Below are 54,548 nucleotides of genomic sequence, written 5' to 3'. Positions count from 1 at the left end.
GGCGGGGATGGCGTTGACGATGCGCATGGCGGTGGCGAGGAGGGTGGCGTGGTTGTGGTCGCCGTGTGGGCTCGAGGTGACCAGGTCGAGGGCGTAGCTGGGGTCGCCGGTGATCTCGACGCGGTAGGAGCCCTCGTGGTGGGCGGGTTGCGGCCAGTCCGGGCAGAGGTCGGAACGCAAACGGGTGACGTGCTCCAGGACGGTGACCGCTTTGTCGCCGACCATCCCTCGGACTTCGAAACGTAGTGCGGCAGCGGTACCTTCGGCGATATGGCCGGTCGCGATGTCGAAGGAATCAGGTGCCGGAACGCGTTCGTAGGTCTCGGTGACGGAGTCCAGGGTGACGCCGATACCCGCCGCGAGTTGACGCACCGTGCCACCCCAGGCCAGCGAAAGCACGCCGGGCTGTAGCAGCAACGGAATGTCTTCGAGCGGCCTGCCGAACCCCATGATGTCGAACATGACCTCACGATTGTCGTAACTCGCGTAGTCGACGATCTCGATGCACCGTAGCTGTTCGATGCTCAGGCAGGTTCCGGCGAGAGCCAGCGGCAACAGATCGTTGGCGAATCCGGGGTCGATGCCGTTCACCCATAGTGATGAATTCCCTTGGGCGGCAGCATCTTGCACCGGCTTCAACAACTCGTCCGGCAGCACACCGTAGGGGTATTGGAAGAACACCGGCGCGCAGGCGACAACATTGATCCCGGCGGCCAAAATCTTGCTGAGGTCCTGCACGGCCTCGAACAAGCGGTTATCGGTCATGGAGCAATAGACGACGCAGTCCGGCTTCGCGGCGAGGATCGCGTCGACGTCCGTCGTGGCGGTCACCCCGACCGAATGCTCTAGTCCGGCAAGGGTTCCCGCGTCGATCCCATCCTTCGCCGGGCCAGACACCCATACGCCCGCCAGTTCCAGGTCGGGATTGGCGATGATGCCCGCCAGCGCGTGCTTGCCGACATTGCCGGTACCCCATTGCACTACTGAATATGTCATGTCACAGATCCTGGATCGGGAGGGCGAGGTTCGGGGAGATCAGGCCGCCGTCGGGTTCGAGTATCTTGCCGGTTACGTATTTGCCCGCAGGGGAGACCAGATACAGCGCGGCAGCCGCAATATCCTCGGGGTCGCCGATGGTGTGCAATGGCGTCTTCGATTCCAGTTCGGCGCGCATCGCGTCATTGCCCGCCACGATTTCCAGCGACGAGGTGAGGATCGAGCCGGGCGCGATGGCATTCACCCGGATGCGCGGATTCAGGTCGAGCGCGGCCAGCCTGGTGTAGTGCGCGAGTGCCGCTTTGGCGGTGCCGTAGGCCGCGAACGCGCGGCCCGGCAACCGGCCCATGGTCGAGGTGATGTTGAGAATCGAACCACCACCGGAGGTTTCGAGAATTCGCGGTACCGCGGCGCGCACCAGGGCGTGCGCGTTTGTGACATTGAAATTGAATGCCTCGACCAGTGCTTCCGGCGTGGTGTCCAGCAGCGTGCACGGCATGGCCCCGCCCACATTGTTGACCACAATATCCAGCCGCCCGAACCGTTCGACGGCGGTTGCGGCGAGTGCGGCCGTTTCATCGATATCGCTCAGGTCCGCGGGCACCACGTGCGCCTGCCGCCCGACGGCGGTCACCTTCTCAGCGACCTCGTCCAGCTGACTCTTGGTGCGCGCGGCAATCACCACATCGGCCCCGGCCTCCGCGAAGGCGACGGCGATCGCCGCCCCCAAACCTCGGCCCGCACCGGTGACGATGGCCACCTGCCCGTCGATTCGGAACCGATCCAGAATCATCCCGCGCTCCGTCCCTCACCCGTATTGTCGAATATTCGACACGCTGTGTACTAATATTCGACATCGTAAGCCGTTCATTCACGCCGAACAAGGGGTTCGCCATGCCGGACCGGTCGCCTTCGCCACCGACCCGACGCGTCATCGACATCGTCGCGCTGCTCACGGACGCATCGGATCCGATCAGCGTCGCCGGCATCGCCGAGCGGCTCGATATCGCCCGCGCGACCGCGACCGCGATTCTGGCCGAACTGGATTCGGCGGGTTGGGTCGTGCGCGATTCGAATCGCGGCTACGTCATCGGACCGGCACTGGCAGGTCTGGGCACGTCCGCACTCCCCCATGGCGTCGGCGATGTCCTCGCCGCACTCGCGACCCGCACCGGGTGCGGCGCGACGCTCAGCCGCATCGAACCCGATCGGCTCACCGTCCTCGACGTCCGCCACGGCTCCGAACGGGTTGTGCCCGGAATCCCTGTCGGGCATCGCATTCCGCTGCAATTCCCCGCAGGCGCCAGTGTTATGCCATGGCGTGTGGCCGCGGAACAGAACACCTGGATCGCCGCCGCTCCCGAATCCGATCGCCGCACCGCCAGCACCTTGCTTGCCCTGGTCCGCGACCGTGGCGTCGCCCTCTTCCGCCCCCGTGGTGACGACGCGAGCCTGGTCGACCTACTCGCCGATCTACTGACCGCCGTCGGATCCGAACTGCTGCAACCACACCTGCGCACGCGGGTGCTGCGCCAGTTGGCGACCCTGACCGCCCGCCCCTACACCAAATCCGACTTGGACTCCGACGACGCTCTCCCCCTCAGCTATCTCGCCGCTCCCGTTTTCGACGCGGCGGGCATCCCCGCCTACGAGGTCCAACTCGGTCCGCTGCGCGCTACCACAACGAAAGCCGAACGCGACGAATACATCTCGGCCACTCTCGCCGCTGCCCAAGCTTTGACCGCGTCGGTGACCGACCGATAGGGCACGGCCCAGGCACGGGCCGGACGCACAGCATGTCGTTCAGCCGCCGGTCGAATTCTTGCTGACCCATCCGGCGATCTGCGTTCGGGAGGTGAATCCGAGCTTGGTGAGAATGTGGTCGACGTGGCTTTCGGCGGTCCGGATCGAGATCACCAATTCGCCCGCGATTCGCTTATTGCTGTAGCCGTCGGCGACCAGTCGGGCGACATCGCGTTCACGGCGGGTAAGAGTGTCTGCCGCAACAGGTTTCACCGCTTCCGTGACCGGACGAGGCCTGGTGTCGAGGGCATAGTCGACGGCCTCGTCCAAGCCGAGCGCGGCACCGGCATCGAACGCGGCGCGAAACTCCTTGTCTCCCATGGTCGTGCGCACCTGTTCCAGAATTTTGTCACCGACGGCCTGGGTCATCGCATGCGCGAGCCGCTGGGTGCTGCCGCGCCGGGCCGTCGACGCCGCGCCCATCAGACGAGCCGCACGGACTCGATCATCATCCGCCGCAGCGGCCCAGGCGAGCCCATCGAAACCCGATGCGATCCATACGCATCGATCGAAAAGCCGGAACAGTTCTATCGCCCGGCGCAGATCCCCGATCGCCGCGCTCTGCTCACCAGCGCGCCAATGATGCGTGCCGACCGCCCAATAGCCGAGCCCGCCGAGCAGCTGCGAGCCTTGCCGCGCGGTCTTCGCCAGGAACCGTTCGGCAAGCGCACCCGCGCGTGGATCGTCGAGCACCAGCGCGCAAACATAGGCGAACGCAAGGCTTTCCATCTCCGCGCCGTAATAGGCGCACTCGCGGGCGCGGTTCGCGGCCGTCTCGGCGATTTCGATGGCTCGGCGCGAATCTCCGACAGCGAACGCGAGCAGCGCCGACAACAGCGCCGCCTCCACCAGGACATCGGTCGCGGCCAATTCGGTGGCGATCTCGACGCACTCCTCGGCGAAGCCATCGGCCGCCGCCGTATCCGACAGCATCGCCGCGATGACCGACGCCGAGGCCAGCGCGCGCGCCCGGTCGATCGTATGCTCGGGGTTGATCTCCAGCGCCTCCAACAGCCACCGGTAGCCCTCCAGCAGAAACCGGTAGTGCTCCCAGAACGGTCGCAGCTCGGTCGCGATCTCGAGGGCCCGATACGCGCCCTCCGGGTCGGCGAGTGAGAATTGCAGTGCCGCACGCATATTCGCGTGCTCGCGCGTCACACCCCGGAACCAATCGACGTCCTTGCCACCCCAGTAGTCGGTGCGACCGCGCCGAGCGAGGCGGTAGTAGTAGTCGCGATGCCTGATGCGCACGGCGCGTTCGCCGCCGCGCGCCGTCAGCCCCGCGAGGGCAAACTGCCGCAGCGGCTCCAGCATCGTGTACCGGCCGGTGCCGTCGCTGTCGTGCCGGTGTCCGAGCACCGATTTCTCCACCAACCCGGTGAGGGCGTCCAGCAACGCACCCGGCGGATCGACCAGGCATACCGCCTCGGCGGCTTCCAGATCGAAACCGCCGGCGAACACCGACATTTGCTCCCACAGTCGCTGTTCGTCAGAGGTACACAGGTCGTAGCTCCACCGAATCGCGGCTTCCAACGTCTGCTGGCGTTCGGGCGCGGTACGCAGCCCGGTGGTCAGCAATCGCAGCGCGTCGTCCAAGCGCGTGAGGACCTGATCCGGGGTGAACATCCGCAGCCGCAGCGCCGCGAGTTCCAACGCCAGCGGAATACCCTCGAGCCGACGGCAGATCGCCGCCAGCGCGGCGCGGTTGGCGTCGGTGACTCGGAAGTCCGGGTTCGCGGCCGCCGCACGATCGATCAGCAACCGCAGCGCCTCGCTGTCGGATGCGGCGGCTACGGCGGAATCGTCATCGAGTTCCGGCACCGGCAGCGGCGCCACGGGCATGACCTGCTCGCCCGAGACACCGAGTGGCTCCCTGCTGGTCGCGAGAATCCGCACATCGGACGTGGCGGGAATGATCCGATCGGCCAGCGCGGCGCACGTCTCGATGAGGTGCTCGCAGTTGTCGAGAATCAGCAATAGGCTCTTATCGGCCAGAAAGTCGCTGAGCCCGGCCATACGTGCGTTGGTGTCATCGCGCAGTCCCAGCGTCTGCGCCACGCTCGACGCCACCAATTCCCCGTCGTTGACATGCGCCACCTCGACCAGCCACACGCCGTCCGGAAAAGCCCGCCGCACCACCTGTCCGACCCGGCGACTCAATCGCGTCTTCCCGACTCCCCCCGGCCCGGTCAGCGTCAGCAACCGCGTGCTGGCCAGCAACCTTCTGGCCGCGGCAACCTCCGCGCCACGCCCGACGAAGCTCGTGACCTCCGCCGGAAGGTTCCCTGAAACGTGCCGTACCACGCTGGATACCTTCGCACGCGCGGCACCGATAGTGGCCATTTTGCCGAAGATGTCGCATACGCGGAACGGCCCGCCCCGCCGAGTCCACGCATTCACGCGCCGCCCGCCGGTAGGCGTTCCCTATTGGCAAGGCGTATGCGAGGATTCGACGTTGCCGCTAGGAGATATGGCGAGGAAAACATGCCCACGATGACATTGACCCAGCACAACTTCGACACAACGATCGCCGATCATCCGATTGTTCTTGTCGACTGGTGGGCCGGCTGGTGCGGTCCGTGCCGCCAATTCGCGCCGGTTTACGAGGCGTCCGCAGAACTGCATCCCGAGATCGTGCACGGCAAGGTCGACACCGAGGCCGAGCAGGCGCTCACCGCATTGGCGCAGGTCGACCGTCTCCCGACCCTGATGGCGTTTCGCGATGGGCTGCTGGTGTTTTCGCGGTCCGGGTTCATGGCCCCTGACGCACTCGAAGAAGTGGTTCAGCAGGTTCGCTGGTTGGATATGGACAAGATCCGGCGCACAATGGCCGAACAATCCGGGACGCCGGAGCAGGATGCGGGGTCCTACGCGCCGAGCCTCACCTCGTCCGGGCGGCAGGCTGGGCTCGCCCCCGCATCAGATAACTATGGCTGGCCAGGTCTGTAACCCACATCGCGCCGACGTCACGGCCGGCTTCGCCCCTCATCATCGGGTTCGTCCGGAATATCGGGAATTTCGAATGCCATGAGCTCGTCGACTCGCGCCATGGCCTGGTCCATGGTGGATTCGATGTCATCCATTACCGTGAGGCCGTCGAGCAGCCCTTCCAGTTCCCGGCGGGTCGTCTCCAATTCCGCGATCGCTGGGTCGACGGGAAACCACGCCACTCCGTCACGCCACCACCGATCGCCGTCGATCCACGCCCACATGACATCCCGAACCAGTACCGCGTCGGGGGTATAGACCTGGAACACCTCATCCCCCGAACCCGCGCGATATTCGAGCTCATAGACGCCGTCGGGCAGCAGCCGAGCCCGGATGTGGTCGTGGTCGCCGCGACTGACGGTGAGAAAAGGACACCCAGGGTCGGGTGGCGCACTGAGCAGGTCGTCGAGCAGAGGGCCCGTCAGGTGCGGCACCGTAGCCCCGTCGCCTGTACGGACATGCACGTCGTCGTGCCGATCCGGGTCGTCACTCACCTGCGCCAGTCTGCCTCACGCCCCACCGATCCGAACCGACGGCGGTATGCGGGCTATCGGCGAAGGAACTCCAGGGTGACACGTTCGAAGGCCGCCTTCGCCTCGAACATCACCCAATGCCCGCACTTGGGGAAGACATGGAGTTCGGCGTTGGGGATCAGGCGCATCGGCATCAACGCCATATCAGGCGGGCACTGTCGATCGTCGCCGCCCCAGGCGAGCAGGGTCGGGCATGTGATCGTGTGCATCGTCGACCAATACGGCGGAGTATCCGACGTTGCGAGGAATTGTTGTTGCCGTGCAAACGCTTCGGACCCGTACATCATCTTCAACGTCTGTTGCGCGGCGGGATCGACGGCCGCCTGCCAGCGTTCCTCGATCAGATCCTCGGTCAGCAGCTTCGGGTTGTGGATCATGCAATTGAGCCAGCGAACCAGCTTCTCGCGACTCGGGCCGTCGGCGAATTCCTGCAACAGCCGGGTGCCTTCACTCGGACTCGGGCTGAAAACGCCCTCCCCGATCCCGCCGATCGTCACCAGTTTCTCGACCCGCGCCGGATGCTTCATGGCAATGTTCGCGCCGACTACACCGCCCATCGAATTACCGACCAGCGCAGCCGATTCGATGCCGAGCGCATCCATGAACCGCAGCACCGCCGAGCCCGCCGACAGCACGGGGTGACCCCCCACCGGATCACTCACGCCGAACCCGGGAAATTCGAGGACGTAGCAGTGGAAGTGCTCGGCGAAGACCCCGAGATTGCCTCGGAAGTTGCGCCAGCCGTTGACTCCGATCCCCGATCCGTGCAGGAGAATGAGCGGCGGCCCGGTGCCTGCCTCGTGATAACGCAGCACCCCCTTGTCGGTTGCAACCTCGCGCTTCGTCCCGTCGTATGTCACGTCCACACCATCACACTAGAACACGTTTCAGTCTTGTCACGAACCCGGCCGATGAGTTTCGCGGGGCCGATCGGTCAGGCCCCGCGGACACGACATTTCACCGCACCGTTATCGTTGCCGCGCACAACGACGTGCTCACCCAACTCTTCGACACCTTCCTACCGCGACTGCGCCAAGCACCTCACCGGTGCCATCGCCGAGCGAAACCCCACGGCCGCAGCGGAATTCAGCCGTTCCCACCTATCCACCCCGAAGGAGGCATTCACGTGAGGCACGCACCCGTCCTCGAACTGACCGATGTGACATTCCGGCGCGAGGGCAAACAGATAATCGATGGAATCTCCCTGACGGTGCGCGCGGGCGAGCACTGGGCTCTACTCGGCCCCAACGGCGCGGGCAAGAGCACCCTGCTCGACTTCTGCGGCGCGGTCACGTTCCCGACCTCGGGCACTGTGCGCGTGCTGGACAATCAACTCGGCCGCGTCGAGCTGGCTACCCTGCGCCACGGGATCGGCCATGTCAATCCCCGGCATCCGCTGCAGTATCCGCTGACGATCCGCGACGTCGTCCTCACCGGCATCACCGCAACCATCGACACACCGATGAGGTGGAGCCCCACCTCCGACGAACTGCGTCGCGCCGACGCGATGATCGAGACCGTCGGCCTGAAGGGCAAGGCCGACGACACCTGGCCGACGCTGTCGCAGGGCGAACGGGGCCGGTGCCTGATTGCCCGCGCTCTCGTCGCCGAACCCCGTCTGCTGTTGCTCGACGAACCGTCCACCGGCCTGGATGTCGCGGCGCGCGAACAACTACTGGAAACCATCGACACCCTCGGCGAAACCCATCCGGATGTCGCGTCGATCCTGGTCACCCATCATCTCGAAGAACTCCCGAGCACCACCACGCACGCTTTGCTCATCGCCGACGGCCGCACCGTCGCCAGCGGTCCTGCCCGTGAAACCGTCACCACCGCAAACGTCACCGCCGCCTTCGACCACCCCGTCGAGGTCCGCCACGACGACGGCCGCTGGACCGCCCGCGCCGCGCCAGCGCCAGCGCATGGTCGACACCGACGGGTTCCAGCTGATCAAACCCAGCAACCAAGCGAGTTCCTCCCCACGCGCGCCGCCGATTGCGCCGAGTTCAGGCACGCCACCGAACTCACCAGCAACATGGCCGAACAGGGCCTTCCGCTCGCGCGCGGCAGTGCGATGGAGCCGATGCCCAACCCCTGAACTCAGGTCTCGCACCGCAAAACTAATGTTCAGCGCGCGCAATCCCCGACGCTCGCGCTTCCGCTTCGGCGAGTTCCTTCAAGGTGCGCAACTGTTTGCGCATCATGAACACGTCACCCAACGCCAACACTCGCGCCACCGGACGTGGTCCAACGAAACGCACCCTGACGACAAGACGGGTCCCCACCCCGTTCGGCCGCACCGCGTAGGTGGCACACGCCGTTCCCGCGACCAGGGTGATATGGCTGCCGAGTACAAACGACACCAGCTCGAACTGGGACATGAACCGTTGCCCCACCGCGAGTTCGGTGAGTGCCGGATCGCGTTCGCGCGGGCTGCGACGCCCGAGACGGTCGAGCAGGTCGTAGCTATAGGGCGCTACCCGCAGCTGACACAGCCAGGCGTACAACACATTCGGCGGGGCATCGACACTGATGGCCCGGTCCGCCTGCAACCCACCGGGTCTCAGCTCGTCACACGGCAGCGGCTGTTCACATTCGGCCTCGGTGGCGCCCCAGCACAGCCGCGCGGTCATGTCGCGGCCGCGATCCGGCGCAGCATCGCGCGCACCGCGAGCCGATGGCCACCGGTGCCGACCACGAGCGCGCGATAGATCTTTCCGTGCGGGCCGGGGAATTCTCCCCAGCTCCGCGCGCGCAGCCGGGTCCGGCTCGGGGTCGGTTCATCGAGTTCGAAGACGAGCGCGTACCTCGAGAACCAGTGCCGCCCCCGCAAGGCGAGGCGAGCGGGCGGTTCGGCGGCATCCACCTCGAAACCGATCGGCGCGGTCGACGAGTCGGCCGGGTCCTTACAGACAATTTTCAGCAACGCCTGCCACACCTCCCCCCGGCTCGCGTCGACAGATGTGGCATGCTCATCGATATAGGGTAATCGCTCCATATGGAAGGAACGTACTAGTACATGGCCCCGCCCCGCAAGCACGACACCGATGTGATCCTCGACGCGGCACGCACCCTGGTGCTGGCCGAGGGGCCCCGCGCTGCCAGCGTCGCGGCAATCGCGGCGGCCAGCGGCGCGCCCGTCGGCACGCTGTATCACCGATTCGGCAATCGAAACGGCGTACTCACCGCCGCGTGGCTGCGCGCGCTGGAACGCTTCCAGGCCGGTGTACTCGCTGCCACCGGCCATCCGGATCCGGTCGAGGCGGGTGCCGAGATGACGGTGGCCGCCGTCCGATTCGGCCGCGAATTACCCAGCGACGCAAGGCTTTTGCTGAATCTGCGCGTCAGCGATCTGCTCGACGGCGGCCCCGATGCGGATTTCCGCGCTCGCCTCGCGGGTATGAACGCCCCACTCATCGAGCACCTGCGCCGCCTCGCTCGTGACCTCTTCGGCCGCGACGGCAATCGCGAGATCGACGCCATCAGCCGCGCAGTCGTCGATCTCCCCTACGCCGCCCTGCGTCGACACGCCCACGCACCGGAACTCCCGGACTGGCTCGAGACCGACCTCGCCGAGGCCGCTCGCACACTGCTGTCGTCCTACCGACGCTGAGCTACCGCGATCACCACGTACCCCAACCGCTCAGCGCTGTCCCACGACCAGGTCGGGCGTGAGTTCATCGAGACCATCGATGACATCGTCGGCCAGCGCGAGCGCATCGGGCGCGGGCGGGTACTCCGGGCGCGGGGCGGCGATCACCCGCATTCCCGCCGCATGTGCCGCACGCAGGCCATTGCTCGAATCCTCAACCGCGGCGCACTCGGTGGATTTCTGCCGCAGAAAGCCCGCGACAGCCACATAGACGTCCGGCGCGGGCTTACCCCGATCGACTTCTTCCGTCGAGAAGGTCACGTTGAAGAATTCGATCAAACCGGTCCGGCCGAGGACCACATCGATCAGCGTCCGCGGCGAGGAGCTGGCCACGCCGAGCGGCCAGTGTTCGCTCATCCGCTGCACGGCATCGACCGCGCCCGGCAGCAAGGGGACTCCCCGGCTGTAATGCGCGGCCATCCGCTCGATCACGTCGTCGGCGACGGTGTCGGGCGTCTCGCCGACACCCAATTCGCCGCTGAGATAGTCCGACCATTCCCCGGTGCTCATACCCATCAGCCGCTGCTGCGTATCGGGGAGCCAACGCCCACCCTTCTCGGCGACGTAGTCGCGCCGCACGCGCTCCCATACCGGCTCGGAATCGATCAATACGCCGTCCATATCAAAGATGACAGCCGTAATATGCATCGGGGCATAGCCTTTCGCCATCCGCGCCGCCGAGCGCCGATCGGATCGATCGGCGGCCGGGACTCTCGGGTTCTTCGGAAGACCTGATGGACGAGCATCGTAACCGCACCTGTGCGGTACTCGAATCGCATGTCCCGTGAACCGAGCGGGAAATGGCCCCGCAGGACGAGCATCCCCCGGGCAACCGATAACTTGTTCTGTATGAATGAACCGCAGGCCGACGACTCGCTGCCCAACGAGCAGCACCACGAGGGCGGGTTCCGACCGATGTCAGAGCTGATCAACGCGCACGAGCTGGGCATCGACACCACCCGTGGCGGCCCGCACCACGGCGAATTCATCGAACAGGTGCGCGGTCTGATGGATCGCGCGCGGCTGGCGTGTCCGACCGACGAGCTGGCGCTCGAGACGATCGGCATCCTGGAGAAGCTCAACGATAAGCTGGACGCGGCGATCGTGGACGAATGGTCCACCCCCACCTGGACCAGGATCGACCTGCCCGCGCGCGGGAACGTTACGCTGCCGCCGTTCACGATCGATCACGCTGACCCCGACGGAGTCCAGGCGCGGATCACCTTCCGAACCTTCCATCTGGGCGGCAACAACGCCGCTCATGGTGGACAGGTGGCCACCGGTTTCGATGACCTGCTCGGCATGGCCGCCGCAATCCACGCGGGCGCGGTGACCAGAACCGCGTCACTCACCGTGGACTACCGCTCCATCACCCCGTTGAACACCGAACTGACGGTGCGCTCCTGGGCCGAACGCCAGGAAGGTCGCAAGGTCTTCGTGCGTGCGACCCTGCACGACGGCGACCGTCTCTGCGCCGAGGCACACGGGCTGTTTATCGTGCTCAGACCCGGTCAGCCCTGACGCGATAGCTTACCCGGGCCGGGAAACCGGTGGGCCGCAGCATTATCCGGCCCACCGGAGTATTTCATCTACCCGGGAAGTGCTCGCTGCGATACTCCGCGAAACGCGCGTCGACCTGCTCGCTGGTCAACCCGAAGTCGGCCAGCGTGTAGCGATGAGTGGGCCGCGCGGCACCAGAGGTGGTCTCCGAATGCAGTGCCGCCATGGCGGATTCGGCCTCCTGACTCAATGACAGGTCGAAATGCCGGTAGATCGAGGCGACCGTGCCGATCGGATCCGCTACGAAGTCGTCGTAGTACACGTCGCAGAACTGAGCGGCGTTGTGCCGCTTGCGATCAGAGAGAAAGTGGTCGGCTCCCCTGGCCCACAGGTCCAGCTGTGCCGAACCGACAACGGGTCCGCGAAACTTCTCCGACCAGCCCGCCGAGGCTTGCTCATTGAGGCTGCACACCGAGCCGATGATGGTGCGCGGATCGCGATGCATCTGGATGACCAGCGCGTCCGGGTATACCTCGAAGATCGCGTCCAGGGCGAACAAATGACTCGGATTCTTGAGCACCCATCGGCGGCCGGCATCGGGCAGCCCGATCAGCTGTAGGTTGCGCCGGTGCCTGCGATAGGCCTCGGTCCAGTTCCGCTCGCGCAGCCATTCGGAATAGCCGGGCAGGAATCCGAGGCATTCGTAGGACACCGACATCGCCGACTGGCGCAACAGCTGCCAGCACTCCTCCACCTGATCGGCCGAAATGTGGTGCACGCCCATGAATTCCGGATGCTCCACATGATGCTTCTCGAACGCGGACTCGATGCGCTGATACACCGGGTTGTCCGCCCAGGTCTCGCGCGGCGGACGCGGCTGAGGCATCTCGGTCAGCCACATTTCCAGTCCCTGGTGCGCCGGGTCGGCGTTGAGCAGCCGGTGCACCGCCGTCGTCCCCGAGCGCGGCAGCCCGGTGACGAAGATGGGCCGCTCGATCGCCACCTCGGCATGTTCCGGAAACCGTTGCCACGCAGATTCACTGAGCAGCCGCGCGATCAACGCACCGCGCAGGAAGGCCCGATTCACCTTGTTGCCGAACGGCGTCAGCTCCGCGTCCTTCGCATAGGACTCGAGTAGCACCTGGAGCCCTTCGCGATAGCCGTCGTCACCGAAATCGTCCAGCCCGACGACCTTGGTCGCCGAAGCATGCAGGTCATCGATGGTGCCGACGTCGCCCCTGCCGATCACAGTCATTTTCTGGTCCCCTCAGTGGTGATATTCGCCTGCGTTGACATCCAGACACGACCCGGTGATCGCCCGCGCCAGTTGCGAGGCGAAAAAGACCACGGCGTCGGCGATCTCGTCGGGTTCGGGTAGCTTTCGCAGATCGATGGTCGCGGCGGTTTCGGCGTATACCTCCTCGGAGGTGATGCCGCGCTGCTCGGCGAGGTAGTTGAAGTACCACTTCAGGTTGTCGGCCCAAATATATCCGGGGGCCACGGAATTCACTCGAATGCCTTCAGGACCGAGTTCGGTGGCGAGGCTCTGTGCCAAGGCGAGCAGGCTCGCCTTGGCCATCTTGTATGGCCCGAATGTGCGCCGCGAATGCCGCAACACCGCGGAATTGATCATCACGACCGAACCCTTCGACTCGGCGAGCGCGGGCACGAACAGCCGCGTCAACCGCAGCGCGGCAAGCACATTCGTCTCGAATCCGGCGCGCACATCGTCCAGGTCGACGGTGGCGAGATCGGTGATCGGCGGGATAGCGAAGGCATTGTTCACCAGCGTGTCGACCCGGCCGAACGCGCTGCCCGCCGTCTCGACCAGATTCGTCACCGCCGCTTCGTCGTTGATGTCGGTCGGCACCACCACGGCGCGCCTGCCGAGTTCGGTCACCTCCTTCGCAACCTCGACCAATCGCGATTCGGTGCGCGAAGCCAGCACCACGTCGGCCCCGGCACGCGCGCTCTGCACCGCGATGGCACGGCCCAGACCCGGTCCCACCCCGGAAACCACAACGACCTTGTCCTGCAACAACATCAGCCCAACATCCTTTCCGACACGGCGACTTGCCGCGCCGCGATCCGCGCTCGCCACTGCTCGGGCGAGACCCGAGCCTGCTCGTAATACGGCAATCGCTCCGATAGTTCCGCGACTGACACCACTTCGACCGTCGGCCCGTCTTCGGGCTTCATCTCCCGCGCCAAGCGCTGCCAGCGAAATTGCAAATACCCGCGGGCATGTCCGGTGCGTTCGATCCAGTTCTCCAGGCCAGGATCACGCTCACTCACGACGAGCCGGATCATCCCGTCGGGATCCACCCGCGCCTGGTCCGCGGTGAGGCTGGTCTGGTGGTTGATGTAGTCCAGCGACAGATACCACATGCTGCCCAGCTGGAAGCCCTGATACGGCGCATCCGATTTCGGCACCGTAATGATCATGACCTGATCGTCGTCGAGTTCGTAGTGTCCCACCGAGGAAAACTGGGTGGTGAGCCCGCCCGGGGTCGATCTTGGTTCGGTCATCGTATTGACCGGCAGGTTGAGGTAGAACCAATTCGGGAAGGCGAGGAAGGTATTCAGTCGCGACACCAGAATTTTGCCCGCGGCACCGAAACGCTTGGTCAGCAGGTCCTTCGTCAGCGGCGGCGGCGCGTCACCGATCCGGTCCACTCGCTGAATACGGACCGTGCCCGGCCTTTCGGTGGCCCAATCGCTATAGACCTCGCGGATCACGAGCATGGCCGAGTCGGGCGCGAGATGCACGTATCCGGGGCGTGCCTCGCCGGGACCGAGGCGTAGTACGTAGGTCCCGTCGGCGGCGACATCGATCGAGCGATCGTCGAATGCGGTGAGGCTATCGGGCACGTCCACGGGTGAGTAGTCGCCGTTGAGCACCTGGAAACTCAGGTCGCGGGTGGTGCCGCGGGTTCCGGTCACCACATAATCGGCGTCGGGGCGCAGGTACGAATGAAAGTAAAGCGTATCGGGATTATCGAGGCCCATTTTCGTGTAGGGCCCGGTGGATTGGACGAAGAACGGAAAGTCACGCTCATAGGCCCATGCCATTTGGATGGCCGCGCGAATGCTGCCCGCGAGATAGTCGTAACCCTCGACGAGATCCTGTTCGGTCCGAATATGTGGCGCATCGGCGATGATCTGCTCGGCGGTGGCGATGGCGTCCGCGAACGGCTGTGTCAGCAAGAGGCTTCTCCGAGGTAGTGTTCCAAATACGTACCGCTCTGGTACATTTCAATATGAGAAATATTAGAACGTGTTCTAGGAGTGGTCAATGGTTGCCCGCAGATCCGCCCCCACCGCGCGGGTGGTCCAAGTGCTGGACTTCTTCGTCGAACAGCACGGCAAGCGCTTCGGCCTGTCCGAACTTGCCCGCGAGCTGGACCTGGCGAAACCGACCTGCCTGGGCATCCTCACCGAACTGAGCGCGGGCGGCTACCTGGTCCGCGATTCCCACACGCTCACCTACGGCCTCGGGCCCGCGCTCATCGCCGCAGGGCGGGTCGCGCAGGACAGCTTCGCAATTTCCGCCATCGCTCGCACCGAATTGGCGAAACTCAGCACCGAATACCGCACCACCTGCACCGCGTCGGCGGTGATCGGTGATCAGATCGCGATACTCGAGAGCACCGGCCCCGGCCTGGTAAAAGTCGGCGCGTCCTACCTATTCGCACCGCCGGTCGGGCTGATGTACGTGCTGTGGGACACCGACGCGGCGTTCGACGCCTGGCTGGCGAAGCCGGCGACGGTGCCGCTGCGACAGGATGTGGCGCGGCTGCGGCAGATCGTCGCGGAGTGTCGTGCTCGCGGATACCTGATCGAGAGCCTGACCGCCGCAGGTCGCAGGCTGTATTCACTACTGTCCGGCGTCGCCGCCCGCGACCTGCCCGAGGAGCTGCGCGAACTCGTCGGCGAACTGGTGACCAGCCTCGGCGAACGGGTGTACCTCGGCGCCGACCTTCGACCACGGAAGGAACATCCAGTCAGCCTGCTCGCCGCACCCACCTATGACTATGACGGACGGCAGAACATGGTGCTCACCATGTATGTCGGCGCGGCCATCACCGGCGCCGAAATCGCCCGTCGCGGAACCGTTCTCATCGCCGCGGCCGATGCGGTTACCGAGTCCTCCGGCGGGCGCAAACCGCACTCACCACAGAAACGTCCCATCGGCCATCCCATTGACCATGACCAAAACGTGTTCTAGTTTTATGATGTGAGCCAGTACGCAAAGTCGACGGCGAGCACCTACGAGCTGCCGCATCTTGACGCGCTCGAGGCCGAGTCGGCACACATATTCCGTGAAGTCGCAGCGACATTCGAGCGGCCGGTGTTGTTGTTCTCCGGCGGCAAGGACTCGGTGGTTATGCTGCACCTGGCGGCAAAGGCATTCTGGCCCGCACCGTTGCCATTTCCCGTTATGCATATCGACACCGGACACAATTTCGACGAAGTGATCGACTATCGCGACCGGACCGTCGAACGGCTCGGCCTGCGGCTGGTTATCGGCCGGGTGCAGGACGACATCGACGCGGGCCGGGTAGCCGAGGAAACCGGGCCACGCGCCTCCCGGAACCGCCTCCAGACCAGCACCCTACTGCGCGCCATCCGGGAGCAATCCTTCGACGCGGTTTTCGGCGGCGCTCGCCGCGACGAGGAGAAGGCCCGCGCGAAGGAACGCGTATTCAGTTTCCGCGACGAATACGGTCAGTGGGATCCACGTAATCAGCGACCCGAACTCTGGAACCTCTACAACGGGCGCCACCGCGCGGGCGAACACATTCGAGTGTTCCCGATCTCCAATTGGACCGAGCTCGATATCTGGCATTACATCGCCGCCGAAAAGATCGAACTGCCGCCCCTGTACTACGCACACCGCCGCCCGGTGGTGCAACGCGACGGAATGCTGTTGGCGCACACCCGTTTCCTCGAACTGCTCGACGGGGAAGCGCCGTACGAGACGACGGTGCGATTCCGAACCGTCGGCGACGCAACGTGCACCGGCTGTGTGGAATCAATGGCCACCACCCCCGATGAGGTGGTCACCGAGGTCGCCGCCACCCGTGTCACCGAACGCGGCGCGACGCGCGCCGATGACCGAATTTCCGAGGCAGGCATGGAAGACCGCAAACGAGAAGGCTACTTCTGATGACGACCACCCTCCTGCGCCTTGCCACGGCGGGCAGCGTCGACGACGGCAAATCCACCCTGATCGGGCGGCTGCTTTTCGACTCCAAGACGATCTTCACCGACCAGCTGGCCGCCGTAGAACGCACCAGCCGCGATCGCGGCGACGACTACCCGAACCTTGCCCTGCTCACCGACGGTCTGCGCGCCGAACGCGAACAGGGCATCACCATCGACGTCGCGCACCGCTACTTCGCCACGCCCCGACGGAAATTCATCATCGCCGATACGCCGGGCCATATTCAGTACACCCGCAATATGGTCACCGGCGCTTCGACCGCTGATCTCGCGCTCATCCTGGTGGACGCGCGCAAGGGCATCGTCGAACAAACCCGGCGGCATGCCTTCTTGACGAGCCTGCTCGGCATCCCCCACCTGACGCTCTGCGTGAACAAAATGGATCTGGTCGACTGGTCGCAACAGCGCTACGAGGAGATTCGCGACGAATTCGCCCAATTCGCAACCAAACTCGATGTCGTCGATTTGACCTTCATCCCGATGTCGGCCCTGACGGGTGACAATATCGTGCACCGCGGGGCCAGCATGCCGTGGTATGAGGGGTCTCCACTGCTGCATCATCTGGAGGAGGTGCACATCGCCTCCGACCGCAATCTCATCGACGCGCGGTTCCCGGTCCAGTACGTCACCCGCCGGCATGCCGAGGATTTCCGCGGCTACGCGGGTACTGTGGCCGGCGGCGTCTTCAAACCCGGCGACGACGTGACCGTGCTTCCATCCGGATTCAACAGCACGGTCACCGCGATCTGGGGGCCGGGCGGCACACCCGTCGCCGAGGCTTTCCCACCGCAGGCGGTGACCATTCAGCTCGCCGACGAAATCGATATCGCCCGTGGCGATTTGATCTGCCGCCCGGCCAATCGGCCACACGCCGATCGCGATCTCGATGCGATGGTGTGCTGGTTCAGCGAGGAGTCCGCGCTCACGCCGGGCGCCACCTACACCATCCGGCACACCACCCGGACCGCCACCGTCGAGGTGCACAGCCTCGACTACCGCCTGGATGTCAACACGTTGCACCGCGACGAGGCTGCGGAATCGTTGTCGCTCAACGAGATCGGACGTATACAGCTGCGCAGTCGCCAGCAACTGCTTTTCGATCCGTACCGGCGAAACCGCAGTACCGGCAGTTTCATCCTCGTCGACGACACCACAAACAACACCGTGGCCGCGGGCATGATCACCGGTCCCAGCCTGCCCTCCTCACGGGTGGTCTGGCACTCCACCGCCGTGGGGCGGGACGAACGCGCCACGCGCGGCATGACCGTTTGGCTGACGGGCTTGTCGGGCTCCGGAAAATCCACGGTGGCAGTGGAACTCGAACGCCGACTCATCGCGGCGGGCCGCCCTGCCTTCCTCCTCGACGGCGACAACCTCCGCCACGGCCTCAACGCCGACCTCGGCTTCGACGCCGCGGACCGGGTCGAAAACGTCCGGCGCGTCGGCGAAGTCGCCCGCCTCTTCGCCGAAGCCGGTGTGCTGGCAGTAGTTTCGCTAATCAGCCCGTACCAGGCCGACCGCGATCGCGCCCGCGCCGCGCATGATGCGGCGGGCATCGCGTTCGTGGAAGTCTTCGTCGACACTCCACTGGAAATCTGCGAATCCCGCGACCCCAAGGGCATGTACGCCAAAGCCCGCGCGGGCGAAATCCGCGGCTTCACCGGCATCGACGCCCCCTACGAGAAGCCCACTGACGCCGAGCTGATTTTGCGGCCCACCGACGGCGATCCCGCGGCGATGGCGACGGCCATCCTCGCGAGGCTCGCAGACCTGGACTGACCGTGAGACCGGCTCGAATCACCCCGAGCCGGACCAGGCGCTGAGCGCACACCGGTCGGGAAAGGCAAAATTCTGGGTCTGTCAGCGCGGTTGCGGGTCCAGCCCCAAGATGACCATGAGCACGTCACGCAACCGATCGACATCGCCTCTGATGCCCGTCACCGCATCCTGATACAGGAACGCTTCGATGAGGCGGACCAGCGCATAGGCGAAGGTGGGGGTGTCGACCCGCTGCTCGTAACCCTCTGCTATGGCGGCGTCGATCAGTTCCGCGACGGTGGCGACAACCCTGGGCTGCACCGGCCCATCGCTGGTAGTGATGATCCGGCCCGCAGTGGCCTGCTCGGTCGCGATGAAGTACCGGTAGGGCTCGCTGCGCGCGAGCCAACGCGACACCTGGTCCAGCATCGACAGCACCCGGTGCGCGCCGACTCCGGTACTGCGGCTGCGCGCCGCCTCGACAATTCGCTGAAATTCCGACACCATAACCGCGCCGAGTAGACCGTCGCGCGAGCCGAACCAGCGATAGACGGTCGCACGCGAGAGGCCGAGTTCGGCGGCGATCGCCTGCACGTCCACGCGCATCGAGGCCAGAAATTGCGCGGTCGCCGCGGCCAGCACCTGATCTTGGGTCGCGGCAGCGGGCCGCCCGACAGATCGGGTGGCGCCGGCGGCGGAGGTCATCCCAGCCCTGGGATAGATTCGCGACACATGCATAGTAACGTACCAAATAGACCCGGGTGAGCATCGCCTTCGCCCAAAACCTCGGCAGTACCCGCGAGAGGATTTGCCCGTGCGCTCGACGTTGTTCTCCCGTAGAGACCTCGACTTCCTGCTCTATGAGTGGCTGCGGGTCGAGGAACTCACCTCGCTGCCGCGATTCACCGAGCATTCCAAAGAGACCTTCGACGGCTTCCTCGACCTGTGCGAGGACCTGGCAACCCGGTACTTCGCCACACACAACAAGCGCAACGACACCAATGAGCCGACCTTCGACGGCGAACGGGTCACCATCATCCCGGAGGTGAAGGCCGCGATCGAGGCGTTCACAAAGGCCAACCTGGTCGGTGCCGCGATGGATGAACAGATCGGTGGGCTGCAACTGCCCGCCGCCCTGGAAGCGGCCGGGTTCGCCTGGTTTCAGGCGGCCAACGTCGGCACCGCCGGCTACCTGTTCCTGACCGTCGGCAACGCGAATCTCCTTGCCGCGCACGGAACCCCGGAGCAGGTCGACCGTTTCGTCAAGCCGATGGTCGAGGGGCGATTCACCGGGACTATGTGCCTGTCCGAGCCGCAGGCGGGTTCCTCACTCGCCGACATCGTCACCCGCGCCGAACCCCGATCCGATGGCACCTACCGGCTTTTCGGTTCGAAAATGTGGATCTCCGGCGGCGATCACGAACTGACCGACAATATCGTACATCTCGTGCTCGCCAAGATTCCCGGCGGTCCGGCCGGAACCAAGGGCATCTCTCTGTTCATCGTCCCCAAATTCCTGGTGCGCGACGATGGTTCGCTCGGCCCGCGCAATGATGTCGCGCTGGCCGGACTCAATCACAAGATGGGCTACCGCGGCACCACGAACACGGTGCTGAATTTCGGTGAGGGAAAGCAGACTCCCGACGGGCTGCCGGGCGCGGTCGGGTACCTCGTCGGTGAGGCGCACCGCGGACTGTCCTACATGTTCCACATGATGAATGAGGCGCGCCTCGGAGTGGGCCTCGGCGCAACGGCATTGGGCTACACCGGGTATCTCAAATCCGTCGAGTACGCCAGGCAGCGCAAACAGGGACGCGCCGTCACCGCGAAAGACCCTGGCGCGCCACAGATCCCGATCATCGAACACACCGACGTCAAACGAATGCTGCTGGCGCAGAAGTCCTATGTCGAGGGCGCGCTCGGACTACTGCTGTACTGCAATCGGCTCGTCGACCTGGAACACACCAGCACCGATCCCGAGACCAAACATGCCCACACACTGCTGCTGGAGATCCTGACCGGCGTCGCCAAGAGCTGGCCGTCGCAGTGGTGCCTGGAAGCCAACAACCTCGCCATCCAGGTGCACGGCGGCTACGGCTATACCCGCGAATACGATGTCGAACAGCACTACCGCGACAATCGGCTCAATCCGATCCACGAGGGCACCCATGGCATCCAGGGCCTGGACCTATTGGGCCGCAAGGTAACCCAGCACGATGGCGCCAGCCTCCGACTGCTCGCCGCGCAGATCGAGCAGACCGTGCTCGCCGCCAGCGACGCGGGTGGCGAATGGACCGAATTCGGTAGTCAGCTCGACGCGGTCTGGCAACGTCTACTCACCGTCACCGGCTGGATGTTCGGCTCCGGCGATATCGCCGCGGCCATGGCGAACTCCAGCATCTACCTGGAGGCATTCGGCCACGTCGTGCTCTCCTGGATCTGGCTCGAGCAGGCCCTTGCCGCGCACGGCCGCGACGGCGATTTCTATGAGGGAAAGCGCGCGGCGGCGCGCTATTTCTTCCGATACGAACTCCCCAAGACCGAACCACAATTGGATCTGCTGGAGCTGATGGACCGCACCGCATTGGACATGCGGGACTCCTGGTTCTGATTCGCATACGTATGCCACAGCGGAAAGTACTTATAGACGACTGATTCGGCACCCATGGCTTGCCACATAACGTAGTTCTCGTCAGCAGGAAAGACAGAGAAACCGCAGGTCAAACGCCATGGAGGACATCATGAACGAGCTCGTCGCACAGTACCTGGAAGTCTGGAACACCACCGACGCCGTTGCCCGCAGGACCGGTATCGAGGCCGTCTTCACCAGCGGCGCGACCTATGTCGACCCGCTCGCCGCGGTCGCCGGGCACGACCAACTCGATGCCGCCATCGCCGGGGTGCAAGCCCAGTTCCCCGGTTGGGTTTTCACGCTCGCCGGTCCGGTTGACGCCCACCACAATCAGGTGCGTTTCACCTGGGAGCTCGGCCCCGCCGATGGGCCTGCCGTCGTGGTCGGTTTCGACGTCGCGGTTATCGAGGGCGGTCGTATCGCCAACGTCTACGGCTTCCTCGACAAGGTCCCGGCCGCTGCCTGATCTTCCGTCCCTGAAACTGTTGCACCAGAAGGAAAAGCAGTCATGACAACCACTGCCCCCACCTCCATGTCCGCGTTACTCGCCCCCGGCCAGCGCCTGCTCCGAACATCCTTGCGCCTGGATGCGGTCGTCACCGGCGTCAACGGCCTTGCCTACCTTGCGCTTTCGGGCCCGCTGGAATCGCTGCTCGGTCTCGATACCGAGATCGGCATCCCGATCGGAATCTTCCTGACCGTCTACGGCATCGCGGTGGCGCTGGTCAGCATGCCGAAGACGATCGATACCAAGGTCGCCGGCGTTATTGCCACCAGCAATGTTGCGTGGGTGGTGGTCAGCCTCGCCGCCCTACTCGGGGGCGGCCTCGACCTCAACGTCGTCGGCTCGATCTGGACCGTCGCGCAAGCAGCCGCTGTCGGCGGTTTCGCGGCCCTGCAGTACCTGGGAATCCGCAGGGCCCGCTGACTCGGCGGCAACGACGATCCCGCGACCACGCGGCATCGGCACCGACTGATGCCGCGTGGTCGACTGCGCGAACGGACCCGGCCCGCGCGAACCCGGTCACAGCCTGATCCTACGAAATCCGTGTCGGCGCGAGATCGACGTCGGCGGGAGGTCGTAGGCGCCGCAGTGTGCCATCGAAGCTGGGTCGTCGGTGTACACGGTGCGCTGATCCGGTGCGAGCGCCAGCCCTTCCGAGCGCGGCACCGGCGACCAGCTCACCTCGACAGTTCCGGAATCATGCCGATAGCGACTCAGGCCCTTCGACGGGCCGCCCTCGGTTCCTACCCGAGTTGTCAGCAGATCTCCGTCGGGCAGGCGCGGTACACCATTGCCCGCGAACTCGGTCGGCGGTGTCAGCTGGTCGGTAGTGGTCGAACCACAGACCGCGTCGATGGCTCCGCCGTAGCGGCGCCTATCCGAGGCATTACTTGCGCATGCCTCCGACGCCACTGAGCGAATCCGGGCGTCGAGTATGGGGCCCGGCGTATGCCAACCGGGTTCGCGATGTCGATTTATCCAGAAGTTATCCGCACCCTGTTTTCGCAGGCAGGGGTGCCGATTCGGTGCGGTTCGGCGGGCCGCGGACGCGTGTCTTAATTCTGCGTTGCATGCCGAGACACTGTACGGTTGCCCGGATGTAACGGGGGATTCTCGGAAGCATGCTTCCGGGATCGGCGAAAGGACTCGGATCTGATGTCGATAGACACCGACCGAAAATCGCACGAACCAGACGACAGCACCGAGGACCGCGCAGGCAAGCCGCCGAAGAAGCTTGGGATCGATTGGCTGGTCTTCGGTGTCACAGCGATCGGCTCCCTGGCCTTCGTGGCCTGGGGCATCGTGGACCACACCAGCCTCGGCTCCGCGTCCTCCGATGCGCAGTCATGGGTGATCACCAATACCGGCTGGCTGTTCGTGCTGATCGCTTCGGCCTTTGTCGTCTACATCATCTGGTTGGCGGGAAGCCGGTACGGCAAAATCCCGCTCGGCGCCGACGACGAAAAACCAGAATTCCGTACCACTTCGTGGATCGCGATGATGTTCAGTGCGGGTATGGGCATCGGCCTCATGTTCTGGGGCGTCGCCGAACCGATATCGCATTTCATGAGCCCGCCGCCGGGTACAGCCGAACCAGGCAGCACCGAGGCGGCCGAATCCGCGATTGCGACAACGCTGTTCCATTGGACATTGCATCCATGGGCGATCTACGCCGTGGTCGGACTAGCCATCGCCTACGGCACATTCCGCAAGGGACGCTCCCAGCTGATCTCGTCGATGTTCCGGCCGATTCTCGGACGTCGCGCCGATGGTATCGGCGGGCGCGCGATCGATATGATGGCGATCTTCGCGACGCTGTTCGGCTCGGCGGCCTCCCTCGGCCTCGGCGCACTGCAGATCGGTGCGGGCATGGAGTTCAACGGGTGGGTCGACTCGATCGGCAAGGCCGGTCTCGTCGCCATCATCACCGGCCTGACCATCGCGTTCATCGTCTCGGCTATCTCTGGCATCGACCGGGGCATCCAGTGGCTGTCGAATATCAATATGGTGCTCGCACTGATCATCGCGGTATTCGTCTTCGTCGCCGGACCAACGCTTTTTATGCTCAACTTCCTGCCGACCTCGCTCGGCGACTACATCTCAAAACTGCCCGCGATGGCCTCACGCACCAACGTGAGCGGCGGCGACGACATGAAGGCGTGGCTGTCGAGTTGGACCATCTTCTACTGGGCGTGGTGGGTGTCCTGGACTCCGTTCGTCGGTATGTTCATCGCCCGCATCAGCCGCGGACGCACGATCCGTCAGTTCGTCACCGGTGTACTGCTCGTGCCGAGCGTGGTCAGCCTGGCCTGGTTCGTGATCTTTGGTGGCGCGGGCATTTTCGAACAGCGCAAAAGTGGTGACCTGACCGAGGCGAATGGCAAGGTCAACGAGAACTTCGCACTGTTCCACCTGCTCGACCACTATCCGCTCGCCTCGGTCACGGCAGTGCTGGTGATGATCCTCGTCGGCATCTTCTTCGTCTCCGGCGCCGATGCCGCATCGATCGTGATGGGCACGTTGTCGGAGAAGGGCAGCATCGAACCCTCCAAGGCGACCGTGATCTTCTGGGGCGCCGCGACCGGCGCCGTCGCCGCCATCATGCTCCTGATCGCCGACCCCAACGACCTCGGCGGCGCACTGAACGGCCTACAGGCCCTGACCACGGTGGTGGCGCTGCCGTTCGTGGTCGTGATGGGTTTTCTGTGCGTTTCGCTGTACAAGGATGTGCGATCGGATCCGATGATCCTGCGGGAGGAACGCGGCATCCAGCTCGTCGAGACCGCGGTTGTCCGCGGCGAGGAACGTCACGACAGCGACTTCGGCCTCGTCACAGAGGCAGTTGAGACCCCGCCACCGCCGATCCAGCCGAACGACTGACGGCGTCGAGCGTGGCCGGTTATGCGCAATGCAACCGAAACTCGGCGACCGGTGCGGTGCCGGGCTGTACCTCGACCTGGACGTACGTGATGCTGCCCAACTGACAGCCGCCCGGAACGGCCGTGACCTCCACCCGGTAGCAGCCATCGGGGAAGTTGCGCGTCACGGTTCCGTCCCGGCCGGTGGTCAGCGTCGCCAGCACAGGCCCGGCCGCGCAGCTCGTGACACTCGTGTCCAAGCCGGTCACCGGCAGCCGATCCAGCCCGGTCACCGCCTGCACCTGCAACGAGCCCTCGGCGGGCTGCTGCGCGGTGGCCACACCACCCGAAACCACCGTCAGCACACCGACTCCAACAACAGCCGCACCGAACATCGCCCTGCGCATTCTGTCTCCCTTCTGCCGACGGGGACGCCATTCGCCCTTCGATCAATATAGGTGCTCGTCAACGGAATCCAAGACGGCTCGCGACGCCGGGCCTGAGCCATCGGCAAACGACTCCCCCGGCAACTCATTCATGAGCGTTTCGAGCACCGTTGTCACACCGGCACCGTCGGCCGAGTTCGCACACGCGACCGATCAGGTGTCGGCCTACGAGGCGGGCAACTGATAATCGCCCGACCGGCGCGGCCATGAGTCGACGAAACCGCGTGCAACGCAATAAGTTCCGGCCCGAACCTATTGGAGGGCGTCTTACGTGGGCGTAATCCGTTGTACGGCATAGTGTGACCTGTGGTCGACAGGCCATCCCGACATGCTGGAGTGGCGGCTCGATATCGAAGGAGACGACGTCGATGGCGTACAGCTGCTTCAGGGCTTCGAGATCTTTGGCTCGCAGCCCTTCGATCAACTTGTCGATTCGGCGGCGGAGCTCGGCGTCATCCGCCTGGATGCGGTCGGTGCGGGACCGGGAGTCGTTGGGTTCGGTCATATCGGGAATCTCCTCAGGAACTGACGAAAGCGGTTTCGGCCCCAGCCCGCAGCGGCGCGAGCGCAGCGCTCCAGGCGATGAGCTGATCCAGCGTCTTGTTCAGGGCGGCGACATGGTGGTCGCGCGGTGTGAAGGTGGTGTGGTTCTCGAAATCGGTGAGCAATGAGACCTCCACTGGAGGGCTCACATCGGCCATGCCCAGCGTGCCGCACACCACCCGCAGTTGCGTCACCGCGCGGGCGCCGCCGCTCACGCCGTAGGAGACGAATCCGACCGCCTTGTCGGTCCACTCCCTGCACAGGTGGTCGATGGCGTTCTTCAATACCCCGGGGACGCCGCCGTTGTATTCCGGGGTCACCACAACGAAGCCGTCGCACGGGGCGATCCGCTCGGCCCAGGCGCGGGTATGCGCATGCACCGACGGGCCGAACATCGGCGGCATGGGTTCGTCCAGATGCGGTAGCGGGTGGTCGCGCAGGTCGATCAGTTCGAACTCGGCGTCGCCGCGTTGCGATGCCGTGTCCATGACCCACTGCGCGACCTGTGGGCCTTTACGGTTGGGCCGGGTACTACCGAGGATGATGCCGATCTTGGTCATTTCCGAAACTCCTGCTCGGCTGACAGCGGTACCACCTTTCGACGACACAGCTGTCCGGAATGTCAGGCCGCCTCACAATTCGTGCCGCTGATTCGTCGATACAGCTGGAGACCATCGACCGAAGGAGCCACCTGTGAGCGACCCACAATTGCCCGCGGTGATCGGTGAGCGGCGGACGCTGATCAACCTCGCCTACCGGCTGCTCGGCTCACTGGCCGAGGCCGAGGATGTGGTGCAGGAAACATACGCGCGCTGGTACACGCTGTCCGAGCAGCAGCGAAGCGAGGTGGCGACGCCAGGGGCATGGATGACACGGGTCGCCGGCCGGATCTGCCTCGATCTGCTCGGTTCGGCACGCGTCCGGCGCGAACGCTATATCGGTGAATGGATCCCGGAACCGATACCAGACCGGTCCGAATGGCTCGACAGCTCTGTCCCCGAGGATCCGGCCGACCGGATCACCCTCGATGAGTCGATCAGCATGGCCTTTCTCGTCGTACTGGACTCCATGACCCCCGCCGAACGAGTGGCATTGATCCTGCACGATGTTTTCCGCTACTCATTCGCCGAGGTCGCCGAGATCGTCGGACGCACCCCTGCGGCCTGCCGGCAACTCGCCTCGAGCGCCCGTCGCCGCGTCGAGACCTCACGGCGGGGCCCATCGAGCACCGGGCACGCCGAGGTGGTCCGGGAATTCAAATGTGCGTGGCAGGCGAAGAATATCGAGGCGCTGATCGGCCTGCTCGATCCGGCAGCCACCGCGACCGCTGACAGCGGCGGCCTGGCTCCGGCTTTCCGCGACCCGATCCACGGCGGCGAGCAGATCGCCCGCGCCTGGGCAGAAATCCCGCACAACTCCCGGGTAGCCCTGCTGGAGCGCACTGTGAACGGCCGGCCCGGCCTAGTGGCGCAGCTCGACGGCACCATCATCTCGGTTTACGCCTTCGATATCGCGGAGAGCCGGATCACGCGCATATGGGCGATCCGGAATCCGGAGAAACTGCGGCCCTGGCGATCATCATCCGCGTGATCTGGTCAGCGGTGAACTACAGCCCTGTGCGCGACCGGTCAGCCAACTCGGCCGCACGTGCGCGGCGACCGCCGTTCACCATAGGGATCCGTGCTGAACGAATCCAGCCCATCGGTCGTGACCACTCACCCGTCGCGGGCTGTCCTGTCATACAGACACATCACGAAATAATGGAGGACACAGATGAGCGACCTCGCGACAATCGCTGACCGCGTCGAGATTGAGGCACTGCGCGGCGAGCACCTCGACGCGACCATGGTCGGCGACTATGACCGTTTCGCATCGCTGTTCACCAACGACGCGGTATGGCGGATTCCCTTCGCTGACGTCGAGCTCACAGGGCGGAACGGGATCCGTGCCGGTATCGAACGGATGCAGGCCGCATGGGAGTTCTGGGTGCAGAACTCCCATGCGGGCACGATCCAGCTCGACGGCGACACCGCGTCCGGCCGGGAATATATTTTCGAGATCGGACGCCAGCGCAACGGCAGGTCGGTCGTGATGTACGGCGTGTTCTCCGATCGCTACCAGCGCACCCAGGATGGCTGGAAATTCACCGAGCGCGTCCTCGAGCCCCGATACCTCGACACCACCCCACTGACAGGCATACCGCCACAGGGCTCTTGGGACGACCACTAGCCTCCCGACAGGGAAGGGAACTCACACCCAGGTCACTGCGAAGGAGAAGTCGTCATGCCCCCTGACGAAGAACTCGCCTCGGTACCGGTTCCGCGCAGCCTGGTCGAGCGCCAGGCCGATGCTCACAAGCGGCTCGAATCCGGCTTCCAGATGTGGCTGGCGACCGGCAACGACGGTCGTGGTGCGCATCTGATCCCGGTCGCCTATGTCTGGGACGGCTCGGTTCTGTACACCGCGACCTTCGCCAGCAGCAGGACTGTCATGAACACGAAGGCTCACCCGCAGGTTCGGGTCGCTCTTGGCGACACCGCTGACGTCGTAATGATTGACGCCAGCGCTACGACTGTCGAGGTCACCGACATCGACGACGACATTGCCGAGCGCTACGCCAAGGTTTCCACGGATCCGCGTACCTATCCAGAGGGCAAGTTCGTCTACCTGCACCTGCAGCCCCAGCGCATCCAGGTCTGGAACGGAATCCACGAATTCGCTGGACGCACCGTCATGTTGGATGGCCGATGGCTGGAGAGCTCGGTCGATTAAAGATCTTTCGGTAATTGGGTGAGTCGTCCGGGTTTTTTGTGTTGCCCTACAAAACAATCGGTGGCACGCCGGGATTTCGAAGTGCTGCGGGATCGGCGTATGCGAGCGGCGGAGATATTCGGCCGGGGTGCTCGCCGACCGGTCACTCCTGCGTGAGCAGAGTGACCTCGGCGCGCATCCGCTCATCCGGTGTCCCGATTTCCCAGAACCGAGCGGTGCCGGTCGCACCACGGTATGCGCCGGTACCACCGGTAATCGCCATATCAAGCGGGCTCGCGCCCTGGACCCACACCGCCTGCATGGTCAGCGATCCCCGTTCGAGCTGCGCGGTGAGCACACATTGCATGGTGATCTCGTTACCCTCGATATGGATGTTCTGGCATGCCCCACCACCGTGCCCGATCTCGCGACCGTCTTGCCGGATACCGCCCGAGAAGACGGTCAGGTCACCGATACTCGCACCGGGCTTATCGAGGTCCGGAGCTGCGAGTTGATCTGTCAGGGCGGCCGCCTCGATGATCTCGACCCGCTGCTTCGGCCCGGCAGCTTCGCTGCTGTCCGCGCCGCAGGCGCTGAGCCCACCACCGATGGCCAGGGCCCCGATCACAGCGGTGACCATTCTCCTGATCGAAGATTTCGGGTGCGACATGATCTTCTCCTCACTTGCGGGGACTTCCGATATGCCTCAGTGACGCGGCGACGTGAGGTCCCGGTTGCGTTGCAGTTCGGCAGTCACGAAGCCATCGGGTTTCGACCGCCTCACTAGAACGACGACACGACGCGGCGAAATGTCAGACATCCCAGGAGCTTCGATGTTCGAGGGGATCGCATACGGCTGAATCGGCATGCCGTCGACAAGGCGTGCGCCGATACCGTCCGCCCCGGAATGCGCTCGACGGCACCTATCACGCGATGTACCATTTGGTACATCACATGTGGTGGCAGCCCCCCAATGGATAAACGCGGACATCGGCACCCGATGTCGAGCCGGTCATGACACAGATCGGGTACCGCTGCGGCCGGACTGCCAGGGCACACGGGCAGTGTCGGCAGGTCGCCGCCCCACGAACACGCTATGAGACAGGAAGTGCACAGCATGAGTGTTCTTGTTGCCGGAGCCGGCCCGACAGGGATGGTCGCCGCGCTCGTCCTCGCCGCGAACGGAGAAGTGTGCCGCGTGCTGGAGCGGCGCACGCAGCTCAGCGGCAGCTCGCGAGCGCTCGGCTTACAGGCACGTTCCATGGAGTTGCTGGCGGGTATCGGGCTGGCCGAAGAGATCGAACGCGTGGCCTACCGGCTATCGGGTGCCTCGATGATGCGGGGTGATACGGAACTCTCGCGGTTCGCCTGGGTTCCCCCGCAGAGCCCGTACCCCTACACCTATGTGCTTCCGCAATCCGGACTGGAGGATATCCTGCGTGACCGTTTGCGCACCGCGGGCGTCGAGATCGAGACCGGCGCCCCGGTGCAGACGGTGGCCCAGCATGATACCGCTGTCGAGGTCACGCTCGCCGATGGTCGCGTGGTGCAGGCAGGGTGGTTGATCGGTGCGGACGGGTCGCGCAGCCGGGTCCGCGAGGAACTGGGCATCGACCTGGTCGGCCGCGATACAGGTGAAACCTACTATCTGGCCGATATCGTCCTCGAGGCGCGACCGCCGTTTCAGGACAGTGCAATGTGGCTGGGACCCGCCGGCCCCCTCATGCTCATGCGCCTGCCCGGGGCGGCCGAACTCTGGCGCATATTCGCCGATATGACCGACGCCGAGTCTCTGGACGAGCCGCCCGGACCGAGTATGGCCGAGCTGCAAGCCCTTCTCGACGAACGCGGCCCGAGCCGGACGCGGATCACCGAAGTGCGATGGACGTCGATTTATCGCACCCGGGTGGGTCTTGCCGCCGCATACCGCCAGGGCCGAGCGTTTCTGGCAGGCGATGCGGCCCATGTGTTCCCGCCGTTCGGGGGGCAGGGAATGAATCTCGGTATCCACGACGCCGTCGACTTGGCGTGGCGGCTGGCGCGTGTCGAACGCGGTGCGCCGACAGATCTGCTTGCGGCATACGAAACCGAGCGGCGCACCGTCGCCGCGGCAACCATCCGCGATGTCGAGAGCCGCAGACGGCTGTATGCGCTGCGCAATCCGGTCGCGCGGTCGCTGCGTGATGCGATGCTCCGGTACGGGTCTCGTATTCCGGGAGCCGCCCGGCAAGCGAGCCTGCAGAATTCGCAGCTGGACATCAGCTATCGCCGCGGCCGGGAATGGCCGTACACGCGCGGCCCGCGCGACGGCGATCGAGCACCCGATGCCCCGCTCACCGACGGAACAGTGCACGACCGGTTCGGCGTCGACCATTTCACCCTGCTCGATTTCGGTGCATGCGACTCGGACGATATGCGGAACGAGGCCCCGGATACACCGCGTTCGGTGGGCGGGACAGTCGAGGTGCGGATCGACGACGAGACCGATCCGACCGGCTCGGCTCGCGACAGATACGGTCTGCGGCGCGGGGGATATGTGCTGATCCGGCCCGACGGGTATGTGGCGTATCGAGGCAGCGATCTCACCGAGGCGCGTCGCGTGGCCGCCGCCTGCACCGGTACCGGGCAGACCGTATGACCGCCGCCCGCAAGGCGCTGCTGGAACGGGTGGTCGCCTGGTTCGCAGCCAACGGTGTCGGGGATACGAGTATGCGCACAATAGCCGAGGGAGTCGGCACCAGTCATCGAATGCTGAACTACCACTTCGGTTCTCGTGACGGACTGCTGGAGGCCGTTGTCGCTGCCACCTGGGGCCGGCAGAATCTGGTGCTGGCAGACCTGCTCGAATCCAGCACCGACCCCTACCACGCCGCGTACGCGTTCTGGGACCGGATCGCCGACGAAGCCACGCTGGTAGCCCCGCTGTTCTTCGAGGTGGCAGCGGCCGCCATGCAGGGGAAACCGTGGGCGGTGCCGCTGCGGCAGTGGGTCCAGCAATGGCGGGAGGTGCTGACCGCCCTGTTCATCCGGGCAGGACACGAACCGGACGAGGCGGCGCTGCGGGCGCAGATGGCGCTGGCGATGGCCCGCGGACTGCTGTTCGACCTCGCGATCACCGGCGAAGAGGGCCGCGCGGCAGCGGATACGGCCATCCGGACCTTTCTCGAGTCCACCCGAACCGTCGCAAGCCCTGCGACCATCAGCCCGACCCCACACTGACCGTCAACCTGTTCAGCCCGTTCAGCCAGTCGCTTCATCCAGTCGGGTTCCCCGACGTGAGTCCAACCGCACGCCACCACGGCCGCGTGGGCAAGCCCGAGGTAGACGCGATTCGGGCCGCGACGAAGCTAGCAGCGTCCACGGAGAATCTGCACGGTGGTGAATCCTCGGCGGAGTCCGCAGAACAAGCCCTGCGTCGCTTTGCCCCGATGGTGAACGGCACCGTCAGCGCCAAACTCCGACGCTCGTTGTTCGAATCGGTAGGCAATCTCAGCAGCGTCGTCGGATACACCGCCTTCGACGCCGGCGTACTCGCCGATGCCGACCGACGATTCCAGTTCGCGCTCTGGTGCGCAGACACTGCGGGCTCATGGAATCTGCGAGCGAGCACGCTGGCCGACATGGCGCGACGATCAGCCTTCGTCGACGACTCGGATGGCGCGCTGTCGCTCATCGAACTCGCGCAGGTCCGATCCGATCGGCTGTCGGCTACAGTTCGAGCCATGCTCAGCGCGATGCGCGCCCAGCTACCTCGCAGCTCTGGGCCATACCCAGGAGGTCCTCGCCGAGGTATCCCGCGCCGACGAATTCCTCGCGATCCGCACTCCCGAAACCGACCCCCCGTGGATGTGCTACTACGACACCGCCGAGCATCTCGGGAGCACCGGAAAGGCCCTCGCCATCGCGGCTGAGACATTCGATTCGGTCGAAGTCGCTGCCCCGCGACTCACCGATGCGATCAACCTCCACAGCTCCGAGTACCCGCGGTCGCATACGTTCTCCCAGATTCGCCTGGCGACACTCACGATGAAGATCGGCGACCCTCGACAAGCCGTCGAGATCGGAATGGACTCGCTGACCCACAGTCGCGGGCTGTACTCGACCCGCATCGCCACCGAACTTCGAGGATTGGCAACGGCGGCAAGCAGACACCGTCGCATCAGCGAAGTCCGCGAACTCCGCGAGGCCATAGCCACGACGACCTCGCCCCGGTCTAGCTCGTGAGCCCCTCCCCGGCCGACACCACGGCACTCCGTGTCTTGGGCGAGGCCGCCGCGATCAGCGGCGTCGACTCAACTGGCGCCGAACTCATCCGCGCGGGATCCAACACGATCTACCGCATAAGCGATCTGGTCGCTCGGATCGGCAAACCGGGCACCGCGGATGTCGCCGAACGCGAACTGCTGATCTCACGCTGGCTCAACGAGTCCGGCGTGCCGACAGTCGTGGCCGCAGACATCGAGGCGCCTCTCGCCGTCGTCGAAGGACGGCCCGTCACCTGGTGGCGAACGCTTCGCGGGCACCGACCCTCGACACCAGCCGAGCTCGGCACGGCACTTCGACACCTCCACGCGTTGTCGCCCCCCACGGAGTTCACGCTCGCTCTCCATCAGCCCTTTGCCGGACTCCGGCAGCAGATCAACATCGCCGACCACATCGCCGTCGAAGATCGAGCTTGGCTCATCGCCCACCACGATGAGCTGCGTGAGCAATACGCCGCACTCGAACCATCAGATCATCAGACAGTTATTCACGGCGACGCATGGCAGGGGAACCTCATCGTTCCCATCGACCAACCCGCTACGTTCCTCGACCTAGAGCGTGTATCCCTTGGCCGATCAGAGTGGGACCTCGTCCAGATCGCCGCCGACTACACCGATTTCGAGCGCCTGTCCCCTGTCGACTACGCGTCATTCGTCGCCTCCTACGGCGATGACCTCACCGCGCACACCATATTTCGACTGTTCGCCGACATTCAGGAGCTGCGGTGGACCATCTTCGCCTTGACTCGGTCGAAGATGAGCGCGAGGGCGGCGGCACAGGTGAGTCTTCGAATAGCGTGCCTACGCGGCGAGGTTCCGCGGCCGTGGAGATGGGACGCACTGTAGCTAGGCGCGGATGACCGTCGCTACGGCTGGGGGCCACCAGGTCTACCAACCATGTTCGACTAACCACCGGTCCTGACCGGGAGTGCATGTAGGGTGTTGGCGGTCAAGCCTTGAGCCCCGTCGGCCAATCGACCGAGCTGAAGTGCAACGCCGGTCCTAACGTGGAATGGCGCCGCAGGACGTGTCGGACCTTAGTGGTCCCGGTCGTAGGTTTTTCGGGGGTTCACGCGGCTGCTGGTTGTGCGGCAGGCTGGTGGTCGCAGCCGGTGTGCTGTTGGGAGTGCTCGTTCTGTTTGTGCCGCTCGATCCGGGCCAGTAGGTCGGCGAGGTCGGTCTGGGTGAACTTCCATTCGAAGGGCCGAGCGGTCTCGTTGTAACGACGCTCGAAGGCGGCGAGCCGGTCTTCGACCTGGTCAAGGCGGGTGAAGTCGTTGGGTGAGACGACTTTTCGCTGCACGATGGAGAAATAGATCTCGATCTGGTTCAACCAGGACGCGTGCACCGGGGTGTGGACCATGACCGCGTTGGGGAACCGCGCGGCCAGCCGGTCGCAGGCGGCTTGGCCGCGGTGTGACGACCCGTTGTCGACCACCCAGAACACGCGTGTGGCCGAGGCGTAGGGCTCGCTGGTCATGACCTTTTCCACGAGGGTCATGAACGGCGCGATCCCGGTCTTGGCCGCGCGGTGGCCGAACACGCAGGCGCGGCCGACGTCGTAGGCGGCCAGGTAGGACAACGATCCACCCCGGTCGTATTCGTGGTTGACGCGCATCATGCGGGCGGTGCCCGGCGCCAGGGTGGAGTGGCATCGGCAGCGGGCCTGGATCGAGGTTTTCTCGTCGGAGGAGATCACGTATTCGTCATCGGCCAACGGCTGCCCGTCCCAAGTCCGCTGGTAGAGGTCCAACACGGGCGGCCTTGATCGGGAAGCCGGGGTCGCGGACGAAGATCCACGACCGGTGCTGCCAGGGCTTGAGTGCCGCGCCCGACAGGATCCGGCGCACGGTAGAGGCCGAAATCGCCTTGGCGATACCGGATTTGACTGCCTCGGTGGCCAGTTCGCTGCTACTCCACCGCGACAACGGCACCCCCGTCTGGGCCGGCAACTGGCAGGCCAGCGCTGTGATCTCGGCGCGTTGGAGAGGGCTGAAACGCGGGGGCCGGCCCGAGCGGGGCCTGTCCTTGAGTCCGTCGAACCCGTGGTCTGCGTATCGGCCACGCCAGGTGCGCACCGTGTCGAGGTGGACCTGCTGCCGAAGAGCGATCTTGTTGTTGGAGTACCCATAGGCGGCGTCCAACACGATCCGGACACGGACGACCAGCGCGAATCCAGCGGTGCGGGAGTAGGCCAGTTTCTTGAGCCTTCGCCGCTCGGAGGCAGTCAACGCAATCTGGCGAGCACGAGTAACAGGCACGAAAATAGACTATTTACAACGACTTTCGAGGCAGCCACCGCCACGGCCTTGCCTGATCCCGTCACCGGAGCCAGATCGACACGCCGGAAGCGGCAAGATGACCTCATGCCCGCGATCCCGGACTCGACCAAGACCTCCCTGGCCCAACGGCTGCGCCAACACGCCGCCGAGCACTGGCCCCAACTGGCCGGCCTCCATGTCCGCTACCACGGCCGATTCGCCTACGTCGAGGGTGATCTGGCCGACGGCCACCGGCTACCTCTCATCCGGCTCCGCTACGGCGGATCGGCCTCCACCTGGGGATTCGGTCTCTACCTCGCCAGTAGCGGCAAGTACGAAAACCAGATCCTGCCCACCGGCTTCACAGCAGGCAGCCCTCAGCAAGCCCTCGACTGCGCCTGCGACCTCTACCTCGGACACTGACCCCCGAACAACATACGGGCGTGACCACTTAGTAAGTGACCGGGAACTCCGGTCACTTGCGGGTCAGGCGTCGTGACATGGTCATGATGGTGGCGAGTTGGACCATGGCTTCGTGGTGGGCGGGCCGGGTTTCGTAGTCGCGGACACAGCGTCGAGGTTTGCTGATCCAGGCGAAGGTCCGCTCGACCACCCACCTGCGTGGCAGGATCACGAAGCCGGGGTCGGTGCGTTTGACGATGGTGACGGTAAGACGCAGAACTTTGTCCGCCCGCCGTGGGAGTCTCGCAACGGCATAGCGAAACAACCGCGGCTCCATGTCAGATGCCGCTATTGGACGTCTGACATGGAGCCGCACGAACTCCGAAGCCACCTTGTCGGCTATCCGACCACGGCATTCATGATCGTGCCCGCACTTGTTGCGACAACACCGCCCGCCATTGCGCTCGCGATCATCTTCGGTGACTGCAGGCCACCGCCATTCCACTTTTCCCAGGCGAAGCGGCCGCCGCCGTAGGTGATGGCGGTAATGCCCGATAGCTGGACCAACCAGGTGAAGTAGCGGCCCATTTGCATCAGCTTGTCCGCCATCGGCGGTTCCTCCGGGGTCGGATTGTCGACCTGTGCGAGGACGGTGTCGTGCAGCGCAGCAAGAATCATGCTCACGTTCGTGCTCCTTATCGCATGCCGAGGTGATGCCGCAGGAAGGAAGATTCGCCAGACATTTCCGGAAATGAGATACGCCGGCAGCCATCGAATCGCCGGCGCATCGGCACTATCTGTGGCCGTCCAGGCAGTCGGGTGCCATGCCATGTCCCGCTTTCACTCGATTGCTGGAGGAAAACTCGTTGAGCTCATCGATTGAACCTCATCAAGATCATCGATTGGAAGCGACACACCGATTTTTCTATGACGGGGCCCACCCCGGGCGGTTCGCCGCACGATCGATACGGGCGACACGGCGGGCTACGCCGGATGTCACCCGAGACGGTCGGCGTTGCACGGTTTCTGTCGCTGCGCCACTGGGCTGGCGTCCCGGAGCAACCTTGCGGGTGCAACGCTATCGAGACGCCGGCGCGACCGACATCGCCTACCGCAGCTACCCGGACGCACGGCACGAGATCCTCAACGAACTCGATCGCGAGGAAGTCGGGCCGACCTGATCGAGTGGATCGCCAGGGGCATCGGCTGAAGACGCGATGGCCGGCCGACGTTTCGGACGATGCCATTCGGCAACTCCGTCAATGAGGTGAATACCATGGTCAATGACGTGGAGAAGCGCTTTTCCGACGATCGCACCTTCCGGGGCGCGGCGACCTACGCGCTGGCTGTGATCGCGGTGGCCGCGGCGGTTTTCGCGATCACCACGATCTGGGCGGCCAACCGCGCGGCATGCTCGACTGCGGACACGACGCTGTGTGACACCCCCGCGAAGACGGCCGTACTGCTCGGGCCGACGGCGGTATTGCTCCTGGGTGGCATCGGCGCGTTCGTCCGGACGTATCAGCAATGGCGGCATGGCCGGAATTGGCCGATCTGGCAGGGCGCGGGCTGGTTCCTGTTCATGCTCATGACCGTTTACCTCGCCATCGGCGGTGGCTCTGTTGCCGGCTGACCACACTGGGTGTTCAACGACCTGTGCCATGAAGCACATCACGATTAGTTGTGCGCAACATAATTGCGCACTACTCTTATGGTCGTGACCGATCACCTCACTCTCGACGAGCAGCTGTGCTTCCAGCTGTATGCGGCGTCGCGGGCGATGACAGCGACCTATCGCCCGAAGCTGGAACAACTGGGACTGACCTACCCGCAGTACCTCGTCATGCTGGCACTGTGGGAACGCGACGGTCGCAGCGTCGGCGACCTCAGCGCCGCACTCGCCCTCGATTCCGGAACGTTATCGCCGCTACTGAAGCGACTGGAGGCAGCGGGCTTGATCGAGCGGCGGCGCGCGGCGGCCGACGAACGTCGCGTCGATATCCAGCTCACCGAGCACGGCCGCGGATTGCGGTCGCGGGCTCGATGCATTCCGCCGGAGATGGCCGAGGCCAGTGGCCTCTCGGACGACGAGTTCACCGAACTGCGCAAAGCACTACGGCGACTTACCGATTCGCTGATATCCCACCACTGATCGAAGGAGAGCAGACATGACCGTCCTCTACACCGCCGAAGCACTCGCGACTGGCGACGGACGCGATGGACACGCCCGCACCACCGACGGCAAGGTCGACGTCGCACTGAACATGCCCAAAGAAATGGGCGGCAGCGGTGCAGGAACCAATCCGGAGCAGCTCTTCGCCGCGGGCTACGCCGCCTGCTTCCACAGCGCGCTGCGGCTGGTCGGCAACCGAGCCGGCGCGAATGTCGACGACTCCGCGGTCGGCGCGAAGGTCGGCCTCGGCCTGAACAACTCGGGCGGCTTCCAGCTGAACGTCACCCTCGAGATCTCGCTACCGCATCTGCCCGCCGACCAGGCGCAGGCACTGGCCGATCAGGCCCACCAGGTGTGCCCGTACTCCAACGCGACGCGCGGCAATATCGACGTCCAGGTCACCCTCGCCGATGACTGAGCCACAGGAAGAAACCCGCATGCGTGCCGTTGTCATCGAAAAGTTTGGTGAACCCGAAAATGTGCTGATCTCAGCGGACCGCCCGGCACCCGAACCCGGCCACGGTGAAGTGCGAATCAAGCTGATCCTGGCACCGATTCACAACCATGATCTGGCCACTATTCGTGGGGTATACGGCTACAAGCCGACGCTGCCCGCGATTCCGGGCACCGAAGCGGTCGGCCGGATCGATGCACTCGGATCGGGTGTGACGGGGCTGGAAGTCGGTCAGCGCGTGAGCGTTTCGGGCATCCACGATGCCTGGGCCGAGCAGTTCGTCGCCAACGCGGGCAAGGTCGTCCCGTTGCCCGACAGCATTTCCGACGAAACGGCCGCACAGTTGCTCGCGATGCCGCTCAGCGCGCTGATGCTGCTGGAGGACCTCCGGGTGGTGCCGGGTGACTGGATCGCGATCAACGCGGCGAACGGCGCGGTCGGCCGATTGGTGAATGTGCTTGCGCGCCAACGCGGTATCAACGTACTGAACCTGGTGCGCGGTCCGGCGTCGGTCGCGGCGCTGCAAGAGTTCGGCTTCGAGCCGGTGTTCGACACCGAATCCGAACGCTGGCTCGAGCGGGCCGCCGCCGTCACCGCGGGCGCACCGGTGGTCCGCGCAGTGGACCAGGTCGGTGGGCGCAGCGCGGATGATCTGCTGTCGCTGCTCGGCCCCAAGGGGGAGCTGATTTCGTTCGGCGCACTGTCCGGACTGCCCTTGACGATCAACCCTGGCGCCCTGATCTTCAAACAGGCCATCATCAAAGGCTTTTGGGGATCCATGCGCGCCGAGCAGACCAGCGCCGACGAGCTGCGGCTGCTGATCGTCGAGCTGGTCGGCATGGCGGCGAGTGGGGTACTGCGGCTGGATTTCGAGGCCGTCTATCCCCTGGAGGCCGCCGCCGAGGCGGCTGCCGCAAGCGAAACGCGAGGCCGTAGCGCGAAGATCGCACTATCGGCCGAACCGGCGTAGCCGCTACCCGACCCGAACAACGAGTTTGCCGAAGTTGTGGCCCTCGAGCATGCCGATGAATGCCTCCGGAGCCTGCTCGAGGCCCTCGACAATATCCTCGCGATAGCGGACGCTGCCATCGGCGATCCACCCGGACATGTCACGCAGGAAGTCCGGGAACATCTCTTTGACGAACTCGCTCTGAATGAACCCCCGAACGGTGAGGCTCTTGGTCAGAATCCGCCCGTAGAAAGCGGGCAGCCGATCCGGCCCCTCCGGTGCGGCCGTAGCGTTGTAGTTGGCGATGAGGCCGCAAACCGGTACGCGCCCATAGGTATTCAGCAGTGGATACACGGCTGCGGCGACCGCGCCACCGACATTCTCGAAATAGACGTCGATACCCTCGGGCACCGCGGCCGGTAACTGCTCACCGAAATCGGGCGCGCGGTGGTCGATGGCCGCATCGAAGCCCAATTCGTCCCGCACATAAGCGCACTTGTCCGGCCCACCCGCGATCCCTACCACCCGCGCGCCCTTGATCCGGGCGATCTGCCCAACCGCCGACCCCACCGGGCCGCTGGCTGCGGCGACCACCACGGTCTCCCCCTGCTTCGGCTGCCCGATCCTGAGCAGTCCCGCGTATCCGGTGAACCCGGGCATCCCGAGCACACCCAGCGCCGTCGACACCGGCGCCCAATCCGGGTCCAACTTGCGCACCGTCGACGCGAGCACCACATCATGGGACTGCCAGCCCGAATAGGCCAGCACCACATCACCTTTCACCAACGATGAATCTCGGGACTCGATGACCTCGGCAACCGTGGCGCCGACCATCACCCCACCCACCTCGACCGGCGGCGCATACGACTTCGCCGCACTCATCCGCCCCCGCATGTAAGGATCCAAGGACAAATACAACGTCCGCAGGACCACCTCGCCGGCCCGTGGCTGCGCAAGCTCCACGGTCTCGGTACGAAAATTCGCCGGCGTCGGAGCACCCACCGGCCGGGACGCAAGCACGATCCTCTTCGACTCGACCATGCCCAACACTAACCCCGGACCCGGCTTTACCAGGTCGGCAGGCAGGGAACAAGGACCGATCCGTCGCCCGACCGGGGCACGCTTTCACACAGCGCCGTACGCGGCGTCACCGCACGGGCGGGTGTCGAGGCAGGCCTCCGATCATGACCGTGATCGGCCGGAGCCGTTCATGGCCTGTTTGCAGCGCCATTCCAGGTAGCCGACGAACATCCAGTAGTCCTTGAACACCGGATTGTGGGTGCCGCCGTCACGGAAACGCCGGTAGAGCTGTTGGATGACCCCTGCCAGCCGGAAGAGGCCGTACACCTCGTAGAAGGTCCAGTTGTGAACGGGTAAACCGGTTGTGCGCGAATAGTATTCGATGATTTCGGCACGGGTGCGCATGCCGGGCACATGGGTCGGCTGGCGGCGCAGTCGCTGGATGAAGGGGATATCGCGGCGCAGGATGAGGCCCTCGAGTTTCTCCATCACGTAGAACTCCGAGCCGATCACCGACTCGTCCGCACAGAACGCCAACATTGCAGGCACATAAGGGAATACCGGCTTCAGACCGCGTTGGACACGGAATTCGCGCCGCATGTCGTGCGCGGAGGCCGCGCGGTGTCCGCCAGGCGGTCTGCGCAGAATCAGCTCGCGTCCAGGATAGGACAGTTGGTAGGTGAGATTCGATGCGCCGCCGGGGAATTGGCGCACCACAGGTGTATCGGCCAGCCCGTCCACCCGAGCCGACAGCCATTCGTGCACGGCCGTGGCATCGAAGGCATCCTCGTCGCGAACCTGGCCCGGTGTGTCGATGAACTCCGGTTTCATCGGTCGTTCTGCTTGTATTTGGCGAGTTCGATCCGGGAGACGACGCCGAGGTGGACCTCGTCCGGTCCATCGGCGAACCGCAGCGAACGTGCGCCCGCGAGCGCACCTGCCAGCGGGAAGTCATTGGTCAAACCGCCCGCGCCATGCAGCTGGATCGCCATATCGATCACCTCGTAGGCCATGCGCGGCACCGACGCCTTGATCTGCGAAAGCTCCGACAGCGCACCGAAAGCGCCTTCGGTGTCCAGCAGCCACGCGGTCTGCAATACCTGCAGCCGGGCCTGGTTGATCGCGATCCGCGCCTGCGCGATGCGTTCGCGGTTGCCGCCCAGATTGACCAGCGGCTTACCGAAGGCCGTGCGCTCCATGGCCCGTCGGATACCGATCTCCAGCGCGCGTTCGGCAAGCCCGATCGTCCGCATACAGTGGTGAATGCGCCCCGGGCCGAGCCTGCCCTGCGCGATCTCGAAACCCTTACCGAGACCGGCGATTACGTTCTGTTTCGGCACCCGCACATTGTCGAAAGTCACCTCGCCGTGACCGTACGGTTCGTCGTGATAACCGAACACCTCGAGCATCCGTTCGACCTTCATGCCCGGTGTCCCCACTGGCACGATGACCATGGTGTGCCGGGCGTGGCGGTGCGCGTCGGGGTCGGTCAGGCCCATGAAGATGACGAATCTGCAATTCGGGTGGCCGATGCCGGTGGAAAACCACTTGTGACCGTTGACAATGATGTCCTCGCCATCCGGGATGGCGGTGGCGGCCATGTTGGTGGCATCGGAGGAGGCGACCTGTGGCTCCGTCATACAGAACGCGGACCGTATCTCCCCTGCCAGCAGCGGATCCAGCCACTCGCGCTGCTGTGCTTCGCTGCCGTAATGCACCAGCACCTCCGCGTTGCCGGTGTCGGGCGCATTGCAGTTGAACACCTCCGAGGCGATCAGATGACGCCCCATCAACTCCGCCAGTGGCGCGTACTCGACGTTGCTGAGCCCGGCCCCCTGCCCGGTCTGCTCGGAATACGCCTTCGGCAAGAAGAAGTTCCACAGCCCTTGGTCGCGCGCCTGTGCCTTGAGTTCCTCGATGATCGGCAGCACCACCCAGGGATCGTCGAGCGCGCGCAGGGTGCGCAGGTACTCCTCCTCGACAGGCGCGATCCGCGTGGCGATGAAATCAGCCACCTTGTCACGATACTCAGCCGCGAACGCCGATGCTGCGAAGTCCATGCCCCGAGGTTATCCCCGGTGCGTCCACGAAGCGGGCGGCTACGAATAGCAGCCATCCTTTATCGCTCCGATGAAGGAGATTCCGTATGGGCACATATCAATCCGCAGCTCTGGCTCGCCCGTTCTATCGGCGCGCCGCCTCGCTGGTCATCATCGGCGCGTTACCCCTGCGCGGTACACGACATGCGCAATTTCAGACTGCTCACCGCGTCAAGGCTGGGCTCGGCGTGGGTGGGGCCGGTCCGCTCTGAGCGTGCGTCGTAGCCGCTCACCGCTTCGGGCGTCCGCGACGGAGACGAAGCGACCGACATGCCGGAAGTCTACTGCGCCCGTACCGCCGAGCCGGCGGGATAATGACATCCCGTAGGGGCACAACCGACCGCGCGCAGACCGCGCGGCTAACGGTTGCCGGTGACGTACCGATAGATCTGCTGGGCCACGCGCCACCCGCACCCGCGTCAGCATGACCGCGCTGTCTCGCCATCGAGCATCACCTGACCAAGGGAGATTTTTGTGACACGGACACCCCACGCACACCTACCCAGACCGCGCCATCGCGGCGCACTGGTAGCAGCCGCCGCGGTCGGCGTCGTCCTGGCCGCCACCGTGTGCACCGATACCGCCGCCGCCCGCACGATCGGCAACTTCGAGGTAGGCGGTGCGATCGAGGCCAAGTACGACCAGGCCGGCGGGACCGCCGCCTTCGGTGACCCGGTCACCCCCGAGTCCGACGCCGGGCATGGTGGCAAATTCCAGGCATTCGAACGCAACGGCTCCATCTACTGGTCGATCGGCACCGACGCACACCAGGTCGGCGGCTACATTCGCGACAAGTGGGGTTCGCTGGGTTGGGAGAACGGCGCACTCGGCTACCCCATCACCGACGAAACGCAGGCAGGCAAGAACGACGGCCGATACAACCTGTTCGGCGGCGGCGGCATCTACTGGTCCCCGGCCACCAACGCCCACGCGGTCTGGGGGAACATCCGAACTACCTGGGAGGGTTCCGGCGCCGAGACCGGCCGCTACGGCTACCCGACCAGCGACGAATACGACTACCAAGACGGCAAGGCCCAGGACTTCCAGGGCGGCCGTATCACATGGAACCCCTAGCAGCACAGCTGTAGCAGTGCCACCGACAGTCCGGGAGCTCACCGATCACTTCGATCGCCGAGGATCCGCTGTAGGTACTGCTGGACGACGACACCGGAGAACTACACCTGCTGCTACCTCAACTCCTGATCGCCGCGCGCCACCCGGTGCGCGAATCCGGAGACGTCAGCACCGCAGAGTGGGATCGGAGGTGTGCTCGAGCGTGGCCATGACATCGCCAACCAGTTCGACCGACCGCACGCGGTCATCGATCTGGTTGGCGTGGTGGACGAGGATGAGCTCGTCGGCGTCTATGGAGGCGGCGAAATCCGCCAGGTAGACACGGACTTCATCGGCGGTTCCCGTGGCAGTGTTCCTGGTCATCGTGGCCAGCTGGTGACCGTTCGGTGAAGCGAGGAACGCGTCGATCTCCGCGTCGGTGAACGTGTGGTCGGCGGCGCCCCGCGAGAGCATGCCCCGCGCCCGGGCCCGGTACGCGACCGCCTGCTGCTGTGCCGCCGTCGCCGAGTCCTGGGCCGCGAACACATTCACACCAGCGATCACATACGGCTCGGCCAACTGCTCGGACGGGTGGAAGTTGTTGCGGTACACAGCGATCGCCTGGTGCAGGTCATTCGGCGCGAAGTGCGACGCGAATGCGTACGGCAGACCGAGCTGCGCCGCCAGCTGAGCGCCGAACAGCGACGACCCCAGAATGTAGAGCGGCACCACGCCCTCGGCCCGCGGCACCGCCTGCACGCCAGGGATCCGTGATCGACCGCTCAGGTACCCCTGTAATTCCAGCACATCCTGGGGGAAAGAGTCTGCCGATGACGGGTTACGGCGCAGCGCCACCATGGTTTTCTGGTCACTGCCCGGCGCCCGCCCCAGACCGAGATCGATCCGGCCGGGAAACAGCGTCTCCAAGGTGCCGAACTGCTCGGCGATCACCAACGGCGAGTGGTTGGGCAGCATGATGCCGCCTGAACCGAGGCGAATGGTGTCGGTATGGGCCGCGACGTGGCCGATCAGAACGCTCGTGGCACTCGAGGCGATGGTGGGCATGTTGTGGTGTTCGGCGTACCAGACGCGCCGGTAGCCGCTGCGCTCGGCGGCGCGGGCCAGGGCGACGCTGTTGTCGAAACTGTCGCGCGCGCGCTGGCCGGGCGCGATCGAGGCGAGGTCGAGGACGGATAGTGCGGTCGGCATGGTGGCGGCGCCTTTCCTTGGTCAGAGGTCGCGATGGAGAAGTTCGGTGAAAGTACGAATGCGGGCGTCGTCGCGCCGGTAGTACGTCCACTGCCCGCGCCGCGTGGCGCGCAGGAACCCGACACGCTGCAGCACTGCCAAGTGCGCGGAGATGGTCGAGGCCGAGGTGCCCGCCTTCTGCTGGATGAGACCTACACAGACGCCCAGCTCGGCCGCCTCTCCCGGCTTCGCCGGAAAGTTCGCCTCTCCCGGCTCTGCCGGAAAGTTCGCCTCGGGATCCTTGAGCCACTCCAGGATGCGCAGCCGCGTCTCGTTCGCCAGCGCCTTGCATTCGTCGAGCACGACACCATCTTTCGATATTTCGCTAATTAACGAAGAATCTACCCCGGCCCCGACCGACAGACACCATGACGCTGCTCACGCAGACAACCACGCTTGCGGGGCATTTAGTCCTCGTTGGCGCACGAATCGGTGAATCGCTATGCCGCCGCGATCGAATCGGCGCTCCTCGAGGTGATGGGCCACTAGCACCGGCTACTTATCCAGGGCAGCGCCCAGTACCGACCAGGAATTGTGCAGGTCCTGCTGCCAGTAACCCCAGGAATGGGTGCCGGTGTCACGGAAGTCGAAGGTGGCGGGTACTGCCAGCTCCCGAAATCGGTCCTGCAACTGGCGGGTACATCCGCTGGCAACCGAATCCAGAGCTCCGCCGAGCACAACCTGATCGGTCAGTTTCACCGGATCGGAATGGACGCCAGGGCCGTCGAGGGCGTCGAGAGGGCCCGCTCGGCCACTGCCGGTGGCCACATAGATGGCGATACCGCGGAATTTGTCGGCGTGCAAGTAGGGGTCGTTGGCGGCCCATGCGGGGTCGTCGGGCGGTCCCCACATATTGACCGTGTTGCCCCCTTTGCCGCCGACGACGATGTCCACCATGGCTTGGCCGCGAGGATCGCTGGTACGCGCACAGCCGCTGTAGGAACCGATGCCGCGGTACAGGCCAGGCGCGGCGAGGGCGAGTTGGAACACCGCGGCGCCGGCCATCGACAGGCCGGCGATGGCGTTGGCGCCGGTACCGCGAAACCCGGAGTCGATGATCGGGGGGAGTTCACGGGTCAGGAAGCTCGCCCACTGTTGCCTACCCAACACCGGGTCCTCGGCACGCCAATCGGTGTAGTAGCTGCCCCTGCCACCGATGGGGATCACGACATTGACCTGTTTGTCGGCGAAGAACTCCTCGATGTCGGTCTTGGTGAGCCAGTTGTCACCCCCCTGCCAGCCCTCGACGCTGCCTCCCCCGTCGACCCCGTTGAGCAGATACAACGTGGGCGCGGGCTTCGAACTGTCCGCTGCCGGAAGGATTTCCACGGATACGGGTGCGGCCATCGCCTCGGAATGGACCGTCAGATCCAGCACACGTCCTGGCCCCTGCACGGCGGTCACCAGTCGCGACCCATTGGGCGCCGGCTGAGCGGAGTTCATGGCACGCACGGGAATCGAGGGATCGGCGCTGCTGTCGGGCTCAGCAATGGCCGACCCACTCGAACAGGCAACCACAGCGGCGATCGATAGCACCGCAGCGCGGCTGGTGCGACGACAATGTGCTCCGATACCGACCTTCACGCGCCACCTTTCGCAAAACCGGATACTGGGTTGCCCGGCCGACGGTAGAACCATACGCACGCGAGGTCCAGCGATTGCCGAACATCGGGTGTTCGTCGCGAATCTCGGCAAGTGCCACATAGTTCAGCCGCGATGGCGAGATAAGTCCGGACAACCGGGCCGGTCGTGGCGCTTATGTTGCGCCACAAAGCATTCGGGACGATCTGACGGTCGCGGCGGGGTTCGTTTCCTGGACCACCTCACCGATCCAAGGCAGCATCGCCGAGCGCACCTGGATGGTCTTCGGCAGTAATCCGTTGGTAGCCAGCAGATCCGCCGCGTGCTGCTGCTTGTCGAGGAACTCCTCGATAACCGCGCTGCCCCCGATCGTCCTGCCGCGCAACGCGTTCCGCGAGGGCTCGAGGCCACCGACTACCCAGCGCCGCTGTCGCGTCGCACGCGGTGCGACCACGCTCATTATTCCGGCGGATGCCGTTGTTGATCGAACTGGGCCACAGTGACCGCGCAGGAGATCGCGGCCGAGTTCGCCACCGCGGCCGATATTCGCGTGCGGGAATAGCCGCCGCGCGGATACGTTCGTTCGGGATAGTTGGTCGAATGAACGAGAGGGGCCGCTGGTGACGACCGAGGCCGTCGACTCATCTGTCGGATTCCGATCCGAACGGGGTCCGATCCTCGGCGCGTTGATGCTGGCGACCGCGCTGGTGGCGCTGGATTCGACGATCATCGCCACCGCGGTGCTGACCATCACCGACAACCTCGGCGGTTTCTCGCAGTTCCCCTGGCTGTTCTCGATTTATCTACTGACACAGGCGGTGACAGTCCCGGTCTACGGCAAGATCGCCGACACGGTCGGGCGCAAGCCGGTGATCATGTTCGGGATAGCGATCTTCGCGCTCGGCTCGCTACTGTGCGGACTGGCCACGAGCATGCTCGGGCTGATTATCTTCCGCGCGGTGCAAGGTATCGGCGCGGGCGCGATCCAACCGATGACCATGACCATCGCCGCCGACCTATACACATTGTCCGAGCGCGCGAAAGTGCAGGGTTATCTTGCCAGTGTGTGGGCCATGTCCAGTGTGCTCGGCCCGGTCGTGGGCGGAGTGTTCTCCGAATACGTCGACTGGCGCTGGATCTTCCTGATCAACCTGCCGCTCTCGGCGCTGGCCGCGTGGATGCTGTTGCGCCACTTCACCGAGAGCGCGCCGCGCCGCACCCAGCGCGTCGACTATCTCGGCGCCGGACTGCTGGCGCTCGGCGCGGGCGCGCTGATCCTCGCGCTACTCGAGGGCGGGCAGGCGTGGGCCTGGTCCTCGCCCATCAGCATCGCCATCTTCGCTGGTGGCGCAGTGGTGCTGGTCGTGTTCGTCGTTGTCGAATGGCGAGCCGAGAACCCGATCCTGCCGCTATGGGTATTCACCCGGCGGGTGATTGTCGCGAGCAGCCTGGCGTCACTGCTGGTCGGCGCCATTCTGCTCGGAATATCCTCCTACGTACCGACTTTCACCCAGGGCGTGCTCGGCACCGGCGCACTCGTCGCGGGACTGACCGCCGGCGCACTCACCCTCGGCTGGCCGGTGGCCGCGTCCAATGCCGGACGGGTGTATCTGCGCATCGGTTTCCGCCGCACCGCGCTCATCGGCAGTACGATCGCCACGCTCGGCGCGGTATCCACGCTGTTGATCGATGAGAATTCCACGCTGATCCAGGTCGCGGCGTCCTGTTTCGTGATCGGCATCGGCATGGGCCTGGTCGCCACCCCCACTCTCATCGCCGCCCAGACCGCCGCCGAATGGACCGAGCGCGGCGTCGTCACCTCGACGAACATGTTCGCCCGCTCCATCGGCAGCGCGGTCGGGGTGGCACTGTTCGGCGCCCTGGTCAACTCGCGCATCGGCAACACCGATCACCCCGCCCCCGTAGCACTGTCCTCGGCGGTCCACTTGGTGTTCATCACCGTCACGGCGATGGCAGGGGTCATGGTTATCGCATCCGCGGCGATGCCCGGACGCGGCCCGACCTCGGACCGGTAATCCGCTCGATCGCCGCCGAGAATGGTGGCCGCAGACCCAGCTGGTGTACGGAATGACCGGGACAGGCATGGCAGTTGCGGCATGGCGAGTGTCCGTTCGCCTGGTATCCGAAATTTTGGCAGGCTTGCCGGTCTGGGTGCTTGGTCGGATCTAGATTTCGGAAATTCCGGAGCGGGGTAATTCGGTGGCTATGCCGCCCGCGGGTGCAGTAACGCGTCCAGGTCCGGCGGTGTCGGCATGGGCTGGCGCAGTCCGACTCGAGCGCGGCCGGTGTTGCCTTCAGGAAAGCGGCCGGCCAGCGATCCGGGTGCGGCGACGATGATCCGCACGATTTGCCCGAGGGCCTCGCGACGATCGCGCTGACGGACGGCGAGTGTGAACATGGCGAGGTGGTTACCGGTGTGCAGCCAGGGGTCGGGCTGGGACAGGATGTGCGCGCGTTCGAGGTGTGCCCATCGTTGCGCGGGGTCAAGCGTGGTTTTCGCGGCGCGCATTTCTTCGTGGTAGCGGGTGCGCGCCACATCCGGGATCCTTGCCATCGCAGGTCCTTTCAGGTTTCGGGCAACGTTGTGCCGGGTCAGTCGCAGCAATCGCAGTCGTGTCCGGTCTCGCCGGTACCGACGAGGACTGCTCCTGGTGCGGGGCAGCAGGTGTCGCCGCGCCAGGCGCTGATGCCTTCCTTGATCGCGATCCCGGCGATGACGAGGGCGGCGAGCGGGTCTGCCCACGACCACCCGAACAGGCTGTTGAGCAACAAGCCGACGAGCAGGACTGCCGACAAGTAGGTGCAGAGCAGAGTTTGCTTGGAGTCGGCGACCGCCGAGGCGGAGCCGAGTTCGCGTCCAGCGCGGCGCTGCGCCCACGACAACACTGGCATGACCGCCAGGCTGACCACGGCCAGCGTGATGCCGATCGGCGAGTGCTGAGCTTCCCCGATGCCCAGCAGACCACGAATGGAGTCAACAGTGACGTAGGCGGCGAGGGCGAAGAAAGAGAACGCAATGATCCGCAGCGCCACCTTCTCCCGCTTCTCCGGGTCGTGGCCAGCGAACTGCCAAGCGACCGCCGCGGCAGAGGACACCTCGATCACCGAGTCCAGGCCGAATCCGATCAGCGCGGTCGACGAGACACGGGAGCCCTCGGTGAGGGCGATGATCGCCTCGATCACGTTGTAGGAGATTGTCGCGGCGACGAACCAACGGATCCGACGCGCCAGCAGCGCTTTCCGTTGTGTCGACGGCCCCGACAGCGCAACGGCCGACGCCAGCGCGGGCATCCCGAGAGGGGCCGACATCAGCAGCACTCTTTGTCGTCGGTTGCCGGGCAGCAGGCCGGGTCGACCGCCAGCACCAAGCCGAGCAGATCGTCGAGCGCGTGACCGATGCGGCGGTCCGCGAGCTCGTAACGGCTGCGCCGCCCCTCGGGAACCGCGACGACCAGACCACAACCACGCAAGCAGGCCAGATGATTGGACAGGATCTGCCGCGACACCCCGATCTGCTCGGCCAATTCCGACGGATAGGCCGGGCCGGTGCGCAGGCTCAACAGGATCTGGGTGCGGGTCGGATCCGATAGCGCGTGACCGAAGCGGGCCAGCGCGTCACGGTGCAACAAAGTCTCCACAACCCAAACGATACAGATTTTTATGTATTCATAAAATTCTGAACTGTTGTCACTGTCAGCTCGGTTTACGCACCTCGAGGAGAAAGCGGGTCGTCTGCGCGACGAATGGACCGTCCTGCTGGATCTGCTCGTGCAGCTCATGCAGGCGATCGCGGTATTCGGCGACGGTGAAGCCGGGGACCATCCAGATGACCTTGCGCAGAAAGTAGATGACAGCGCCGATATCGAAGAATTCGGTACGCAGGTGCTCGTAGCGTAGATCGACGATCTCGAGACCAGCGGCTTCCGCGTCGCGGCGAGCGTCGTCAGGGTGGCGTCGACGGCGGACCTGCTCCGGTTGCGGGCCGAGGAAGTACTCCACGAGTTCGAAGACGCTGGCCGGGCCGACCTGTTGGGAGAGGTAGAGCCCGCCGGGGCGCAGTACGCGTGCGATCTCATCCCACCAGGCCTGGACCGGGTGGCGGCTGGTGACCAGATCGAACGACGCGTCGGCGAAGGGCAGTGGCGGTTCGTCGCTGTCCGCGACGACAACCACGCCGAGTGGGTGCAACAGCTGGGTGGCCTTGGCGACGTTCGGCGGCCAGGATTCGGTGGCGACCATGGTGGTGGGCAGTGTCGGCGCGGCAGCGAGTACTTCGCCGCCGCCGGTCTGAATGTCCAGTGCGGCAGTCGCATTCGCCAGCCGCTCGCCCATGAGACGTTGATATCCCCAGGATGGGCGCTGCTCGGTGGCCCGACCATCCAGCCAGGAAAAGTCCCAGCCGTCCACCGGGACGGCTTCGGCCTCGGCCACCAGCTCATCGAAAGTTCGCAACATGCCTTGGATCATTACACTTCGGACCACCACGTTCACCCCATTTTTCGGCAAGGGGTGTCGCCAACCGCACCGGCAATCGCACGCCGATCACGAACGATCAGCCGAGCGACACCAGCGTGAGGTTTACTCGGGATCGGCCGCAGCCAGGTGCCATTCGCCGAACGACATCAGTTGCGTGGGCGGCGGGCCTGAGTTCGTTCTCGGACTATGTCGGCGCGGCGGGTGGCCATGGCGGCAGCTATCGAGGTGTCTGTGGTGATAGCCCGGTGGAGGGCTCGGGCGTCTTCGATTGCCTCACGGGCGCCGACTCCGGCGGCGGGGCTGATGGCGTGATCGGCGTCGCCACACAGGACCACGTCGTCGCGGGGTGGGAGCGCGGCGGTCAGTGGGACATCGCGGGCGTTCGACACATGAACGCGGTCGGTGTCGGCGAGCATTGACTCGACCACGTCGGGGATGTCCGGCGCAACGGCCCGGACAGCGTCAGCCCAGGTGGCGGTGGGGTGAAAGCCGACGTCCTGCCCGGAAATCGCGGGCCGGGTGATGCGCGCGAACCACGCCGCGATCCGGTCGTTCCACAGATGCCCGAACGCATCGGTGCGCGGCCCATCGCCGACGCGGTGGATCTGGAAATGCAGCAGTGACTGCTCGCTCGGTAGCGGCACCGCATTGTCGGTCACTCCGTACACCACGACCTGGTCGGCGTAGACCGCGGGCCGATCGGGTTCCAGACAGGCGCGGACCATCGAATCGATGCCGTCCGCGGCGATCAGCGGGCCCGCCACGGGTACCGCTTCCGCACCCACCCGAACGGTGTCACCATCGAAAGCGCCGACCGCACAGCCATAGCGGATATCGGCGTTGGCGGCGGCGGCGAAGTCGGTCAGCACCCGCATCAGCTGCGGGCGAAAGTACAGGCGGCGGCCCGCACCCGGCACGACTCGGCTCGCGCAGGAAACCTCGTGTACCGCAAGACCGTTCACCGGGTGCGAGATCGCCCGCAGTGCTGACGTGTCGACACCGAGCTCGCCGAGCGTCTCATGGGCCGGGCCGTCGAGGACGAGAAACGCGCCCGCCCCGACGGCGTCCCTTCGTTCGTAGACGGTGGCCGAAATGCCGTCCCGCGCAAGGGCCCCGGCAAGTACCGTCCCGGCAATTCCGCCGCCGATAATCGTGACCATGCGCACTCCCCAATGGTTCGCCGTGTACGTGGATCGGCTTACCAGGTTCGCACGTTAATGCACGGATTCGGTTGCGCCGCTCTTGTTTCCGATCCTATCGAGCACGAAATAGCCGACGCAGACCAGCACGGCCCAGACTGCACCGACAACCACCGCCGTGCGACCACTTTCGGTAAAGAAGAGCAACACCACAACCAGGCCCAGGAAGCCGAGGGCCGCGATGGTGGTGACGGGTGCGCCGGGGAGCCGGTAGTCACTAACGGGGAGCTCGCCGCGCGCCACCTTGGCGCGGTACAGCAGGTGGCAGACCAGGATCATGCCCCACACGAAGATGATGCCGATGGTGCTCACCGAAGTGATGTAGGCGAAGGCCTTATCCGGGGAGATGATGTTGACGATCACGCCGATCACCATCGCGGCAGCCGAGGCGACAATTCCGGCATAGGGCACCGAACGCGAGTTGAGCTTACCGAGCGCGGCCGGTGCTTCCCGGTGCAGCGACAGGGTACGCAGCATGCGGCCGGTCGAATAGATACCGGAGTTGCACGACGACAGCGCGGCGGTCAGCAGCACGAAGTTGATGATGCCGGCCGCACCGGGGATACCGATCTGTTCGAACACCTCCACGAACGGGCTGCGCCCGGCGTGAAAATTGCGCCAGCTCGACACCGACATGATCACCAGCAGCGCACCGACATAGAACAGCCCGATACGGAACGGCAGCGTATTGATCGCTTTGCGCAGCGTCTTACGCGGCTCCCGCGCCTCCCCCGCGGTGACGCCGACCAGTTCCACGCCGACATAGGCGAACAGCACGATCTGCAACACCAGCAGCGACTGACCGAAACCGTTCGGGAACACCCCACCGTCGGCCCACAGATTGGTGACGGTCGGGTTGGCCGCATGCCCGAAGCCGAAGATCAGCACACCGAGACCGAGCAGGATCATGCCGATAATCGCGGTGACCTTGATGGTGGAGAACCAGAACTCGCCTTCGCCGAACAGCCGCACCGAGATCAGGTTCGCCGCGAACATCATCGCCAGCACCACCAGTGCCGTGATCCACGGTTCGATATCAAACCAGTATTGAACGTATTTGCCCGCCACCGTGATCTCGGCCATGCAGGTGGCCACCCACACGGCCCAATAGGTCCACCCGGTGACGAACCCGGCGAAGCGACCGAGGAATTCGTGCGCATATTCGGCGAAGCTGCCCGAGACCGGCCGATACGTGAGCAGCTCACCCAGCGCTCGCATAATGACGAAGATGGCCAGGCCGGCGGCGAGGTAGGCCAGGATCAGGGCGGGACCGGCTTGCTCGATCGCGCCGCCCGCACCGTAGAACAGCCCGGTGCCGATCGCGCCGCCGATGGCGATCATCTGGATAGTGCGCGGGTTGAGTCCCCGTGAGTAGCCTTCTTCGCTCGCCCCGGCTGAATCGGCGGACATCGCGTCGGCTCGTATCTGGCTGTCGGTCATGGGGGGCCACGTTACCGCCACCAAAATCACCCGGCATCTTATCCCATGGTGCGCCCCGAGCGACCTGCCAGGAACAGACACATCACAACGCAGGCCGGACAGCCACCCACCGCGATGGCGTACCATCAGTTAGGCAACCCTAATTTCAACAGTCGGAGGTCACCTTGGCACGCCCCCGCTCCACCTTCACCGTGCAGCGCACCGAGCGACTGACACCTCATCTGATCCGGGTTCACCTCGGCGGACCCGGCTTCTCGGCATTCCAGCCCAGCGAGTTCAGCGACTCCTACATCAAGTTGATCTTCCCGCGCGAGGGTATCGACGTACTGCGCACCTACACCGTCCGCTCCATCGACCCCGCCGCAGGCGAGCTCGCCGTGGACTTCGTCTATCACGGCGACGAGGGCATCGCGGGACCGTGGGCCGCCGCCGCCAGGCCGGGCGAGACCATCGACGCCTTCGGCCCCGGCGGCGCGTATTCGCCACGCGCGGACGCGGATTGGCATCTGCTGGGCGGTGATGAGGCGGCGCTGCCCGCGATCGCCACCGCGCTGGAGGCCATGAATTCCGACGCTCGCGGCCGCGCGTTCGTCGAGGTCGAAGGCCCCGCCGACGAGCTTCCCCTCACCACACCCGCAGGGGTGGAACTGATCTGGTTGCACCGTGGTACCCGGCCGACGGGCGAACTACTGGCCGAGTCGGTCCGCAATGCCCCGTGGGACGAGGGACAGGTCCAGGTCTTCATCCACGGCGAAGCCGAGTCCGTCATGCACAATCTGCGCCGCTACATCCGTCGCGAACGCAATGTCCCCGCCGAGTGGGCCGCCTCGATCTCGGGCTACTGGCGCCGCGGCCGCACCGAAGAGGGCTTCCGCACCTGGAAAGCCGACCTCGCCACCAAGGAGTCGGCCGAACCCATCCAGGCATCCCGCTGACTGATCCGGGCCCCGAAGACGTACTGTGACCGGCCGAGGTGCAAACCCGGCCGATTCACTACGACTGTGGTTCGCGCCCAAGTCCACGTAGGCGTTCACGCTCGGCTACTCGGTCGCGTTCCCTAGCGGCATCTCGCGCTCGGTGGTCGTTATGGCCGCGGTCGGGTTCGCGTGTTCCAGGTTGCTCTCCAGGCTCTATCCGGCCGACTTCCAACACGTGCATGACTTCTAGTGGGATACCTTTCCGTACTGCGCGCTCACGGAGTTCGCGGATCTGCTCGCGTTGTTTCTCGATCGTTTCGCGCTCGTAGCGCCGCTTGTCTTCCCATGCGATCGTGGAGCCGATTTCCCCCAGCTCGCGGGTAACGTCTTTGCGGTGCTCTTCGCGGTTCTGCTCGAGGTGTCTTTCCATCTCCTGGGCAGGTTCGCGACCGAGTCCGGCGCTACGAAGCATTTCCCGAGCCTTCGCACGTTCTATCTCGCGAATATCGGATAGGTCTTTGATCAGTCGGGTGTGGGATTCCCGAATCTTCTCAATTTCTAGCGCTTCACCTTTTTGACGAGCTTCCGCGATCTTCCGCGCCTGCTCCGCCACATCGGCGCGGATATGCTCGCGTTTTTCGTTCAACTCTCTCGGATCGACACTCCGCGCTAATTCCTTGTCACGTACCTGCTGATCCCGTACTTTCGCTATCTCTCGTTGCCGAGACTCTTTCCCCTTGGCTTCCCGCACCCGCACGATTTCCCGATCTTCTCCAGCCGCTTACGAGCCCGGTCGGCACGA

62 protein-coding genes and 3 pseudogenes (2 of these 65 cut by a window edge) are annotated in these 54,548 nt (G+C 64.9%); 30 read left to right on the top strand and 35 right to left on the bottom strand.

The genetic code is table 11. From position 1 onward, the window contains the following. Together LKE06_RS21345 and LKE06_RS21340 are read right to left on the bottom strand one after the other, a co-directional pair. A protein-coding gene (locus tag LKE06_RS21345) for an NAD(P)H-dependent amine dehydrogenase family protein (RefSeq protein WP_228001123.1) crosses the window boundary here: on the bottom strand, nt 1-996 show its 5' portion. 87 nt of this gene lie to the left of the window's left edge; only the first 996 of its 1,083 coding nucleotides appear in the window; its start codon is at nt 994-996; its stop codon lies off the left edge, out of view. Nucleotide 997: 1 nt separating this feature from the next. Continuing rightward, complete coding sequence (locus tag LKE06_RS21340) at nt 998-1,789, bottom strand: SDR family oxidoreductase (RefSeq protein ID WP_228001122.1); 792 nt, start codon at nt 1,787-1,789, stop codon at nt 998-1,000. A gap of 101 nt (nt 1,790-1,890) precedes the next feature. Here LKE06_RS21340 and LKE06_RS21335 point away from each other — a divergent pair, with 101 nt between their 5' ends. Beyond that, nucleotides 1,891-2,760, top strand: a complete 870-nt coding sequence (locus LKE06_RS21335) for a helix-turn-helix domain-containing protein (protein ID WP_228001120.1) — start codon at nt 1,891-1,893, stop codon at nt 2,758-2,760. A 39-nt stretch (nt 2,761-2,799) separates the two neighbouring features. Here LKE06_RS21335 and LKE06_RS21330 read toward each other — a convergent pair whose 3' ends face one another. Beyond that, nucleotides 2,800-5,142, bottom strand: coding sequence for a helix-turn-helix transcriptional regulator (locus LKE06_RS21330; RefSeq protein WP_228001118.1), 2,343 nt, complete (start codon nt 5,140-5,142; stop codon nt 2,800-2,802). A gap of 150 nt (nt 5,143-5,292) precedes the next feature. Here LKE06_RS21330 and LKE06_RS21325 point away from each other — a divergent pair, with 150 nt between their 5' ends. Beyond that, nucleotides 5,293-5,748: a thioredoxin family protein gene (locus LKE06_RS21325; RefSeq protein ID WP_372477403.1), complete on the top strand. Its 456-nt coding sequence runs from the start codon at nt 5,293-5,295 to the stop codon at nt 5,746-5,748. A 17-nt stretch (nt 5,749-5,765) separates the two neighbouring features. On the opposite strand, the gene LKE06_RS21320 is transcribed toward LKE06_RS21325, so the two are convergent. Next, on the bottom strand, nt 5,766-6,281 hold the full coding sequence (locus tag LKE06_RS21320) for a hypothetical protein (RefSeq protein WP_228001116.1): 516 nt from the start codon (nt 6,279-6,281) through the stop codon (nt 5,766-5,768). A 53-nt stretch (nt 6,282-6,334) separates the two neighbouring features. Further along, nucleotides 6,335-7,186, bottom strand: coding sequence for an alpha/beta fold hydrolase (locus tag LKE06_RS21315; RefSeq protein ID WP_228001114.1), 852 nt, complete (start codon nt 7,184-7,186; stop codon nt 6,335-6,337). Nucleotides 7,187-7,446: 260 nt separating this feature from the next. Here LKE06_RS21315 and LKE06_RS21310 point away from each other — a divergent pair. Then, nucleotides 7,447-8,226, top strand: a pseudogene (locus tag LKE06_RS21310) (ABC transporter ATP-binding protein); the annotation flags it as partial. Between the two features lie 214 nt (nt 8,227-8,440). On the opposite strand, the gene LKE06_RS21305 reads toward LKE06_RS21310, so the two are convergent. Both LKE06_RS21305 and LKE06_RS21300 read right to left on the bottom strand, forming a co-directional pair. Continuing rightward, on the bottom strand, nt 8,441-8,953 hold the full coding sequence (locus tag LKE06_RS21305; RefSeq protein ID WP_228001112.1) for a hypothetical protein: 513 nt from the start codon (nt 8,951-8,953) through the stop codon (nt 8,441-8,443). Next, complete coding sequence (locus LKE06_RS21300; RefSeq protein ID WP_228001110.1) at nt 8,950-9,318, bottom strand: hypothetical protein; 369 nt, start codon at nt 9,316-9,318, stop codon at nt 8,950-8,952. The genes LKE06_RS21305 and LKE06_RS21300 overlap by 4 nt, the downstream gene beginning before the upstream one ends. A gap of 21 nt (nt 9,319-9,339) precedes the next feature. On the opposite strand from LKE06_RS21300, the gene LKE06_RS21295 reads away from it, so the two are divergent. Next, complete coding sequence (locus LKE06_RS21295; RefSeq protein ID WP_228001107.1) at nt 9,340-9,933, top strand: TetR/AcrR family transcriptional regulator; 594 nt, start codon at nt 9,340-9,342, stop codon at nt 9,931-9,933. Nucleotides 9,934-9,963: 30 nt separating this feature from the next. Here the strand turns inward: LKE06_RS21295 and LKE06_RS21290 are convergent, their stop codons facing one another. Beyond that, complete coding sequence (locus LKE06_RS21290) at nt 9,964-10,620, bottom strand: HAD family hydrolase (RefSeq protein WP_228001106.1); 657 nt, start codon at nt 10,618-10,620, stop codon at nt 9,964-9,966. Nucleotides 10,621-10,821: 201 nt separating this feature from the next. Here LKE06_RS21290 and LKE06_RS21285 point away from each other — a divergent pair, with 201 nt between their 5' ends. Further along, nucleotides 10,822-11,493, top strand: coding sequence for a PaaI family thioesterase (locus LKE06_RS21285; RefSeq protein ID WP_228001104.1), 672 nt, complete (start codon nt 10,822-10,824; stop codon nt 11,491-11,493). A gap of 64 nt (nt 11,494-11,557) precedes the next feature. Here the strand turns inward: LKE06_RS21285 and LKE06_RS21280 are convergent, their stop codons facing one another. Genes LKE06_RS21280 through LKE06_RS21270 form a run of 3 tightly spaced genes read right to left on the bottom strand, consistent with a single transcriptional unit; the run spans nt 11,558 to nt 14,679 of the window. Beyond that, nucleotides 11,558-12,727 carry a sulfotransferase family protein gene (locus LKE06_RS21280; RefSeq protein WP_228001103.1) on the bottom strand — a complete coding sequence of 390 codons (1,170 nt, stop codon included), beginning with the start codon at nt 12,725-12,727 and terminating at the stop codon, nt 11,558-11,560. Nucleotides 12,728-12,739: 12 nt separating this feature from the next. Continuing rightward, nucleotides 12,740-13,516, bottom strand: coding sequence for an SDR family oxidoreductase (locus tag LKE06_RS21275; RefSeq protein WP_228001102.1), 777 nt, complete (start codon nt 13,514-13,516; stop codon nt 12,740-12,742). Further along, complete coding sequence (locus LKE06_RS21270) at nt 13,516-14,679, bottom strand: hypothetical protein (RefSeq protein ID WP_228001101.1); 1,164 nt, start codon at nt 14,677-14,679, stop codon at nt 13,516-13,518. The genes LKE06_RS21275 and LKE06_RS21270 overlap by 1 nt, the downstream gene beginning before the upstream one ends. A gap of 88 nt (nt 14,680-14,767) precedes the next feature. Here LKE06_RS21270 and LKE06_RS21265 point away from each other — a divergent pair, with 88 nt between their 5' ends. The 3 genes from LKE06_RS21265 to cysC are packed head-to-tail and all read left to right on the top strand — an operon-like array spanning nt 14,768 to nt 18,477. Continuing rightward, on the top strand, nt 14,768-15,700 hold the full coding sequence (locus tag LKE06_RS21265) for a helix-turn-helix domain-containing protein (protein ID WP_228001100.1): 933 nt from the start codon (nt 14,768-14,770) through the stop codon (nt 15,698-15,700). A gap of 9 nt (nt 15,701-15,709) precedes the next feature. Continuing rightward, nucleotides 15,710-16,642: a sulfate adenylyltransferase subunit CysD gene (gene cysD / locus LKE06_RS21260; RefSeq protein WP_228001099.1), complete on the top strand. Its 933-nt coding sequence runs from the start codon at nt 15,710-15,712 to the stop codon at nt 16,640-16,642. Next, nucleotides 16,642-18,477 carry an adenylyl-sulfate kinase gene (gene cysC, locus LKE06_RS21255; protein WP_228001098.1) on the top strand — a complete coding sequence of 612 codons (1,836 nt, stop codon included), beginning with the start codon at nt 16,642-16,644 and terminating at the stop codon, nt 18,475-18,477. The genes cysD and cysC overlap by 1 nt, the downstream gene beginning before the upstream one ends. Nucleotides 18,478-18,558: 81 nt before the next feature. Here the strand turns inward: cysC and LKE06_RS21250 are convergent, their stop codons facing one another. After that, the gene (locus LKE06_RS21250; protein ID WP_228001097.1) at nt 18,559-19,161 is read right to left on the bottom strand and encodes a QsdR family transcriptional regulator; all 603 of its coding nucleotides are present in this window, start codon (nt 19,159-19,161) and stop codon (nt 18,559-18,561) included. A 109-nt stretch (nt 19,162-19,270) separates the two neighbouring features. Between LKE06_RS21250 and LKE06_RS21245 the strand changes: the two genes are divergently transcribed. The 3 genes from LKE06_RS21245 (at nt 19,271) to LKE06_RS21235 (ending at nt 22,016) form a co-directional block, all read left to right on the top strand. Further along, nucleotides 19,271-21,067, top strand: a complete 1,797-nt coding sequence (locus tag LKE06_RS21245) for an acyl-CoA dehydrogenase (protein WP_228001095.1) — start codon at nt 19,271-19,273, stop codon at nt 21,065-21,067. Nucleotides 21,068-21,197: 130 nt separating this feature from the next. Further along, complete coding sequence (locus tag LKE06_RS21240) at nt 21,198-21,554, top strand: nuclear transport factor 2 family protein (RefSeq protein ID WP_228001093.1); 357 nt, start codon at nt 21,198-21,200, stop codon at nt 21,552-21,554. Nucleotides 21,555-21,596: 42 nt separating this feature from the next. Beyond that, nucleotides 21,597-22,016, top strand: a complete 420-nt coding sequence (locus LKE06_RS21235) for a hypothetical protein (RefSeq protein ID WP_228001092.1) — start codon at nt 21,597-21,599, stop codon at nt 22,014-22,016. Between the two features lie 96 nt (nt 22,017-22,112). Here LKE06_RS21235 and LKE06_RS21230 read toward each other — a convergent pair whose 3' ends face one another. After that, nucleotides 22,113-22,505: a hypothetical protein gene (locus LKE06_RS21230; protein ID WP_228001091.1), complete on the bottom strand. Its 393-nt coding sequence runs from the start codon at nt 22,503-22,505 to the stop codon at nt 22,113-22,115. Between the two features lie 243 nt (nt 22,506-22,748). Here LKE06_RS21230 and LKE06_RS21225 point away from each other — a divergent pair, with 243 nt between their 5' ends. Then, nucleotides 22,749-24,473, top strand: a complete 1,725-nt coding sequence (locus LKE06_RS21225) for a BCCT family transporter (RefSeq protein ID WP_228001088.1) — start codon at nt 22,749-22,751, stop codon at nt 24,471-24,473. A 19-nt stretch (nt 24,474-24,492) separates the two neighbouring features. On the opposite strand, the gene LKE06_RS21220 is transcribed toward LKE06_RS21225, so the two are convergent. Beyond that, nucleotides 24,493-24,858 carry a hypothetical protein gene (locus LKE06_RS21220; protein WP_228001087.1) on the bottom strand — a complete coding sequence of 122 codons (366 nt, stop codon included), beginning with the start codon at nt 24,856-24,858 and terminating at the stop codon, nt 24,493-24,495. A gap of 367 nt (nt 24,859-25,225) precedes the next feature. Here LKE06_RS21220 and LKE06_RS21215 point away from each other — a divergent pair, with 367 nt between their 5' ends. Next, complete coding sequence (locus tag LKE06_RS21215) at nt 25,226-25,426, top strand: hypothetical protein (protein WP_228001086.1); 201 nt, start codon at nt 25,226-25,228, stop codon at nt 25,424-25,426. Here LKE06_RS21215 and LKE06_RS21210 read toward each other — a convergent pair. Beyond that, a complete protein-coding gene (locus LKE06_RS21210; RefSeq protein ID WP_228001085.1) occupies nt 25,416-26,000 on the bottom strand; it encodes an NADPH-dependent FMN reductase in 585 nt (194 codons plus the stop codon). The genes LKE06_RS21215 and LKE06_RS21210 overlap by 11 nt on opposite strands. A gap of 133 nt (nt 26,001-26,133) precedes the next feature. On the opposite strand from LKE06_RS21210, the gene sigJ reads away from it, so the two are divergent. The 3 genes from sigJ to LKE06_RS21195 all read left to right on the top strand — a co-directional run bounded on the left by sigJ (nt 26,134) and on the right by LKE06_RS21195 (nt 28,212). Continuing rightward, nucleotides 26,134-27,030: an RNA polymerase sigma factor SigJ gene (gene sigJ / locus LKE06_RS21205; RefSeq protein ID WP_228001083.1), complete on the top strand. Its 897-nt coding sequence runs from the start codon at nt 26,134-26,136 to the stop codon at nt 27,028-27,030. Between the two features lie 183 nt (nt 27,031-27,213). Beyond that, on the top strand, nt 27,214-27,669 hold the full coding sequence (locus LKE06_RS21200; RefSeq protein ID WP_228001082.1) for a nuclear transport factor 2 family protein: 456 nt from the start codon (nt 27,214-27,216) through the stop codon (nt 27,667-27,669). 54 nt (nt 27,670-27,723) lie between these two features. Beyond that, on the top strand, nt 27,724-28,212 hold the full coding sequence (locus LKE06_RS21195; protein ID WP_228001081.1) for a pyridoxamine 5'-phosphate oxidase family protein: 489 nt from the start codon (nt 27,724-27,726) through the stop codon (nt 28,210-28,212). A 142-nt stretch (nt 28,213-28,354) separates the two neighbouring features. On the opposite strand, the gene LKE06_RS21190 is transcribed toward LKE06_RS21195, so the two are convergent. Continuing rightward, nucleotides 28,355-28,861, bottom strand: a complete 507-nt coding sequence (locus LKE06_RS21190; RefSeq protein ID WP_228001080.1) for an allene oxide cyclase barrel-like domain-containing protein — start codon at nt 28,859-28,861, stop codon at nt 28,355-28,357. 447 nt (nt 28,862-29,308) lie between these two features. Between LKE06_RS21190 and LKE06_RS21185 the strand changes: the two genes are divergently transcribed. The 5 genes and pseudogenes from LKE06_RS21185 (at nt 29,309) to LKE06_RS21170 (ending at nt 33,299) form a co-directional block, all read left to right on the top strand. Beyond that, the gene (locus tag LKE06_RS21185; RefSeq protein ID WP_228001078.1) at nt 29,309-30,829 is read left to right on the top strand and encodes an FAD-dependent monooxygenase; all 1,521 of its coding nucleotides are present in this window, start codon (nt 29,309-29,311) and stop codon (nt 30,827-30,829) included. Further along, nucleotides 30,826-30,975 (top strand): annotated as a pseudogene (locus tag LKE06_RS33515) (TetR/AcrR family transcriptional regulator); the annotation flags it as partial. The gene LKE06_RS21185 and the pseudogene LKE06_RS33515, both read left to right, overlap by 4 nt. A 179-nt stretch (nt 30,976-31,154) precedes the next feature. After that, nucleotides 31,155-31,877: pseudogene (locus tag LKE06_RS33510) on the top strand (NsdA family TPR-like regulatory protein); the annotation flags it as partial. Next, entirely contained in the window at nt 31,846-32,415 is a 570-nt protein-coding gene (locus tag LKE06_RS21175) for an NsdA family TPR-like regulatory protein (RefSeq protein ID WP_504787981.1), read from the top strand. The pseudogene LKE06_RS33510 and the gene LKE06_RS21175, both read left to right, overlap by 32 nt. Beyond that, complete coding sequence (locus LKE06_RS21170) at nt 32,412-33,299, top strand: phosphotransferase (protein ID WP_228001074.1); 888 nt, start codon at nt 32,412-32,414, stop codon at nt 33,297-33,299. The genes LKE06_RS21175 and LKE06_RS21170 overlap by 4 nt, the downstream gene beginning before the upstream one ends. Nucleotides 33,300-33,522: 223 nt before the next feature. Here LKE06_RS21170 and LKE06_RS21165 read toward each other — a convergent pair whose 3' ends face one another. Both LKE06_RS21165 and LKE06_RS21160 read right to left on the bottom strand, forming a co-directional pair. After that, a complete protein-coding gene (locus LKE06_RS21165; RefSeq protein WP_228001072.1) occupies nt 33,523-34,209 on the bottom strand; it encodes a transposase in 687 nt (228 codons plus the stop codon). Beyond that, nucleotides 34,160-34,714, bottom strand: a complete 555-nt coding sequence (locus LKE06_RS21160) for a helix-turn-helix domain-containing protein (RefSeq protein ID WP_228001070.1) — start codon at nt 34,712-34,714, stop codon at nt 34,160-34,162. The genes LKE06_RS21165 and LKE06_RS21160 overlap by 50 nt, the downstream gene beginning before the upstream one ends. 105 nt (nt 34,715-34,819) lie before the next feature. Between LKE06_RS21160 and LKE06_RS21155 the strand changes: the two genes are divergently transcribed. Next, nucleotides 34,820-35,137 (top strand): hypothetical protein, encoded by a 318-nt coding sequence (locus LKE06_RS21155; protein ID WP_228001069.1) that lies wholly within the window; start codon nt 34,820-34,822, stop codon nt 35,135-35,137. A 52-nt stretch (nt 35,138-35,189) separates the two neighbouring features. On the opposite strand, the gene LKE06_RS21150 is transcribed toward LKE06_RS21155, so the two are convergent. Continuing rightward, nucleotides 35,190-35,441: a hypothetical protein gene (locus LKE06_RS21150; protein WP_228001067.1), complete on the bottom strand. Its 252-nt coding sequence runs from the start codon at nt 35,439-35,441 to the stop codon at nt 35,190-35,192. Nucleotides 35,442-35,515: 74 nt separating this feature from the next. Further along, nucleotides 35,516-35,794 carry a hypothetical protein gene (locus LKE06_RS21145; protein WP_228001286.1) on the bottom strand — a complete coding sequence of 93 codons (279 nt, stop codon included), beginning with the start codon at nt 35,792-35,794 and terminating at the stop codon, nt 35,516-35,518. A 598-nt stretch (nt 35,795-36,392) separates the two neighbouring features. On the opposite strand from LKE06_RS21145, the gene LKE06_RS21140 reads away from it, so the two are divergent. From LKE06_RS21140 to LKE06_RS21125, 4 genes are all read left to right on the top strand, one after another. Further along, nucleotides 36,393-36,749: a hypothetical protein gene (locus LKE06_RS21140; protein ID WP_228001065.1), complete on the top strand. Its 357-nt coding sequence runs from the start codon at nt 36,393-36,395 to the stop codon at nt 36,747-36,749. An 84-nt stretch (nt 36,750-36,833) separates the two neighbouring features. Next, the gene (locus LKE06_RS21135; RefSeq protein WP_308188409.1) at nt 36,834-37,268 is read left to right on the top strand and encodes a MarR family winged helix-turn-helix transcriptional regulator; all 435 of its coding nucleotides are present in this window, start codon (nt 36,834-36,836) and stop codon (nt 37,266-37,268) included. A 16-nt stretch (nt 37,269-37,284) separates the two neighbouring features. Next, nucleotides 37,285-37,707: an organic hydroperoxide resistance protein gene (locus tag LKE06_RS21130; protein WP_228001063.1), complete on the top strand. Its 423-nt coding sequence runs from the start codon at nt 37,285-37,287 to the stop codon at nt 37,705-37,707. After that, the gene (locus LKE06_RS21125) at nt 37,700-38,713 is read left to right on the top strand and encodes a zinc-binding dehydrogenase (RefSeq protein ID WP_228001062.1); all 1,014 of its coding nucleotides are present in this window, start codon (nt 37,700-37,702) and stop codon (nt 38,711-38,713) included. The genes LKE06_RS21130 and LKE06_RS21125 overlap by 8 nt, the downstream gene beginning before the upstream one ends. A 3-nt stretch (nt 38,714-38,716) precedes the next feature. Here LKE06_RS21125 and curA read toward each other — a convergent pair whose 3' ends face one another. The 3 genes from curA to LKE06_RS21110 form a co-directional block, all read right to left on the bottom strand. Next, nucleotides 38,717-39,733, bottom strand: a complete 1,017-nt coding sequence (gene curA, locus LKE06_RS21120) for an NADPH-dependent curcumin/dihydrocurcumin reductase (protein ID WP_228001060.1) — start codon at nt 39,731-39,733, stop codon at nt 38,717-38,719. A 141-nt stretch (nt 39,734-39,874) separates the two neighbouring features. Continuing rightward, entirely contained in the window at nt 39,875-40,543 is a 669-nt protein-coding gene (locus tag LKE06_RS21115; protein ID WP_228001059.1) for a phosphotransferase family protein, read from the bottom strand. Continuing rightward, nucleotides 40,540-41,772, bottom strand: coding sequence for an acyl-CoA dehydrogenase family protein (locus LKE06_RS21110; protein WP_228001058.1), 1,233 nt, complete (start codon nt 41,770-41,772; stop codon nt 40,540-40,542). The genes LKE06_RS21115 and LKE06_RS21110 overlap by 4 nt, the downstream gene beginning before the upstream one ends. Before the next feature lie 86 nt (nt 41,773-41,858). Here LKE06_RS21110 and LKE06_RS21105 point away from each other — a divergent pair, with 86 nt between their 5' ends. Together LKE06_RS21105 and LKE06_RS21100 are read left to right on the top strand one after the other, a co-directional pair. Next, nucleotides 41,859-42,023 carry a hypothetical protein gene (locus tag LKE06_RS21105; RefSeq protein ID WP_228001057.1) on the top strand — a complete coding sequence of 55 codons (165 nt, stop codon included), beginning with the start codon at nt 41,859-41,861 and terminating at the stop codon, nt 42,021-42,023. A 262-nt stretch (nt 42,024-42,285) separates the two neighbouring features. Then, nucleotides 42,286-42,885, top strand: a complete 600-nt coding sequence (locus LKE06_RS21100) for an LGFP repeat-containing protein (protein WP_308188407.1) — start codon at nt 42,286-42,288, stop codon at nt 42,883-42,885. Nucleotides 42,886-43,050: 165 nt separating this feature from the next. Here LKE06_RS21100 and LKE06_RS21095 read toward each other — a convergent pair whose 3' ends face one another. From LKE06_RS21095 to LKE06_RS21080, 4 genes are all read right to left on the bottom strand, one after another. Continuing rightward, nucleotides 43,051-44,073, bottom strand: a complete 1,023-nt coding sequence (locus LKE06_RS21095; protein ID WP_228001056.1) for an LLM class flavin-dependent oxidoreductase — start codon at nt 44,071-44,073, stop codon at nt 43,051-43,053. 21 nt (nt 44,074-44,094) lie between these two features. Then, entirely contained in the window at nt 44,095-44,415 is a 321-nt protein-coding gene (locus LKE06_RS21090) for an ArsR/SmtB family transcription factor (RefSeq protein ID WP_228001055.1), read from the bottom strand. Nucleotides 44,416-44,607: 192 nt separating this feature from the next. Next, on the bottom strand, nt 44,608-45,555 hold the full coding sequence (locus LKE06_RS21085; RefSeq protein ID WP_228001054.1) for an alpha/beta hydrolase: 948 nt from the start codon (nt 45,553-45,555) through the stop codon (nt 44,608-44,610). Nucleotides 45,556-45,868: 313 nt separating this feature from the next. Then, nucleotides 45,869-46,147, bottom strand: a complete 279-nt coding sequence (locus tag LKE06_RS21080; protein ID WP_372477402.1) for a hypothetical protein — start codon at nt 46,145-46,147, stop codon at nt 45,869-45,871. A 166-nt stretch (nt 46,148-46,313) separates the two neighbouring features. Here LKE06_RS21080 and LKE06_RS21075 point away from each other — a divergent pair, with 166 nt between their 5' ends. Beyond that, entirely contained in the window at nt 46,314-47,729 is a 1,416-nt protein-coding gene (locus LKE06_RS21075; protein WP_228001053.1) for an MDR family MFS transporter, read from the top strand. A gap of 188 nt (nt 47,730-47,917) precedes the next feature. Here the strand turns inward: LKE06_RS21075 and LKE06_RS21070 are convergent, their stop codons facing one another. The 6 genes from LKE06_RS21070 to LKE06_RS21045 form a co-directional block, all read right to left on the bottom strand. Further along, complete coding sequence (locus tag LKE06_RS21070; protein ID WP_228001051.1) at nt 47,918-48,268, bottom strand: DUF3703 domain-containing protein; 351 nt, start codon at nt 48,266-48,268, stop codon at nt 47,918-47,920. 38 nt (nt 48,269-48,306) lie between these two features. Next, nucleotides 48,307-49,023, bottom strand: coding sequence for a cation efflux transmembrane domain-containing protein (locus tag LKE06_RS21065; RefSeq protein ID WP_228001048.1), 717 nt, complete (start codon nt 49,021-49,023; stop codon nt 48,307-48,309). Beyond that, nucleotides 49,023-49,352 (bottom strand): ArsR/SmtB family transcription factor, encoded by a 330-nt coding sequence (locus tag LKE06_RS21060; RefSeq protein ID WP_228001047.1) that lies wholly within the window; start codon nt 49,350-49,352, stop codon nt 49,023-49,025. The genes LKE06_RS21065 and LKE06_RS21060 overlap by 1 nt, the downstream gene beginning before the upstream one ends. 55 nt (nt 49,353-49,407) lie before the next feature. Continuing rightward, the gene (locus tag LKE06_RS21055; protein WP_228001046.1) at nt 49,408-50,169 is read right to left on the bottom strand and encodes a class I SAM-dependent methyltransferase; all 762 of its coding nucleotides are present in this window, start codon (nt 50,167-50,169) and stop codon (nt 49,408-49,410) included. 167 nt (nt 50,170-50,336) lie between these two features. Continuing rightward, the gene (locus LKE06_RS21050; RefSeq protein ID WP_228001045.1) at nt 50,337-51,350 is read right to left on the bottom strand and encodes an FAD-dependent oxidoreductase; all 1,014 of its coding nucleotides are present in this window, start codon (nt 51,348-51,350) and stop codon (nt 50,337-50,339) included. Between the two features lie 54 nt (nt 51,351-51,404). Continuing rightward, nucleotides 51,405-52,799, bottom strand: a complete 1,395-nt coding sequence (locus LKE06_RS21045; RefSeq protein ID WP_228001284.1) for an amino acid permease — start codon at nt 52,797-52,799, stop codon at nt 51,405-51,407. A gap of 194 nt (nt 52,800-52,993) precedes the next feature. On the opposite strand from LKE06_RS21045, the gene LKE06_RS21040 reads away from it, so the two are divergent. Next, nucleotides 52,994-53,764, top strand: coding sequence for a siderophore-interacting protein (locus tag LKE06_RS21040; RefSeq protein WP_228001044.1), 771 nt, complete (start codon nt 52,994-52,996; stop codon nt 53,762-53,764). A gap of 58 nt (nt 53,765-53,822) precedes the next feature. On the opposite strand, the gene LKE06_RS21035 is transcribed toward LKE06_RS21040, so the two are convergent. After that, complete coding sequence (locus tag LKE06_RS21035; RefSeq protein WP_228001043.1) at nt 53,823-54,497, bottom strand: hypothetical protein; 675 nt, start codon at nt 54,495-54,497, stop codon at nt 53,823-53,825. Beyond that, nucleotides 54,455-54,548 carry the end of a hypothetical protein gene (locus LKE06_RS21030; protein WP_228001042.1) on the bottom strand. Its footprint extends 488 nt past the window's final position, so 94 of the gene's 582 nt are visible here — the last part of the coding sequence; the start codon falls outside the window, past its right edge — the gene reads right to left on this strand; the stop codon is at nt 54,455-54,457. The genes LKE06_RS21035 and LKE06_RS21030 overlap by 43 nt, the downstream gene beginning before the upstream one ends.

The sequence above is a fragment of the Nocardia australiensis genome, assembly GCF_020733705.1.
Taxonomy (GTDB): domain Bacteria; phylum Actinomycetota; class Actinomycetes; order Mycobacteriales; family Mycobacteriaceae; genus Nocardia; species Nocardia australiensis.
The sequence above is the reverse complement of the archived record's forward strand: the minus strand, read 5'-3'. Positions and strand labels throughout refer to the sequence as shown.

Bases quoted from the DNA above. Each gene is read 5' to 3' on its own strand.
- LKE06_RS21140 (WP_228001065.1), top strand. From the start codon at position 36,393: ATGGTCAATGACGTGGAGAAGCGCTTTTCCGACGATCGCACCTTCCGG.
- LKE06_RS21220 (WP_228001087.1), bottom strand. From the start codon at position 24,858: ATGCGCAGGGCGATGTTCGGTGCGGCTGTTGTTGGAGTCGGTGTGCTG.
- LKE06_RS21210 (WP_228001085.1), bottom strand. From the start codon at position 26,000: ATGACCAAGATCGGCATCATCCTCGGTAGTACCCGGCCCAACCGTAAA.
- cysC (WP_228001098.1), top strand. From the start codon at position 16,642: ATGACGACCACCCTCCTGCGCCTTGCCACGGCGGGCAGCGTCGACGAC.
- LKE06_RS21280 (WP_228001103.1), bottom strand. From the start codon at position 12,727: ATGACTGTGATCGGCAGGGGCGACGTCGGCACCATCGATGACCTGCAT.
- LKE06_RS21290 (WP_228001106.1), bottom strand. From the start codon at position 10,620: ATGCATATTACGGCTGTCATCTTTGATATGGACGGCGTATTGATCGAT.
- LKE06_RS21145 (WP_228001286.1), bottom strand. From the start codon at position 35,794: ATGATTCTTGCTGCGCTGCACGACACCGTCCTCGCACAGGTCGACAAT.
- LKE06_RS21050 (WP_228001045.1), bottom strand. From the start codon at position 51,350: ATGGTCACGATTATCGGCGGCGGAATTGCCGGGACGGTACTTGCCGGG.
- LKE06_RS21330 (WP_228001118.1), bottom strand. From the start codon at position 5,142: ATGGCCACTATCGGTGCCGCGCGTGCGAAGGTATCCAGCGTGGTACGG.
- LKE06_RS21055 (WP_228001046.1), bottom strand. From the start codon at position 50,169: ATGTTGCGAACTTTCGATGAGCTGGTGGCCGAGGCCGAAGCCGTCCCG.
- LKE06_RS21130 (WP_228001063.1), top strand. From the start codon at position 37,285: ATGACCGTCCTCTACACCGCCGAAGCACTCGCGACTGGCGACGGACGC.
- LKE06_RS21225 (WP_228001088.1), top strand. From the start codon at position 22,749: ATGTCGATAGACACCGACCGAAAATCGCACGAACCAGACGACAGCACC.
- LKE06_RS21275 (WP_228001102.1), bottom strand. From the start codon at position 13,516: ATGTTGTTGCAGGACAAGGTCGTTGTGGTTTCCGGGGTGGGACCGGGT.
- LKE06_RS21095 (WP_228001056.1), bottom strand. From the start codon at position 44,073: ATGCCGACCGCACTATCCGTCCTCGACCTCGCCTCGATCGCGCCCGGC.
- LKE06_RS21105 (WP_228001057.1), top strand. From the start codon at position 41,859: ATGGGCACATATCAATCCGCAGCTCTGGCTCGCCCGTTCTATCGGCGC.
- LKE06_RS21265 (WP_228001100.1), top strand. From the start codon at position 14,768: ATGGTTGCCCGCAGATCCGCCCCCACCGCGCGGGTGGTCCAAGTGCTG.
- LKE06_RS21175 (WP_504787981.1), top strand. From the start codon at position 31,846: ATGGCGCGCTGTCGCTCATCGAACTCGCGCAGGTCCGATCCGATCGGC.
- LKE06_RS21195 (WP_228001081.1), top strand. From the start codon at position 27,724: ATGCCCCCTGACGAAGAACTCGCCTCGGTACCGGTTCCGCGCAGCCTG.
- LKE06_RS21215 (WP_228001086.1), top strand. From the start codon at position 25,226: ATGCTGGAGTGGCGGCTCGATATCGAAGGAGACGACGTCGATGGCGTA.
- LKE06_RS21325 (WP_372477403.1), top strand. From the start codon at position 5,293: ATGACATTGACCCAGCACAACTTCGACACAACGATCGCCGATCATCCG.
- LKE06_RS21155 (WP_228001069.1), top strand. From the start codon at position 34,820: ATGCCCGCGATCCCGGACTCGACCAAGACCTCCCTGGCCCAACGGCTG.
- LKE06_RS21340 (WP_228001122.1), bottom strand. From the start codon at position 1,789: ATGATTCTGGATCGGTTCCGAATCGACGGGCAGGTGGCCATCGTCACC.
- LKE06_RS21240 (WP_228001093.1), top strand. From the start codon at position 21,198: ATGAACGAGCTCGTCGCACAGTACCTGGAAGTCTGGAACACCACCGAC.
- LKE06_RS21250 (WP_228001097.1), bottom strand. From the start codon at position 19,161: ATGACCTCCGCCGCCGGCGCCACCCGATCTGTCGGGCGGCCCGCTGCC.
- LKE06_RS21125 (WP_228001062.1), top strand. From the start codon at position 37,700: ATGACTGAGCCACAGGAAGAAACCCGCATGCGTGCCGTTGTCATCGAA.
- LKE06_RS21115 (WP_228001059.1), bottom strand. From the start codon at position 40,543: ATGAAACCGGAGTTCATCGACACACCGGGCCAGGTTCGCGACGAGGAT.
- LKE06_RS21065 (WP_228001048.1), bottom strand. From the start codon at position 49,023: ATGTCGGCCCCTCTCGGGATGCCCGCGCTGGCGTCGGCCGTTGCGCTG.
- LKE06_RS21300 (WP_228001110.1), bottom strand. From the start codon at position 9,318: ATGGAGCGATTACCCTATATCGATGAGCATGCCACATCTGTCGACGCG.
- LKE06_RS21190 (WP_228001080.1), bottom strand. From the start codon at position 28,861: ATGTCGCACCCGAAATCTTCGATCAGGAGAATGGTCACCGCTGTGATC.
- LKE06_RS21295 (WP_228001107.1), top strand. From the start codon at position 9,340: ATGGCCCCGCCCCGCAAGCACGACACCGATGTGATCCTCGACGCGGCA.
- LKE06_RS21200 (WP_228001082.1), top strand. From the start codon at position 27,214: ATGAGCGACCTCGCGACAATCGCTGACCGCGTCGAGATTGAGGCACTG.
- LKE06_RS21305 (WP_228001112.1), bottom strand. From the start codon at position 8,953: ATGACCGCGCGGCTGTGCTGGGGCGCCACCGAGGCCGAATGTGAACAG.
- curA (WP_228001060.1), bottom strand. From the start codon at position 39,733: ATGGTCGAGTCGAAGAGGATCGTGCTTGCGTCCCGGCCGGTGGGTGCT.
- LKE06_RS21285 (WP_228001104.1), top strand. From the start codon at position 10,822: ATGAATGAACCGCAGGCCGACGACTCGCTGCCCAACGAGCAGCACCAC.
- LKE06_RS21185 (WP_228001078.1), top strand. From the start codon at position 29,309: ATGAGTGTTCTTGTTGCCGGAGCCGGCCCGACAGGGATGGTCGCCGCG.
- LKE06_RS21335 (WP_228001120.1), top strand. From the start codon at position 1,891: ATGCCGGACCGGTCGCCTTCGCCACCGACCCGACGCGTCATCGACATC.
- LKE06_RS21110 (WP_228001058.1), bottom strand. From the start codon at position 41,772: ATGGACTTCGCAGCATCGGCGTTCGCGGCTGAGTATCGTGACAAGGTG.
- LKE06_RS21235 (WP_228001092.1), top strand. From the start codon at position 21,597: ATGACAACCACTGCCCCCACCTCCATGTCCGCGTTACTCGCCCCCGGC.
- LKE06_RS21070 (WP_228001051.1), bottom strand. From the start codon at position 48,268: ATGGCAAGGATCCCGGATGTGGCGCGCACCCGCTACCACGAAGAAATG.
- LKE06_RS21045 (WP_228001284.1), bottom strand. From the start codon at position 52,799: ATGTCCGCCGATTCAGCCGGGGCGAGCGAAGAAGGCTACTCACGGGGA.
- LKE06_RS21085 (WP_228001054.1), bottom strand. From the start codon at position 45,555: ATGAACTCCGCTCAGCCGGCGCCCAATGGGTCGCGACTGGTGACCGCC.